We start from the raw sequence: 54,669 nt of genomic DNA, 5'->3' as shown, positions 1-54,669 counted from the left end.
CAGCCGAACCTCCTCCGGAGTTCATCCGACGTTCATCCGAAGTTCATCCGAAACCTTGAAGGACACCCATGAGCAGCACTTCTTCCCGCCCCCTCGCGCAAGCCGGCACGTTCAAGCTCGGCACCCGCACGGTGACGCGCATCGGCTACGGCGCGATGCAGCTGGCCGGGCCCGGCGTCTTCGGCCCGCCGAAGGACCGCGCGGCCGCGGTGGCGGTGTTGCGCGAAGCCGTCGCGCTGGGCGTCGACCACATCGACACCAGCGACTTCTACGGCCCGCACGTCACCAACCAGATCATTCGCGAGGCGCTCCATCCGTACCGCGACGGTCTGACCCTGGTCACCAAGGTCGGCGCGCGCCGCGGCGAGGACGCTTCCTGGTTGCCGGCGCAGTCCGCCGAGGCCTTGACGCAGCAGGTCCACGACAACCTCCGCCATCTGGGGCTGGACGTGCTCGACGTCGTGAACCTGCGCAGCATGCTGGACGTGCACGGCCCGGCGGAAGGCTCGCTGGAACCGCAGGTGACCGCGCTGGCCGAACTCCAGCGCCAGGGACTGATCCGCCACATCGGGCTGAGCAACGTGACGGCGCGCCAGGTCGCGGACGCGCGCAAGATCGTCGAGATCGTCTGCGTCCAGAACCAGTACAACCTCGCGCATCGCAACGACGATGCGCTGCTCGATCAACTGGCCGGGCAAGGCATCGCCTTCGTCCCGTTCTTCCCGCTTGGGGGCTTCTCGCCGCTGCAGTCGGAGACGCTGTCGACGGTCGCCGCCGAAGTGGGCGCCACGTCGATGCAGGTGGCGCTGGCTTGGCTGCTGCAGCGGTCGCCCAACCTGGTGCTCATCCCGGGCACCTCGTCGGTGGAGCATCTGCGGCAGAACGTCCAGGCCGCTTCGCTGACGCTACCCGCCGACGCCGTGCGACGGCTCGATGCGATGGCGTCCGTCGCCAGCCATTGAAACTGCCATCGCCAAGCGCGGGCTCTCCGCACCGCATGGGGCATCGCGTCCGCGAACCCCAAGCAGTACTCCGGCCCCACAGGGACCGGGGCGTTCGCGCTTGCTCAGAGAGGAGTCAGTACGGGCTCGCCGGCTTCCCAGCGGCGGGCGTTCTCGAGGAACAGGTCGACCGTGGCCTGCACGGACTCGGGCGACCAGCCGGCGATGTGCGGCGTGAGGATCACGTTCGGGAAGCCGAGCAGCGCCTCCGGCGGCTTGGGCTCGGACTCGTAGACGTCGAGCGCCGCGCCGGCGAGCTCACCAGCCGCCAGCGCATCGGCCAGCGCGGCGGTGTCGACCAGGCTGCCGCGGGCAATGTTGACGACGTGGCCCTGCGGGCCGAGGGCTTTGAGCACCTCGGCATTGACGATGTGCTTGGTGGTCGGGCCGCCCGGCGCGGCGACGATGAGGAAGTCCGCCCACTGCGCGAGATCGAGCGCCGAGCCGAAGTACTGGCAGCCCAGCGAGTCGTTGCGCTCACGGCGGTTGTGATAACCGACCTCCATGTCGAAGGCCAAGGCACGCTTGGCGATGCGCAGCCCGATCGTGCCCATGCCGAGGATGCCGAGCTTGCGACCGTTGGCGCTGGGGCGCAGCGGCAGCACGTCGCGCCACTGGCCCGCACGCAGTGCCTGCTCCTGCTGCGGCAGCGCGCGCACGGAGGCGAGCAGCAGCGCCATGGCGTGATCGGCGACGCAGGAATCGTTGGTGCCCGCGCCGTTCCACAGCGTCAGGCCGCGCGCCTTGGCGGCGGCGAGGTCGATGGCCTCGTAGCCGGCGCCTTGCGCCGCGGCCGCACGGAGCTTGGGCATTGCCTCGATCTCATCGGCGCGCAGGCCGACGGCACCGATGGTCAGGACGATCTCGATGTCGGCGCCGTGCTCGGCCACGGCCTTCGCGCGAGTCTCGGCCGTCGGCGCGTAGATCACGTCATAACGCGCGCGGAACTGCGACAGGTGCTCTTCCGCCGTCGGCATCAGGACGAGCAATCGGCGGGGAGATCCGGACGAGGGACTGGCGGACGAAGGATTGGCGGACACGGCGACCTCATGGAGTCAGGGAGTTCGCCGTCGATGATAGGAGCGCGTCCGTGCGCGGGTCCCAGAGCGCGAACGCGCTTCGCACGACGTCAAGTACTTCGTCGGCCGCTGGCCCTCACCCCTGCCCTCTCCCGCAAGCAGGAGAGGGGGCACGACCACCGCTGCATGCGTTTGACACGGTGGCCATTCCGCAAGCGGGGGAGCGGGTGAGAACACCGCTCGGCGAGACACCTCTCCCGCTTGCGGGAGCGGGGGCAACGACCACCGCTGCGTGCGTTTGACACGGTGGGCATTCCGCAAGCGGAGGAGCGGGTGAGAACACCGCTCGGCGGGACACCCTCTCCCGCTTGCGGGAGAGGGAGGGGTGAGGGCCAGCGGCGATGGCAGTCACTCGTCGTCAATCGGAAAACGCGCGAGCCAGAACGCCTGCAGGCGCGGGTCTGCATCGACACGACGGACGACGGGCGTCATCGTCGGCGCGACTTCGTAGAAGCGCTCGCGCCACGGGCCGAAACGCGACACGACCGTCACGTACAGATCCAGCACCGACAGCTCGTCGCCGAGCAGGTATTGCCCGGGCGTCATCTGCGCGTCCATGACGCCCCAGCAGAACGCGATGCGGTCATGGACTGCGTCGACCACCGCATCGCGCTGATCGGGCCGGGCGCCGATGCGGGTCACATCCGGCTTGATCCAGTGCAGCGAGTAGATCGCCGACGACACGAACACCATCCAGCGCAGGAACTCCGCGCGCCGCGGATCGTCGACCGCCGGCGCGAGCCGCGCCTGCGGATGCGTATCGGCCAGGTGGATCAGGATGGCGGCACTCTCGGTCATCACCCGGCCGTCGTCGTCGACCAGCGTCGGGATCTGCCGCATCGGGTTGGCCGCGCCGACGCGCACCCGGGCGGCCTCGGCTTCCCAGGTCGCGCCTTCGATCAGGTCGACCTCGATGCCGAGCAGCGTCAACGCCGCCTCCACCGCCGTCGAGCCGGAGGCGGCCGATCCGAAGAGAGTCCAACCCATGGTCGTGTCCTGAAGTGACCCACGCATTGAACCACTCAGGGCCGTTCGCCGCGCGCCATGCGTGCGTCGATCTCGGCCAACGCCTTCGGCAACTCTGCGACCGAATCGATGACCAGATGCGCGCCTGCGGCTGTCAGACGCTGCGCGGCGAAGTCGCGCTTCGCCTCGACCTCGGCGTCCGGCAGCGCCTGAAGCTGCGCCAGCGTCAGACCCGTCTCATTGCCCGACAGGCTCAGCCCCACCGTCCACATGCCGGCATTGCGGCCCTCCTCGATGCCGGGCGTCGTGTCGTCGACCTTCACGCAGGCGCGCACGTCGCCGACGCCGAGCGCCAGCACGTTCGCCAACGCCATGAACGGACCGGGCCGACCGCCAGCGGCGAGTTCGTCGCCGGCGACAACGTGATCCGCCTCGATGCCGTCGGCCTTCGCCTGCGGCAGCAGCACGTCCAGCACCTGGCGCGGGTACCCGGAGCACGAGCCGATCTTCAGTCCGGCGCGGCGCAGCGCGGCCAGCATCTCGACCGCGCCAGGAATCGGCTGCGAGTAGCGGCCGACCTTGTCGATCTGCATCGGCATGAAGCGCTCGTAGATCGCGTCGATGTCGGCATCGGTCGACGGGCGGTCGAAGCGCGCCCGCCACTGCGCCTGCAGCGACGCGTCCTCCAGCAGCGTGCGGATGTGGTCGCGCTTGGACAGGCCCATCGGGCCGCGGGCCTCGGCCAGCGTCAGCGTGATGCCGAAGGTGGCGAATGCGTCGACGAAGATCTGCGTCGGCGCCAGCGAGCCGTGATCGACCAGCGTGCCGGCCCAGTCGAAGATCACGGCTTGCAGGTGCGGATAGCCCACGACGGAGGCGGTGCGTTGGGAAGAAGAGCGGGTGTTCATGCGTAGGCCTGGATGAAGTTGCGACCGCGCGGACCGCGCAGCGCCTGTTCGACGCGTGCGTCCCAGTCAGCGGGCGCGATGCCGTAATCGGCGGGATCGGTGGAAACGCCGAGCGCGGCGAGGAAGCGCTCCAGCGCGGCGACCGCGCCGTCGGCGTCGGTCGCGTCGAAGAGGGTCAGCAGCTGCGCGTCCAGCGCCGCATCGCGGCCGAAGGCCAGCCGCATCACGCGCGGCAGGCTGAACGAGCAGGCGATGCCGTGCGCGGTCCCCTGCGTCAGCGTGATGTCGTAGGAGAGCGAGTGGGCCAACGCCGTCTTCGTGTTGGAGAAGGCCATGCCCGCCTGCAGCGCGGCCACCGCCAGCGCTTCTCGCAGGTCGAGGCGGCGCGGCTCGCGCAGCAGCGCGGGCAGGGTCGCGACGATGGTGCGCACGGCGCTCGCCGCGAGGCTGGACGACACCGGGTTGCGATGCACGTTCCACAGCGACTCCAGCGCATGCGACAGCGCATCGAGGCCGCTGGCCAGCGTCGCCCCCGCGGGCAGGCTGACCATCAGCGAGGGATCGACGATCGCCGCCTCCGGCCAGGTCCACGGCAGATGCAGCGAGTGCTTGCGCGAGCGCCCGGCGTCCCACAGCGTGGCCCAGGGCGTGACCTCGCTGCCGGTGCCCGCGGTCGTCGGGATCGCGATCAGCGCGCGATGCGGACCGTCCGCCGGCAGCGGCGCCGCCGTCGGATCGATCAGGTGATCGAGCAGCTCGTCGAAGCGGCCCGACGGCGTCGCGGTGAGCATCGCCTTGGCCGCGTCGATGCTGCTGCCGCCGCCCAGCGCGATCACGCAGCGTGCGCCGCCATGCTCGCGCCACAGGCGCTCGTAAAGCGGCGCGAGCCAGCGGACATCGGGGTTCGGGCGGATGTCGGTCTCCACCGCCACCAGGCGGTCGCCGAGCATCGCCCTCACCCGGCCGACCAGCCCCAGCGGCTCCGCTTCCGGAAAGGCGATGAGCAGGGCGTCGCGTTCGCCGACCAGCTCGGGCAGCAGCGCCAGCGCACCGATGCCGGCCCGCACGTCGACCGGGTTGTGAAACTTCCACACGTTCACGTCGTTGTCCTCGTTGTCTCTAGATCGGTTCTTCTCAATGCCGACCGCTGTCCTGGATCGCACGACGCAGCCGGCTCGACACGAAGTCCGCGGCGACCACCATCATGGTGATGACGATGATGCAGGTGGCCGTCTCGGGGTACTTGAACAGCTTGAGGCTGCCCACCAGCTCGAAACCCAGGCCGCCCGCGCCCACCATGCCGAGCACCGTCGCCGAGCGCAGGTTGACCTCGAAGCGGTACAGCACGACGGCGATCCACGCGGTGACCACCTGCGGCAGCACGCCGAAGACGATCACCTGCAGCGGCCGGGCGCCGGTGGCGCGCAGCGCCTCGAGCGGGCCCTGGTCGATCTCCTCGATCGCCTCGGCGAAGAACTTGCCGAGCATCCCCGCGCCGTGCACGGCCAGCGCCAGCACGCCGGGGAACGGGCCCAGTCCCACCGCCGACACGAACACCAGCGCGAGGATCAGCTCGTTGATGCTGCGCGTCACGTTCAGGCCCTGGCGCGTCAAGCGGTACAGCCAGCGCGGCCCCTGCAGGTTGCGCGCCGCGAGGAAGGACACCGGCACCGCGGCGACCGCGCCCAGCAGCGTGCCCCACACGGCGATCTGGATCGTCTCCAGCGCCGGCGCCCACAGCCGGTCGAGGATGCGCCAGTCCGGCGGCCAGGTGCGGCTCAGGAAGTCGGCGATCTGCGGCAGGCCGTTGGCGAGTTCCGTCGGACTCAACTGGGCGCCGGTCGCGCTCCATTGCAGCGCCCACAGGCCCAGCACCATCGCGGCCAGCAGCTTCGTCCATCCGGCCGGCGTCGTGGGCAGACCCACCAGCCAGCGAAAGCGATCGGCGGCGGCGCGGTCGACGGCATTCATCGTCGTCATGCGGTTTTCCTTTCGTCCTCGAAGCTCAGGGGCTCGATCAGCTGCAGCCCGACCTGAGCGGCCCGGCCGGCATACAGCTCGTGGAGTTCGGCATCGGACAGCTCGCCCGGCAGCCGATCGAACAGCACCCGTCCCTGCGACAGACCGACGATCCGGTCGCCGAATTCCTTCGCGTAGTCGACCTGGTGCAGGTTGCAGACGACGGTGATGCCGAGCTCGCGGCAGGCCTGCTTCAGGTAACCGAGCGCCTGGCGCGCGGTGTGCGGATCCAGGCTCGCCACCGGCTCGTCGGCCAGGATCACCTGCGGGCGCTGCGCCAGCGCGCGGGCGATGCCCACGCGTTGCATCTGGCCGCCGGACAGCGAGTCGGTGCGCTCTTCCGCCTTGTGGCCCAGGCCGACGCGTTCCAGGCACTCCCGCGCCAGCGCGACGTCCGCCGCGCGGAACAGCTGCAGCACCGAACTCCAGGTCGACACCGCGCCGAGCCGGCCCGTCAGCACGTTCTTCGCCACGCTCAGGCGCGGCACGACGTGGTGGTGCTGGAACACCATCGCGACGCGGCGTCGCAACTCACGCACGTCGGCGGCGCGCGTGGCGGACATGGCGTCCAGTCCAGCGATCGTCATCTCGCCGGCATCGGGCCGCGCCAGGCGATTCATGCATCGAAGCAGCGTGGACTTGCCCGCGCCCGACGGGCCGAGCACGACGAGGAACTCGCCGGCCTTCGCGTCCAGGTCCACGCCGCGCAGCACGGCGTTGTCGCCGAAGCGCTTGGTGACGCCGCGCAGCGTGATCACTTCATGCTCCGCAGGTCGAGCTTGAGCACCTTGGCCGTGTCGCGGACGACGTCGTAGGCGGCGTCGCTGGTCGGCTGGAAGCCGTTGAGCACGCCCTGGTCGCCCCATTTCACGTCCTTGAGGTTGGCCAATGCCTTGGCGATCTTCTCCTTCAGCGCGGGATCGAGGTCCTTGCGCCAGACCATCGGCGATTCGGGAATCGGCCTGGACGACCACAGCACGACGAAGTCGTCCTGCTTCACCGTGCCCTTGGCGACGGCGCTGGCGAAGATGCGATCGGCGACGGCGGCCGCATCGACCTTCTTGTTGGCGACGGCCAGGATGCTGGCGTCATGCGAGCCCGAGAACAGCACGCGGCCGAACAGCGCGTCCGGGTCGTAGCCCGCCTGCTGCAGGCCGGCCTTGGGGAACAGGTGGCCCGACGCGGAGCTCGGATCGACGAACGCGAAGTTCTTCCCCTTGAGCTCGGCGACCGTGTGCACGCCGCTGTCCTTGCGGGCCAGGATCACGCTCTTGTAGGCGCTCTGGCCGGTCTTCTTGGTGACGGCGACGGCGAAGGCCTCGACGTTCGCGACCGAGCTGGCCAGCACGTACGAGAACGGACCGAGGTAGGCCACATCCAGCTTCTTCGAGCGCAGCGCCTCGATGACGCCGTTGTAGTCGGTGGCCACGAAGGGCTTCACCGGCATGCCGAGCTGCTGCTGCAGCGCGTCCAGCACCTGGCGGCTGGATTCGATCATCGCCTGCGAGTCCTCGGCCGGGATCAGGCCGATCGTCAGCGTCTGCTGCTGGGCGGCGGACACGGCTGGCAGCCCTGCCGCCACGGCGACGGCGGCGGCCAGGACGGCGCGACGGAGAACGGAGAAGCGAGGCGTGCGGGGCGGACGGGGCGGACGGGGCTGACTGGGCTGAAGGGTCGTCGACATGGGCGGCATCCAGGAAGTGGTGAGCGGATGCCGGCACTCTATGAATCTGACATGACAACAGATTCATTGATGCAATCAGATTTTCTTCATCAAATCATCGATCCACTCTATGCATGATGGCGACCAGGACTGCACGCACCAACGAAAAGGCCGCCCGGAGGCGGCCGTCGATGGCGCGTGCGGCATCAACCGCAGGCGGGGTGCTTGCGGCCGATCGTGGTGTTGGGAAGACCCAGGAAGTCCAGCGCGTGCGGCGTCAACGAATCGACCTGAAGCAACTGCGTGCCGGTGAGGTCACCGCGGCAGTAGGCCGGCTTGGCCGGATTGCCGTAGTTGCTGTTGAGGATCAGCAGCGAATCGCGCTCGGCGGTCGACTGCCCGCCATGGCCGCCGTTGATGCCGCCATGATCGGAGACGACGACGATCAGCCACTCCTCCTCCGCCAGGGTCGGGCGCGCGGCCAGATTGTCCAGCACCTGCTGGATCTGCGCGTCTTCGCCCTTGATCTTGGACTGATAGACCGCATTGAGCGGCTCATAGGCCTGCTCGTGGATGTCCGTGTTGTGCAGGTAGTAGAAGATCGCCGTCGGCGGGTTTCTCCACGACAGCCAGCCCTTGACCGCATCCGTCGCCTGCTGGGACTGCTTGGGTCGGTAGTGCAGGAGGAAGTCGGTCTTCGGCTTCAGGTTGCTGACCAGGTTGAGCCAGTCCGCGGCCACGGCCACGGTCGCGGTGGGATGACGCGCCTTGATCACGTCGAAGAGATGCGGCTTCATCAGGACACGGGACAGATCGTTGTCGGCCACGCCGTGGTCGGCCTTCCAGTAGCCGGTGAACAAGGTCGACCAGCCTGGGCCGCTGAGGGTGGCCTGCGGCCCCCCCGCCAGCACGTTCCGGTGCCACGCGCCGCCCTTGGCGAGACTGCTCAGGGCCGGCGTCACCGCGCAGCCGTTGCAGAACAGGGCGTCGCCGCGCAGCCCGTCCAGACCGATCACCAGCAGATGCTTGCGACCGTTCGGTCCGGTGATGGGGTTCGGGACGCCTTGGCCGGGGACGAGGGCATAGTGGTCGTACGGGTGGCCCGGGTAGTCCTTGCCGAGCCCGCCCACGTCCCACGCCTGCTTGTCGCTCAGGTCGCAGCGCTGCTCGTTCTTGTGGAAGTCGAAGGACTTGCACCAGCCCGACCGCGACGGATCCTTGCAGGCCTGGGCGCAGCCCTGCGGCGACACCCCGCTCACGCGTTCCACGTTGTTGCCGGAGATGGCGGCGTCGGCGGTCTTCGCGAAGTCCTTGAGCGGGTCCGGCGCCGGCTCGACCAGCGCATAGTGATCCCAGCTCTGCCCGGGAAGCTTCGTCGGGCCGCCCACCTCGGTCGCGCGATAGCCCTTGAGCGCGCAGACGGCGGCCCGCCAGTCGAAGTCGAAGCTCACGCACCAGTTGCGTCGCGGATCCGACGTGCAGGCGGCGGCGCAAGCCTCCGGCGTGATCGTCCGCGCGATCCCCTGGGCATCCTTGAAGGCGCCCAGGCGTTCCTGGTCGTAGCCGGGAAGCCCGGCCTCGCGGGTGAGCTTGAAGAGCGAGAGGGCGGAGGTCTGTGGGGACGTTTGCGAGGACGTCTGCGCGGAAGTCTGCGCGCAGGCCGCGCCGCCCAGGACCGTCAGCGCGGAACAGGCCGTCAGCGCGCGCAGCGCCGCGCCCACCCCGCGGGGGAGGATGCGATGTCTCATGTTGTCTCCTGGGTTCCCTCGTGCAGGAACCCGTTGTTATGGGAAGAAGGACAAGACCATTCAGCGCTGATGGCGTACGCAGTATGTGACGATCGGACAGATTTTTCAAATTAATCATAAATATCAATTTCATCTATACCATCCATATATGTCCGCCGCCAAACTCCGTGCCTTCCTCGCCGTCGCCCGGCATGGCAGCTTCAGCGCCGCGGCGCGCGCGCTGGGCCTGTCGCAGCCGACGCTGACGATGCAGGTCCAGGCCCTCGAGCAGCAGCACAAGGTGGCGCTGTTCCACCGCCGGGGACATCGGATCGAGCTGAGCAGCGTGGGCGAACAGCTGCTGCCCATCGCGCGCCAGCTCGCCGCGCTGGAGGTCGAGGCCTACAACCTGATGCACGACTGCGGCGAACTCAGCAGCGGCCAGCTCAAGCTCGGCGCGGTGGGGCCCTTCCACGTGATCGAGATGGTCGACGCCTACCGGCAGCGGTATCCGAAGGTCGACGTGTCGATCCGCATGGGCAACTCGGCGCAGGTCATCGCCGACCTGGAGAACTACATCATCGACATCGGCGTGCTCGCGCGCGTCCATGACGCGCCGGACTTCGTGACCATGCCCTACGCGCGCCACGCGATCATCCTGTTCGTGCATCTCGACCATCCCTTCGCGCGGCGCAAGAGCGTCGCGCTGAAGGAGCTCGCGGACCAGCCGCTGCTGCAGCGCGAGGCGGGCTCGAGCACACGTCGCGCGCTCACGGCCGCCTTGCAGGAAGCCGGCGTGACGCCGCGCATCGCGATGGAGATCGGCAGCCGCGAGGCGCTGCGGGAAGCCGCCGCGCGCGGCATCGGCATCGGTGTCGTCTCCGAGGCCGAGTTCATCCCCGACGCCCGCTTCCGTGCCGTGCGCATCGACGGCGATCCGGCCCATACCGAGACGCACATCTACTGCCTGAAAGAGCGCCGGGACAGCCTGCTGCTGGCCTCGTTCTTCGAGGTAGCGCAGGCGCTGCGGGCCTGACAGACTCGGGCCAGAAACCGGACAGGTTTCTGAAGGGAGGCCCAGGCATCCTGCGCAGCTTCGCGCGGGGGGCCCAGGAGGCCGTCTGTTCCCTGGAATCCATGCAGAACGAGAAAGCCAAGCTCATGGACCGCCGCCAATTCTTCCCCCGCCCGGTCGTCGAGGCGGGCTCCAACCGCTGGGACTGGGCGCTGCTGCCGCTGGTGCTGGCGCTGCTCGTGCTGCTGGCCTACGGCGCCGCGCAGATGGCGCGCCCGTTCGCGCTGGGTGATCCGCTGCCGCTGTCGCTGGATCCGTCCCACCTGCCCTACTACCTGCTGCGCACCAACCTGCGGATGCTGGCCGCGATGGTGCTGGCGCTGCTGTTCAGCGCGGTCTTCGCGGTGCTCGCGGCCAAGGTCCGCGCCGCGGAGAAGGTGCTGGTGCCGATGCTCGACATCCTCCAGTCGATCCCGATCCTGGGCTTCCTGTCGATCACGGTCACCGGCTTCATCGCGCTCTTCCCCGGCAACCTGCTGGGCGTCGAGTGCGCGGCGATCTTCGCCATCTTCACCTCGCAGGCCTGGAACATGGCCTTCAGCCTGTACCAGTCGCTGCGCACGGTGCCGTCGGAACTCGACGAGGCGGCGCGCGTGTTCCAGCTGTCGGGCTGGCAGCGCTTCTGGCGGCTGGAGCTGCCCTACGCGATGCCGGGCCTGCTCTGGAACATGATGATGTCGATGTCCGGCGGCTGGTTCTTCGTCGTCGCGTCGGAGGCGATCTCGGTCTCCGACCAGAGCATCAAGCTGCCCGGCGTCGGGTCCTACATCGCGATGGCGATCGAGGCCCGCGACCTCGGCGCGATCGGCTGGGCGATCGTCGCGATGCTCGTGGGCATCGTGCTCTACGACCAGCTCGTGTTCCGGCCGCTGGTCGCGTGGGCGGACAAGTTCCGCTTCGAGGACAGCGGCACCGACACCGCGCCCCACTCGTGGATGCTGAACTGGCTGCGGCGCACCTCGCTCACGCGGCGCTCGGCGGCGTGGCTGGTGGACCGGCTCGAAGGCAGCCTGGTGTGGTTCCGCCGGCATCACGACGGCACCTCGATCCGCGCCCGCCCGCGCATCGCCGGCGCCACCTGGACGCGCGCCTGGGACGCGGTGGTGGCCGCGGCGGTGATGGTGGCGCTGTACCACCTGGTCCGCTTCGTCCATACCGAGGTCGGCTGGTCCGAAGCGGGGCATGTCTTCGGGCTCGGCCTGCTGACGCTGGTGCGCGTGCTGGTGCTGATCGCGCTGGCCGCGCTGGTGTGGGTGCCGGTGGGCATCTGGATCGGCATGAACCCGCGCTGGTCCGGCCGGCTGCAGGCGGTGGCGCAGTTCCTGGCGGCGTTCCCGGCCAACCTGCTGTTCCCGGTGGCGGTCGTGCTGATCGTGCGCTGGAAGCTCAACCCCGATGTGTGGCTGTCGCCGCTGATGATCTTCGGCACGCAGTGGTACCTGCTGTTCAACGTGATCGCGGGCGCCTCCAACATCCCCGCCGAGCTGCGCCATGCGGCGCGCAACCTGGGCCTGAGCGGCTGGCTGAAATGGCGGCGCTACCTGCTGCCGGCGGTGTTCCCGAGCTTCGTCACCGGGGCGATCACGGCCAGCGGCGGTTCCTGGAACGCCAGCATCGTCGCCGAGTACGTCTCCTGGGGCGACACGACGCTCAAGGCGCACGGCCTGGGCAGCTACATCGCGGAGATGACCGCGCGGGGCGACTTCCCGCGGATCGCGCTGGGCATCGGCGTGATGTGCATCTTCGTGATGGGCCTGAACCATTTCGTCTGGCGCCGCCTGTACCGGCTGGCCGAAGACCGCATGCACCTGTGAGGAGCACGGCATGACCGCATCCATCATCGAACTCCACGGCGTGGGCAAGCGTTTCCGCTCGGCCGACGGTCATCCGCGTCCCGTGCTGGCGGACGTCGACTTCCACCTGCGCGAGGGCGAGATCGTCGCGCTGCTGGGCCAGTCGGGCTCGGGCAAGAGCACGCTGCTGCGCATCATGGCCGGGCTGGTGCCGGCCGACGCGGGCCAGGTGCGTTACCGCGGGCAGCCGCTGTCGGGACCGGCGCGGGGCATCAGCATGGTGTTCCAGTCCTTCGCGCTGTTCCCGTGGCTGACGGTGCAGCAGAACGTCGAGCTGGGGCTGGAGGCGCGCGGCGTCGCGAAGCCCGAGCGCGAAGCCAAGGCCGAGGCGGCGATCGCGCTGATCGGCCTGAGCGGCTTCGAGGGCGCGCTGCCGCGCGAGCTGTCGGGCGGCATGCGGCAGCGGGTCGGCATCGCGCGGGCGCTGGTGACCGAGCCGGACGTGCTGCTGATGGACGAGGCCTTCTCGGCGCTGGACGTGCTGACCGGCGAGCGGCTGCGCGAGGACATCCTCGAGCTGTGGGACGGCGGGCACATGCCGACGCGGGCGATGCTGGTGGTGTCGCACAACATCGAGGAGGCCGTGATGATGGCGGACCGCGTGCTGATCTTCGCGAGCGATCCGGGACGGATCCGCTGCCAGCTGTCGGTGCAGCTGCCGCGGCCGCGCGATCCGGAGAGCGCCGACGTGCGCGCGCTGATCGACGAGGTCTATGCGCTGATGACGGCGGGCGCGGCACGGCCGTCGCGCGCCGCGGGCGCGGTCGACGCGGCGACGGCGCCGGCGCCGCTGGCCGAGCGCCTGCCGGCGGCGGACGTGGCGCGGATGGACGGCCTGCTGGAGCTGCTGACGGAACCGCCCTTCGACGGCCGCGCGGACCTGCCGCAGCTGTGCGAGGAAGCGGGGCTGCCGGACTCGGAGCTGCTGCCGGTCGCGCATGCGCTGGCGCTGCTGGGGCTGGCGCAGCTCGACAGCGGCGACCTGCAGCTGACGCCGCTGGGGCGGCGCTACGTGGAAGGAACGCACGGGCTGCGACGCGACCTCTTCGGTCAGCAGTTGCTTGCCCACGTGCCGCTGATCGCGCACATCCGGCACAGCCTGGAGCAGGAGCCCAGCGGCGAGATGCCGGACAAGCCGGTGCTCAGGCTGCTGAGCGAGCACCTCGACGACACCGAGGCCGACGCGGTGCTGCAGACGGCGGTGACCTGGGCGCGGCATGGCGAGGTGTTCGAGTACGACTACAACACCGGCGCGCTGCGGCTGCCGACGGGGGATGAGGAAACGGCGACGCGCTGAAAGAGGCGCCAGCACGGTCCTGGCCGCTGTCAGTCCGGAAGCGCCTGGCGGACTCAATCCAGGTCGGACAATTCCCGCTGCCGGATCAGCGTCAGCCCGATCAGCCGCGACACCACGGCCGCGAGGTACATGACGCCGACGAACATCTCGATCGTCGTGACGGCCCGCGCCAGCGGCTTCACCGGGATCACGTCGCCGATGCCGGTGCTGGACAGCAGCGCGAAGCTGAGGAACATCAGCTCCGTCCACGTGCGCGGCGACTGCGGATCCACCGCCGCCGCGAAGCTGCCCGGGTACAACGCCTGCACCACCACGAACACATGCGCGAAGCCCCAGGCCAGCAGCGTGAAGGTGGCGGCGGCGGCGAACAGTTCGTCGGTCGTCGCGTGCCAATCGCTCATCATGTAGGCGGTCAGGCTGGCGGCGGCGTAGAAGTAGAACAACGCTTCCAGCGCCGAGGACCACGGCAGCAGCTGCTCCATGTGCCAGAACGCCTGCAGCAGCAGGAGCACGACGGCCGGCAGCGCGATGGTCACGCTCAGCCAGGTCAGGCCCGGCGTGCTGCGCACCATGCGCGTGGTGAAGATCAGCACCACGATGCCGAAGGCGCCGAGCGCCAACGGCGCCGAGCGGCTGCCCTCCAGCAGCGGGTAGAGCAGCAGCCCCAGCAACTGCACGAGCAGCAGGATCGCGGACGGATGACGCCGCGTCAGGACGAGGACTCGGAGGAAACGCATCGGCGGATTCTCCCTGCTGCGGCGCGGTCCGCAACGACCGCCTCGCGCCGGGCAGCGCAGCGGATCCGCCCGACATGCGAACGCGGCGGCGTCCTACGTGCGCCGGCGCACCGAAGCGCTTCAATGAGCCACCCCGACGCCGTGCGACATGCGAGGCGACGGCGGGGGGCTTGTCATCTCAACACCACATCGCACACATTGGAGGACGTCATGGCTGGTAGTCGATTGATCGCGGTGATCCTGATCATCGCGGGCGTACTGGGCCTGGTCTACGGCGGGTTCTCGTACACGAAGGAAAACACCGCCGCCAAGGTCGGCCCGATCGAGCTCAAGGTCGAGGAGACCAAGCGCGTCAACGTGCCGCTGTGGGCCGGCATTGCCGCCATCGCGGTGGGCGGCATCGTGCTGGTGGGCGCGGGCCGGAAGTAAGCCTCAGCGACGGCCGAGGTTCATCAAGGCCGTGCCGGCGATCGCCATCGTGCCGCCGACGAGCAGCGACGCGTCGACGACCTCGCCCAGCCACAGCGCCGAGAAGACCACGCCGAACACCGGCACCAGCGTGATGTAGCCGGCGGCCGCGCCGGCGCCCAGCGCCTTCACGCCGTCGAAGTACCAGGCATAGGCCAGCGCGGTCGAGCCGACGACGATGCCGGCCATGCACAGCCACGCGTTGCGCGGCGCGGCCAGCACGCCGGCCACACCGGCCGTGCCGTCGACGACGAGCGTCAGCACCAGCAGCATCAGCGCGCCGATCGCGGCCGTGACGGCGGTCGTCGTCAGCGCGTCGACGCCGACCATCACCTTGCGTCCGATCAACGTGTAGGCGACCCAGCATCCGACGCAGCCCAGCAGCAGCACTTCGCCGATGCCGACGCGGCCGTCGAAGACATGCCAGGGCTCGCCCTTGGTGATCACGACGGCGGCGCCCACCGCGGCCATCGCCATCCCCAGGCCGATCCGCTTGTTCAGGCGTTCGCCGAAGAGCCACGCCGCGAGCAGCAGCGTGATCACCGGATTCAGCGTGATCACCAGCGCACCCTTGCCGGCCGGCACATGCTGCAACCCGCTCATGAAGAAGGTCGCGTAGCCGAAGACGCCGAAGCTGGCGGCGAGCACCATCCCCGCCCAGCGTGTCGCGCTCCAGTCGCGCAAGGCCGCCAGCCGGCCGGTCTTGGCCAGCCACAGCATCAGGATCGCGCCCGCGAACAGGAAGCGGCAGGCGGCGGCCGCCAGCGGCGGCATCGCCTGCGCCAGGACCCGGCCCCAGGGCCAGGAAGCGCCCCAGAGCACGGCCATGCCGACCAGTCGCAGATGCACGGAAAGGAGCGAGGGAGAGACGGCGACGGAGGGGGTCATCAGGGCGGGGACGTCAGTGCGGCAGGATCGATGCGAAGGGATGGATGCGAAGGGATCGATGCGGAGGGATGGGTGGGATAAGTGCGGGGATCGGCGCGGGGATCGGCGCGGGGATCAGTGCGGGGATCAGTGCGGATAGGCCAGGCGCTTCTCCATCCACCGCTGCACCTGCTCGAACGCGAAGCTCAGCGCCCAGTAGATGAGCGCCGCCGCCAGGTAGAGCGGGAACGGCTGGAAGGTCGTGGAGATGACCTCCTTGGTCGCGAGCATCAGCTCCGTCACCGCGATCACCGACACCAGGGACGTGTCCTTGATCAGCGAGATCAGGCTGTTGGACAGGCTCGGCACGGCGGCGCGCAGCGCCTGGGGGCCGACCACGAAACGCAGCGTCTGGGGACGGCTCAGTCCCAGCGAGGTGCCCGCCAGCCACTGGCCTTGCGCCACCGCGGCGATCGAACCGCGCAAGGTTTCGCTCATGTACGCGGCGACGTTCAAGGTCAGCGTCAGCACGCCAGCCACCAGCGGGGAGAACTCGATGCCGATGCTCGGCAGCCCGTAGTAGACGATGAATACCTGCACCAGCAGCGGCGTGCCGCGCATCGCGCTCACGTAGACCGCCACCACGCGGTCCAGCACCGGCAGCTTGAGCACCCGCACCAGCGTGATCAGCGCCGCCAGCGGCAAACCGAAAATCATCGCCATCACCGCGAAGAGCAGCGTGTAGCCAGTACCCTTCAACAGCACCGGCCAGGCCAGCTCGGCCAGGGAAAGCAGGGAGTGGAAGTCCATGGAGTTCTTGGAAGGGCTCGCCTCTCAGCGGAAGGCGGCATGTTGCCATCTCCCGGACTTCGGTCGTCGAGGGCGGGCTCTGGAAATCACCGCGCGTGGCCGAACGCGGGCTCTGGAACTCACTGAGCGTGGCCAGGCGCAGGCTCTGGCAATCACTGCGCTCGGCCAAGCGCGGGCTCTCCACGATGCAGGGGACCTCGCGTCCGCGAATCCCCAGCATCATTCCGGCCCCACCCTCATTGATGGACTTCCACGGGCTGGGGGGAGGTCTGCGGGGATTCTTTGGGCGCAATGACAAACGCCCGATCGGGATCGGGCGTCTGCTGGCCGCTGCTGGCGTGTGCTGACGGCTGCGGGGTTCAGCCGGCGGTGCCGTTGCTTTCTTCGGCCTCGGCGTCCGGGGCCTTCGAGTATCTGGCGAAGGCATTGGCAGCCCAGAGGCCGACCTCGTAGAGCAGGCACATCGGGATTGCCAGCGCCAGCTGCGAGACGATGTCCGGCGGCGTGATCACCGCCGCGATGACGAAGGCCAGCACGATGAAGTAGCCGCGGAACTGCTTGAGCTGCGGCACCGTCACCAGCCCCATGCGCGCGAGCACGACCACCACCACCGGCACCTCGAACGCAGCGCCGAAGGCGATGAACATGTTCATGACGAAGCCCAGGTAGGCCTCGATGTCCGGCGCGGCGGTGATGCTCTTCGGCGCGAAGCTCTGGATGAAGGTGAACACCTTGCCGAACACGAAGAAGTAGCAGAACGCCACCCCGGCGAAGAACAGCAGCGTGCTGGAGACGACCAGCGGCATCACCAGCCGCTTCTCGTGCGAGTACAGGCCCGGCGCCACGAAGGCCCAGACCTGGTACAGCACCACCGGCAAGGCCAGCAGGAAAGCCGCCAGCAAGGTGATCTTCAGCGGCACGAGGAAGGGCGACAGCACGTTGGTCGCGATCATCGAGCTGCCCTGCGGCAGGTGCGCCACCAGCGGCATCGCCAGCAGGTCGAACAGGCTGCCGGGGCTGGGCCAGACGCACAGCAGGCCGAACGCCACCCCGACCGCGAGCAGCGCCCGGATCAACCGGTCGCGCAGCTCCATCAGGTGGGACACAAAAGGCTGTTCGGTGCCGGCCAGTTCGTCTTCTTGGGGGCTGCTCATGGGGCTCGGCGGGAAGGACGGAAGCGCGCCACGCGGGCCGCGCCGGATTGGGCGTGGCGACGCACGCCCTGCTGCTGCTTGTACCAGACCGGCGTGGCGCCGCGCTTGAGGCGCCAGTTCTTCTTGGGATGCGAATAGACCGGGACCGGCCCGCCGTAGCCGCCGATCGTGCCGTCCGCGTTCGAGCCGTCCACGGACAGGTCGGACCAGGTGGACTGCAGCGACTGGTTGGCGGCGTCCATCTGTTCCTGCACGCTGGACTGCACGTCGTTGACCGCCGTCTGGAACTGGCCCTTCATCTTCTGGAGTTCCTCCAGTTCGATGGACCGGTTCACCTCCGCCTTCACGTCGGACACGTAACGCTGCGCCTTGCCCAGCAGGGTGCCCACCGTCCGGGCCACGCGCGGCAGGCGCTCAGGGCCGAGCACGACCAGCGCCACGGCGCCGATCAGCATCAGCTTGTCAAAGCCGAAATCGACCATGCGGGCCGCGCTCAGGAGCGCGTCTTGGCGTCGACGTCGACGGTGTTCGGATCAGCCGCCTTGTTGGTGTTGGCCACCTGCTGCGGCGGCGCGTCGGGCGAGGTGCCGTCCTTCATGCCGTCCTTGAAACCCTTGACGGCGGCGCCCAGGTCACCGCCCACATTGCGCAGCTTCTTGGTGCCGAAGACGGCGATGACGACGACCAGCACGATCAGCCAGTGCCAAATGCTCAAACCACCCATGACAATCTCCAGAGTCGGAAGCCGAAATTCTACGGTGCGCGCATGACAGGCATGTCGGCGATCAATGCCCGTCCCTCCCCGCTTCAGCGGCTTATGGGTCCGCCACCACCCGCTGGACGAACGCAGGAGATCGGAAAACCGAGCGCTCCCGCAGACTGAACCGGTGTCGGCGGTGAATCGGTGGCGGGAAACAGATGGGGCCGGCGCTCAGCCTTTCAACCAGGGACGCGGTCCGCCGATGGCGTGCATGTGGAGGTGGAAGACCTCCTGCCCGCCATCCGAACCGGTGTTGATGACAGTCCGGAAACCGTTCGTGACGCCCAGTTCCTTCATCAACCGGGGCACCAGCACCGACATCCTGCCCAGCAGGGGCGCATGCTCGGGCTGCAGGTCGACCATGCTGGCGATGTGCTGCTTGGGGATCAGCAGGAAATGCACCGGTCCCCACGGATGGATGTCGTGGAAGGCGAGGATGTCGTCATCCTCGTAGACCTTCTTCGAGGGAATCTGTCCCTGGACGATCTTGCAGAAGAGGCAGTCGGGGTCGTGGCTCATGGTCGTGGCAGCTCAGCGGGGCATCGGCCGGCGGTCGTTCATGGCCAGCCAGCCACGCACGATGCGGTAGAGGAACCAGATCGAGATCGCGCACCAGGCGATCCAGCCGGGAATGACGAACAGGAACCACAGCGGGATCGTCACCACATACAGGATGCCGCACCACAGCACGCTGCGCAGCCGCCACGAGAAGTGGGTGGCCTGCCAGGTCCCGGCGGCGTCGTCGCGTTTCACCAGGTCGACGATCACCGCCACGATCAGCAGCACGATGCTGGCCTGCACGCCGGGCAGCAGCGCCCCGATCGCGACGACCGCGTGCAGCACGTAGCTGATGATGCCGATGGTGCGCAGGCTCGCCTCGCGCTCGGGGTCGAGGACAACGTCGGGCGACTGCGATTCGAACGACTGGGTCATGCGCTCTCCTTCATGCGTTCCCTTGCGGGGGGCTTCTGCGGGCAAATTCCTCGAGGCCGGACAGGCCTTCGCGACGGGCCAGCTCGGCCAGCACCTGTTCGGGTCGCAGGTCGAAGGCCGCCAGCGCGACGATCGAATGGAACCACAGGTCGGCGACTTCGTAGACCAGCTTGTCCGGCGCGCCGTCCTTGGCCGCGAGCACCACCTCGGTCGCTTCCTCGCCGACCTTCTTCAGGATCTGGTCCAGCCCCTTGGCGAACAGCTTGGCGACATAGCTCTTGTCGGGATCGCCCTCGGCGCGGCGTTGGGCGACGACGTCGCCCAGATGCGCCAGCACGTCGGTGCCGTTCAGCGGCGCCGTGGCCGGATCGGTCAGCGGGGCCGTTACCGCGGGCGACGGGCTGTCGGGCGGGAAGAGCGCCTCAGGGGTGTCAGGCGTGTCGGAGGAGGTCATCGCGCTCATGCCTTGTAGATGCTGGCCGGGTCCTTCAGGACCGGCTCGACCGCCGTCCACTGCCCGTTCTCCAGCTTCTGGAAGAAACAGCTGTGGCGGCCGGTGTGGCAGGCGATGCCCGGCTCGTGGCCGTGCTGCGTGACGCTCAGCAGCACGACGTCGTTGTCGCAGTCCAGCCGGATGCCGTGGACCTGCTGCACATGGCCGGAGGCCTCGCCCTTGTGCCACAGGCGCTGGCGCGAGCGGCTCCAGTAGACCGCCTCGCCGACCTCGGCGGTGCGGGCCAGGGCCTCGCGATTCATCCACGCGAACATCAGGATGTCGTTGGAGCCCTGCTCCTGGGCAATGACGGGCACCAGCCCGTCGCGGTCCCACTTGATCTGATCCAGCCAGTCCATCGCGGCAGTGTAGTCCGCGGTCGCGGCGGCGGCGGCACTCACGCCTTCGGTCGTGCCTTCAGACGACATGGGTCGCCCCGACGTGGAAGCGCTCGGCGGCGAACCACTGCAGCACCGGGATCGTGCCCGGCAGCACCGGTTGCACCTGCACCGGCAGGTGCTGCCAGCTCATCGCCTGGCCTTCGCGCATCTCGAACTCACCCTGCCACTCGTACACCTTGCAGAAGTGCAGGCGTACCTTGGCGTGCGGGTACTCCATCAACTCGATCTTCCACGGCTGCGCCGCCCCGATCGTGATGCCCAGCTCCTCGTGCAGCTCGCGGCGCAAGGCCTGCTCGACCGTCTCGCCGGCCTCGAGCTTGCCGCCCGGGAACTCCCAGTAACCGGCGTAGACCTTGCCCTCCGGGCGGGAGGTCAGCAGGAATTCGGTCTCGCGGCCGTTCGGCTCGCGGCGCACCAGCACGCCGACGGCCACGTCCACCGGCACGCGATCGCTCGCGGCGGAGGGGCTGTGCGGATTCGCGGATTCTTGGTTGGCAGGCATGGCTCTGTCAGACATGGTCGAGACCCTCCGGCGCATCGCCATCGGAGGCGGACGGAGACGGAGACGGAGAGGGAGACGGAGACGGGGATGCGGGTGCGGGTGCGGATGCGGAGGCAGGCACGGCGCCGGTGGCGGCCGCCTCGGCGGCGCCCTGCCCCGCCAGGTCGCGCGCGAACTGGTAGGCGACGCGTCCCGAGCGCGACCCGCGCTCCAGCGCCCAGACCAGGGCCGGCTGGCGCGCGGCCTCGATGCGGGCGGCGTCCAGGCCGAAATGCGTCAGCCACTGCGCGACGATCGCGAGGTACTCCTGCTGGCTGAAGCTGTAGAAGCTGATCCACAGGCCGAAGCGCTCGGACAGCGAGATCTTCTCCTCCACCGCCTCGCCCGGATGCACCTCGACGTTGCCGTCGCGCTCCGAGTAGGTGGAAGCGAGGTTGTCCTTCATCTGCTCGGGCAGCAGGTGGCGGCGGTTGCTGGTCGCGTAGATCAGCAGGTTGTCGGTGGCCGCGGCGACGGAGCCGTCCAGCATCGACTTCAGCGCCTTGTAGCCAGCCTCGCCTTCGTCGAAGCTGAGGTCGTCGCAGAAGATCACGAAGCGCTCCGGCCGATCGGCCACGAGGTCGGCCAGGTCCGGCAGATCGACGAGGTCGCCCTTGTCGACTTCGATGAGGCGCAGGCCCTGTCCGGCGAACTCGTTCAGGCAGGCCTTGATCAGCGAGCTCTTGCCGGTGCCGCGCGCGCCGGTCAGCAGCACGTTGTTGGCGGGCTGGCCCCGCACGAACTGGCGCGTGTTGCGCAGCAGGCGCTCCTTCTGCGGCTCGACCTCCTTGAGATCGGCGAGCCGGATCGCGGACAGGTGCCTGACTGGCTCCAGCCGCGCGATCGCGCCGCGCTTGCGGTAGCGGAAGGCCACGGCCACGTCCCAGTCGGGCGGCGTCAGGGGCTGGGGCAGCACGGCCTCCAGGCGGCTCAGCAGCGCGTCGGCGCGCCGCAGCACGGCATCAAGGGCGTCGGAAGCATTGACCATAGCCGCCGAGTGTAGGCGGCGTCCCGTGGCGTCCCGAGGCGTTCAGGGCGCGTGGCATCGCGAAAGCTCAGGCGAGCATTCGCATCGCGGCATCCAGCTGTTCGGTCGGCAGGCGCTTGAAGCCGGAGCGCGCATACCGCTGCAGCCGGCCGATGATGAAGCTCACCAGCACCGAGGCCTGCGCCTGCGCCTCGACGGTCGGCGTGGTGGAGCCCGACGCCTCCGCGGCGGTCCGCAGCCCCTGCCGCAACGACGACTCGACCTTGTCGAAGAACTGGTTCATGCGCGCGACCAGGCGCTCGTTCTCATAGACCAGCGCGTCGCCGACCATCACGCGCGCCATGCCGGGATTGCGCTCGCCGAACTGCAGCAGCACCGCGACGATGCGCTGCGCCTGCGCCAGGCCGTCGGTCTCGCGCTCGGCGATCTGGTTGAGCAGCGAGAAGATGCTGGTCTCGATGAATTCGATGAGGCCCTCGAACATCTGGGCCTTGCTGGCGAAATGGCGGTACAGCGCCGCCTCGCTGACCTCGAGCCGCGCCGCGAGCGCGGCGGTGGTCACCCGTTCCGCGCCGGGCTGCTCCAGCATGCTGGCCAGCGTCTGCAGGATCTGCACCCGGCGCTCGCCCGGCTTGAGCCGCTTGCGTGGCAGCTCCGCCGGCTTGGCGGCGGCGGAGTCCGGGGTGTCCGAGGAGCTGGGGTGCATGGAGGGGGCCGAAGTGTGCGGCGATTCTGTCACAGCCGGAACACCGTCTTGACGGCGATGCCGGACGTCGTACGCCCGGTTCCCCGGCCGGTTTCCGGCTCCTCCAGAGCGGATGGTCCTGCGAGGGGCAGTCCTTGCCCGATCAGTCGCGCAGCCAGCCCAGGCGGCGCGCCTCGTAGATCGCCTCGACCTTGGAGCGGACCTGCAGCTTGCGGTAGGTGCGCTTCACGTAGGTCATGATGGTGTGCGGCGACACGTTCATGAACTGCGCGATCTCGTCGAAGGTGAAGCCCTTGGCGGCCAGGTGCAGCACGCGCGATTCCTGCTCGGACAGCGCGACGACCTGCTCGTCGACCAGCGGCATCGGGGCGGAGTCGCCGAAGCCGCGCGGATGCGCGCCCGCGCCCTGCGGCGCCAGGCGCAGCAGCAGCCGGCGCGCGATCACCGGCGAGATCGGACTGCCGCCCGCGCGCAGCGACCGCAGCTGGCCGGGCAGGTCCAGCGCCAGCGAGTCCTTGAGCAGGTAGCCGGTCGCGCCGGCCTCGATGCTCGACAGCACGTGCTGCTCGTCGCCGAAGACGGAGATGACCATCACCTCGCACTCCGGCGCGACGTGGGCCGCGTGGCGGATCAGTTCGATGCCGCTGCCCCCGGGCAGGTCGAGGTCCACCAGCAGCACGTCGGGACGCGTCTGGTCGAACATCTTCCGGCCCTGCTGGAGATCCGTGGCCATGCCGACCAGACGGATGTCCGGCGCTTTCTCAAGGGCATGGGCGAACGCTTCGCGGAAACGAAGCTGATCCTCGACGATCAAGACGCTGAAAAGTGACATGCAATCCCTCACGGCCTGTGGAGCCGTTTCGTGGCGCATTCTGGGATGTCGCGTGTTTCAGCGGCAATCCCCAGCTTGCAGTGGTATGACCTTCGACCAAGCCCGGCGGCCAGCGGGACAGCGTAGGGCAATCAGCGATCCCGTTCGCCCTCCGGAAACGACCGAGCCCCCTCGTCCAGAGGGGGCTCGTGGGGGGAATCCACCCATCAGGGGGATCCTGGACTGCGCGGGGTGGCGCTCAATGCGATCGGATCATCGTCCCGTAGGCCTGCTCGGACAGGATCTCCAGCAACATCGCGTGAGGCACGCGGCCATCGATGATGTGGACGGCCTTGACGCCACTGCGGGCGGCGTCCAGCGCGGAGGCGATCTTGGGCAGCATGCCGCCCGACAGCGTGCCGTCGGCGAAGAGCTCGTCGATCTCGCGCGCCGACAGGTCGGTCAGCAGATGGCCCTGCTTGTCGAGCACGCCCGGCGTGTTGGTCAGCAGCACCAGCTTCTCGGCCTTGAGCACCTCGGCCAGCTTGCCGGCGACGACGTCGGCGTTGATGTTGTAGCTCTCGTTGCTCTCGCCGAAGCCGATCGGGCTGATGACGGGGATGAACTGGTCGTCCTGCAGCGCCTTCACGACGCTGGGGTCGATGGCGACGATGTCGCCGACCGAGCCCACGTCATGCTCCTTGGCCGGATCGTCCTTGTCGATCAGCTTGAGCTTCTTGGCGCGGATCATGCCGCCGTCGCGGCCGGTCAGGCCCACGGCCTTGCCGCCGGCGACGTTGATCAGGCCGACGATGTCCTGCTGCACCTCGCCGGCGAGCACCCATTCGACCACGCTCATCGTCTCCTCGTCGGTGACGCGCATGCCCTGGATGAAGTGGCCCTTCTTGCCCAGCTTGTTGAGCGCGTCCTCGATCTGCGGACCGCCGCCGTGCACGACCACCGGGTTCAGGCCGACCAGCTTGAGCAGCACCACGTCCTCGGCGAAGTCCTGCTGCAGCGCGGGGTCGGTCATCGCGTTGCCGCCGTACTTGATGACGATGGTCTTGCCGTGGTACTTGCGGATGTAGGGCAGCGCCTGGGAGAGCAGCTCGGCCTTGTCGCGCGGCGGGATGTGGCTCAGATCGGCGTCGTGGACGGGAGGGGTGTTGCTCATGGTGCTGTCCGGAGGAGGCTGAGGGGGTGGGACGTGGTGGGATCGGGAACGAGGAACGGATCGGGCGCCATTCTAGGACCGGCAAAATCGACGCCATGCAAGTGCAGCAATATCTGAAACTGTCCGCCGGCGTGGCCGTGCTGACCATCGCCCTGAAGACGGCCGCCTGGTGGTGGACCGGCTCGGTGAGCCTGGCCTCCGATGCGCTCGAATCGGGGATCAACCTCGCGGGGGCGCTCTTCGGCCTGGCGATGGTGACGATCGCGCGGCGGCCGCCGGACGAGGACCACCCCTTCGGCCACCACAAGGCGGAGTACTTCTCCAGCGCCTTCGAGGGCGCGCTCATCCTGATCGCGGCGCTGGGTATCGCCTGGGCCGCGGTCGAGCGGCTGCGCGCGCCGCAACCGCTGGAGCAGCTCGGACTCGGCATGGCGCTGTCGCTGGTCAGCACGGCGATCAACGGCACGCTGGCCTGGAAGATGCTGCAGGCCTCGCGCGAACACCGCTCGATCGCGCTCGAGGCGGACGCGCGCCATCTCTTCACCGACGTCTGGACCTCGGTCGGCGTCGTCGCCGGCCTGATCGGCGTGCTGCTGACGGGCTGGACCTGGCTGGATCCGCTGCTGGCGATCCTGGTCGCGCTGAACATCCTGCGCGAGGCGGTGCACCTGATGTGGAAGTCCACCGGCGGGTTGATGGACATGGCGCTCGATCCGGAGGATCAGCGGACGATCGCCGAGGTGCTCGCGCGCTTCGAGTCGCCGGAACTGCGCTTCGACCACGTCGCCACGCGGGTGGCGGGACAGCAGCGCCACGTCGACTTCCATCTGCACGTGCCGGCGCGATGGACGCTCGGCGAGGCCGCCGCGCTGCGGGGTCAGGTCGAGCAGGCGCTGATGCGCGCCCTGCCCGGCCTGCGCGCCAGCATCCAGCTGCTGCCGATCAACGTCGAGACGCGCTTCGCCGAAATGTCGGAGCGCGGGACGACCCCATCGACGCCCATGTCGATGCCTACGTCGACGCCCACGTCGATGCCCACATCGACGGCCGCACCCGCAGCCACACCCGACCAGGAAGGACCAGGATGATCGCGTTGCTGCAACGGGTGAAGGAGGCGCGGGTCGATGTCGACGACCGCTGCACCGGACAGATCGGCCCGGGCCTGCTGCTGCTGATCTGCGCCGAGCCGCAGGACAGCGAGGCCGTGGCCGAGAAGCTGCTGCAGAAGATCCTGAAGCTGCGCATCTTCAGCGACGAGGCCGGCAAGATGAACCGCAGCGTGCAGGACGTCGGCGGCGGCCTGCTGATCGTTTCGCAGTTCACGCTGGCGGCGGACACCTCGGGTGGGAACCGGCCGAGCTTCACCGGCGCGGCGCCCGCGGCACTCGGCCGCAGGCTTTACGACCATGCGGTCGCGTTCGCGCGGTCGCGGCACCCGGTCGTCGAGACCGGGGAGTTCGGCGCGGACATGCAGGTCCGCCTGATCAACGACGGGCCGGTGACGATTCCGATGCGGATGTGAGCGGCCGCGCGTCGGCGCGCGCCCCCCGCAGCCCGTCCACCAACCGACTCAAGAAACGCCTCGCCCGCGATTGCTGTTGCCTCGACTCATTGGCCAGCGCTTCGTCAGGCGGCGGGAGGTCGACCACCACCCATTCGTCACCGAGCTCTTGGCCCACGGCCTGCGGGCCAGGCAATGGCTGCCGCGCGGGCGGTTCGACTTGCGGTCTCTCGCCACCAGCCGGCTTCGACCGAGGCCGTGCAGATGTCGGATCCGCGGACACCGTCGACACGCTTGCGGCACACGAGATTGTCTCCTTGAAGGACTCCTTCACGAGGGCTCCATTGGCGTATGTTGCCGAGTATTGTTTTGCGTAGGTGGTTGAGCGTGTTGCCGAATACGAGAAGGCGGCAGCGCCGTCATCGCTGTCGCTGTCGCTGTCGCTGTCGGTGTCGGTGTCGGTGTCGGTGTCGGTGTCGGTGTCGGTGTCGGTGTAGTTGTAGTTGTCATTGCGGAAGCCGGACACCGCCTGGGCATCATCGGCAGGACGTTGGATCCGGAGCGCGCCCTTGACGACCACCATGTCCACGCGATCGAACTGACGCTGAGATGCGGGCGCCTCTCTGCAATCTTGCAAGTTGGTGAACACAGCGAACTTGCGCCTGTTGGCGCCGCCCGTCTCCTCGCGCCCGGAAGCGCGGCCGCGACCCGTCCGCGCGGACTCGTCAGTCGCGGCATGGGCTTCACCTCGACAGATCGCCTCGGCCTGTTTGCGCAATGCCGCAATGTGCTTCGCCGCCGCCCGGGCATCGAAGTTGCAGTCCATCTGCGAGAGTTTGCGATCCACCTGCTCGCCCAGCAGCCGCGCTTCGTTCGCCCACGCGAGCACCGTCTTTGCCTGCTCGGGCTGCGTCGCCCTGCTGCTGCGTTCCAGGTTGAACAAGGCCTCGACATCCTGCTTGACCTGCGCCGTCAACGCCTGCGGCGTCAGTCCTGTCGATGTGATGCCTCCGGCGGCATCGACCCGCGTATGACCGCCATAACGGATGTCGCCGGCGTGATGGATCGTCGATGTCCTGGAAGAGAACGAGCCGCTGCTCCACATATCAATCTTTCTTTCTTGCCAATGAGAACAGTTCAGTTGTCGAGGCACGGATTGGGTTCGCTGACCGGAAGCAGTCATGGCGGTTGATCAATCTGGTGACAATGCAGTCTCCACATGGCCGATACGACGCAAGGACCTCCCCCATGATCAGCTACGTCACCCTGGGCAGCAACGACCGCCGCGCGGCCAAGGCGTTCTATGACGCCGCGCTCGCGCCACTGGGCCTGAAGCCGGGTTATTCGGACGACGAAATGGTCGGCTACGGGCCCGAAGGCGGCGAGACGCAACTGTGGGTGGTGCAACCCTTCAACGGGCTGGATGCGACCGCCGGCAACGGCACGATGCTGGCACTGGCGGCATCGACCCGGGCGCAGGTCGACGCGGTGTACGCCGCGGCGATCAGCGGCGGCGGCAAGGACGACGGCCGCCCCGGCCCGCGCGAGAACTACGGGCCCAACTTCTACGCGGCCTACTTCCGCGACCTGGATGGCAACAAGGTGGGCGTGGTGTGCCGGTCGCCGGCGTGATGGCGGTGACGTGATGGCAATGACGTGATGGTGGTGGCGCGGTGACCATGGCGCGGTGACCATCACGGGATGACGGATGCACCGCGGGACGCGTCCACTGAGGCGGCACCTCTTGACCGGATGCCATCATGGACCGACTGCCTCCCTCCGACCCCCTGCCCGACTTCTCGCGATTCGGCGCGTGCGACACCGGCGACTTCCCGGCGCATCTGCGCGAGGAGACCGTCGGCCGTCGAGAGCCGGCCCGCCAGGCGCCACTCGAAGACGCGCTGCGCCGTGTGACCGCGCATCTCGATCGCATCGACGGCGACCCCGACCTGCGCAACAACCCCCAGCAGCTGCAGTCCGACCTGCGAGACCTCCATCGGTTGCTGGAGAGCGCGCGGGAAGACTGCCAGTTCGCCGGACGGGAGCTCACCGGCGTTCGCGCCACGGCGCTGATGGGGGCCGCCTATTTGCGAGCCTCGCGCATGGGGACGCCGGGGGGGACGCCGGAGGAGCCGCCGCTCTCCGACGCCCTGCGCTCATGGCGGGGGGAGATGCGCTCCATGCTCGCGCATGCCGTGAAGGCCGGTGCCGAGGGCGTGAGCTCGAACCGCTCCGACTGCCTGCTCGTCGTCCCCTTCGCCCAGCAGATACCGACGGACTTTCCCGCCGCCGTCCGCGACCGCGACGCGCATCTCGCGGCGCTGACCCGGGCCGCCCCGGAACGATTCCCGACGCTTCCCGGACATGACGCGCTGTGCACGGCGCAGGCGCTGCTGCAGTCCCTCCCGTCGAGCGACGTGCTCGACGGCGATGCCCTGCCGCGCTGGCAGTCCGCGCTGGCCGGCGCCCTGGCGCTGGAGAGCGAGGCTTTCGCCACCGTGCGTCACCAGCGCGCGCGACCGTCGGAGGCCATCCTGCACCTGATGCGGCATCACGAGCTGCCCCGGGCGCCCTGAGGAAGCCAGGGGTGGGGGTTGGGCCCGTCGGTCAGCGAACCGATCAGAGCGCGGCGGCGTTTCTCCTGGCGTAGTTGTACGCATTGGTGGCAGTGGCCAACAGTTGCTTCTTGCCAGCGCCGTCGGCCGACGCCCATTGGGATTGGAGACGTTCCATCGTCTCCGCCAAGGAGCGATGGTCTGCATGGTCGCTCTCGTAGGGATTGCTCTGGACAATCCGCTTGAATTCGACTTCGGCAGCGACGACATCGAAGTCCGACTCTCGCGGCGGCATCGGCACCGCGTTGGTCGGACCTGCTTCGCCGACTTGTCTGCCATTCACGACTGCTGCGGGTTGGGAGCGGATCTGGTGCCGCACGACGCTCGAGCCGGAGCCGTAGTCCAAAGTCGATTCGACCACCTGCAAAACCCTCCCGGAGAGACCTGAACGACGAATGGTGGAGGTCGTCTGCGTGAAATGAGTCGGAATTGCGGTAGATGACTTCCCGGAAGAACACGCTTGGACCTCATTGAGCAGCCCTTCGAATTCGCGCAATTCCGAGGGCGCATCGACATTCGTCCCGTTGGCTTCGAGCCTCTCGTTCAACTTCGCGTACAGCAGCACGGCCTTCTTCTCGATCTCTTCCGCGCGCGCGCGTTTTTCGGGTTCCTTCTGTCCGTCGATCCCGCCTTTCAGGTGAGTCATTCGCTTCAGAAGTGAAGAGGCGTCGTCCAACAGGTACTGCTTTGTCAGAGCCGCGATTTCAGCCTGCGTGTCGTCGCCAAGCCTGTCCGCGACGAAATCGCTGAGGTCCGATGATGGGGGTGACTGCCCGATAGTGTTCGGCATATGGATTCTTGATGATTGAAGGATCCTTCAGTCGCCAACATCCTGCTTGAAGTTCGTCCGGCGGGCGGGATCCGATGAGCGCCATCCGACACTCGGCACTCGGCACTCGGCTTTCGGCTGAGGCAGGAATGAAAAGGCCCGCCGGAGGGCGGGCCTTGAGGCGGCGCGGGGCGGCCCGCGCCGGGTGACGTCGGCGAGGCATCGCCGCGTCGTGCAGGTCGACGCTCAGTCGGCGTACTGACCCGCCGCCTTGATGATCGGCGTCCACTTGTTGATCTCGTCGGAAACGAACTTCTTGTGCTCGGCCGGGTTCACGCGGTTGTCGGTGACGATGACGGCCCCCAGCGCTTCCTCGCGCTTGTGGAACTCGGCATCCTTCAGCGCGGTCTTCAACGCGGTGTTGATCTTGTCCAGCACCGCCTTCGGCGTGCCCTTGGGCGCGTACATGCCGTGCCAGATCGTCACGTTGAAGCCCTTCAGGCCGGACTCGTCCAGCGTCGGCAGCTTGGCCAGCGAACCGCCCAGGCGCTTGGTCGTCGAGACCGCATAGGCCTTGACCTTGCCGCCGTCGATCTGCGTCGTGGTGTTGGTGGTCTGGTCGCACATCAGGTCGACCTGACCGCCGATCAGGTCGGTCATCGCCGGGCCCGTGCCCTTGTACGGCACCGTGGTCATGTCGATCTTGACCGTGCTCATGTACAGCAGGCCGCACAGGTGCGACGCGGAACCCAGGCCCGCGTTGGCCAGGTTGATCTTGCCCTTGTTGGCGCCCAGCCACTTCACCAGCTCGGCGTAGTTGGCGGCCGGCAGGTTGGGACGCGAGATCAGCGTCATCGGCACTTCGTTGATCAGGCCCAGGTACTCGAAGTCGTCCAGCGTCTTGTACTGCAGGTTGCGGTACAGGGCCGGCGAGGTCGAGATGCCGATGTGATGCAGCAGCAGCGTGTAGCCGTCCGGCGCGGCCTTGGACACCTTGGTCGCGCCCAGCGTGCCGCCGGCGCCGCCGACGTTCTCGATCACGATCGTCGCGTTGAGCGGCTTGCGCAGCGCCTCGGCCAGGTCGCGCGCGACCTTGTCGGTCGGGCCGCCGGCGGCGAACGGGACGACGATGGTCACCGGCTTGTCCGGGTATTCGGCCCAGGCAGCGCCGACGCTCAGCGCCGCGACGGAGGCGAGCAAGATCTTCTTCATGGTGTCTCTTCCTCGTTGGAGGTGTGGGTGATGGCGCGGATGCTAGGTCGCCGCCTCACATTGCAACTTACGGAAACTACGTAAGCCGGGATACCCCCGAGGGGGTGGAACCGGAATTCAGTCGAACTTCCGCAGGTCCTCGATGACTTTTCCGTCGTTGGGCAAGGCGCCCGGCTCGACCACCACCACCTCTCCCCGCAGCTTGGTCACGTCGCGCAGCGCCACGGCCAGCCCGGCGGCCAGACCTTCGGGGACGCCGCCGTCGGTCTCGACCCGCAGCGTCATCCGGTCCTGTGCCATCTCGCCCTCGACGACCAGCCGCCCGCGCCGCGCCTGCGGGAAGCGCCGCAGCACCTCGGCGACCTGGCCGGCATGCACGAACATCCCGCGCACCTTGGCACTCTGGTCCGCGCGCCCCATCCAGCCTCTGATGCGGACGTTGGTGCGCCCGGTCGGACAGGTGCCGGGGAGCACCGCCGACAGGTCGCCGGTGCCGAAGCGGATCAGCGGGTAATCGCGGTTGAGCGTGGTGACGACGACCTCGCCCACCTCGCCGTCGGGCACCGGATCGCCGGTGCCGGGTCGCACGATCTCGAGGATCACGCCCTCGTCGACGACCAGTCCCTGCCGCGCCGCGGTCTCGTAGGCGATCAGCCCCAGGTCCGCGGTGGCGTAGCACTGGAAGCCGCTGACGCCGCGTTCGCCGCACCAGTCGCGCAGCGCGGCCGGGAAGGCCTCGCCGCTGACCAGCGCCTTGCGCACGGACAAGGCCTGCCCCTGCTCCGCCGCCTTGTCGAGCAGGATCTTGAGGAAGCTCGGCGTGCCCACGTAGGCCTGCGGCCGCAGTTCCGCCATCGCCTGCAACTGCAGCTCGGTGTTGCCGACGCCGCCGGCGAAGACCGTGCAGCCGAGCGCCTCCGCGCCGCCCTCCATCATGGCGCCGGCCGGCGTCAGGTGATAGCTGAACGAGTTGTGGACCAGGTCGCCCGCCCGCAGCCCCGCCGCGTGCAGCGCGCGGCCGACGCGCCAGTAGTCGCGCCCGTGTCCTTCGGGCTCGTAGATCGAGCCCGGCGACTGGAACACGCGACGCGCCCCGCCGTCGCGCTTCAATCCGCGCCAGCCGATCGTCGAGAAACCACCGAAGGGCTCGAACGGCACACGCCCCGCGTCCGCGCGCACCGCCTGCTGACGGGCCAGCAGCTCCGACTTGCGCGTCACCGGCAGACGCGCCAGCGCGTCGCGGGTGCGGACCAGGTCCGGCTCCACGTCGCCGAGCAGTTCGCCGAAGGCCTCGGTGTTCTGCCGCGCGTTGGCCACCTGGTGCGGCAGCGACGCCAGCAGCGCGGCCTCGCGCGCGGCGGGGTCGCGCGTCTCCAGCGCGTCGTAGAAGTCGCGATCGGCGGCGCCCATCACTCCTCCGCCCACTGCGCCAGACGCCGCTTGAGGTCGTCCTGCAGCTTGCGCACGTCGGCGGCGTTGCGGCAGACGCGCGTCTCCCAGTCGGGGCTGCGCGCCGGCTTCTTCGCCAGCTTCGCGGTGATCTGGCCCTCGCCGGGCGTCAACTGGAGGACCTCCTGGTTCTCGAAACTCCAGCCGGTGCCGCGCTCGGTCAGCGCGCGCAGGTCGCGCAGCGCGCGCTTCAACTGCACCAGCGCCTCCTCGGCCTTGAACGGCGGGGGCGCGAAGAAGTCGTTGTCCATGAACTGCTCTCCCATCAATCCTTGAATTCAGGCCAGCCAGCGCTTGCGGCGCTTGTAGCTCTTCACGTCGCGGAAGCTCTTGCGGTCGGTGCCGCCCATGCCGAGGTAGAACTCGCGCACGTCCTCGTTGTCGCGCAGCGCCTGGGCCTGGCCGTCCATGACGACCCGGCCGTTCTCGAGGATGTAGCCGTAGTCGGCGTAGCGCAGCGCCATGTTGGTGTTCTGCTCCGCCAGCAGGAAGGTCGTGCGTTCCTTGCGGTTGAGGTCGCGCACGATCTCGAAGACCTCCTCGACGATCTGCGGCGCCAGACCCATCGAGGGCTCGTCCAGCAGCACCATCTTCGGATCGGCCATCAGCGCCCGGCCGATCGCGCACATCTGCTGCTCGCCGCCCGAGGTGTAGGCGGCCTGCGAGCTCCGCCGCGTCTTCAGGCGCGGGAAGTAGGCGTAGACCTTCTCCAGCGTCCGGGCCACGGCGGCCTTGCCGTCGGTGCGCGTGTACGCGCCGGTGAGCAGGTTCTCCTCGATCGTCAGGTGCGCGAAGCAATGCCGCCCCTCCATCACCTGCACCACGCCGCGGTGCACGAGGTCCGCCGGCGTGAGCCGCTCGATGCGCTCGCCGCGCAGCTCGATCGAGCCCTTGGTGACCTCGCCGCGTTCGCCCGCGAGCAGGTTGGAGACCGCCCGCAGCGTCGTGGTCTTGCCGGCGCCGTTGCCGCCGAGCAGGGCCACCACCGCGCCTTCGGGCACGCGCAGCGAGACGCCCTTGAGCACCAGGATCACGTGGTGGTAGATGACCTCGATGCCGTTGACGTCGAGCAGCGCGGGCGCCGCCACGCCGGCCGGCGCGGCGGTGGAAGGAACGGAGGTGGCTTGCATGGCGGTCGTGCTCAGGCAGGGTTCAGACGACGTTCAACCGCAGCTGCGCGGCTTCAGGTTCTTGTCCTTGGCGTACTTGGCGGCGTACTCCTTGACCAGCGGATCGATGTGGGTCTTGTCCGACTGGTACCAGTCGGACGCGAGGTTCCACTTCGCGCCGTCCCACTGGACGATGCGCGCCCAGTCCGTGCCCATGTGGTTGGCGCAGCTGGTCTGCACCGGCCGCATGACCTCGCCGAAGCCCAGCGCCTTGAGCCGGTCCGCGCTCAGGTTCAGGTTCTCGAAGCCCCAGCGCACCTGCTCGGGCGTCATGACCTTGCCCTTGCCGAACTTCTCCTGCGCAGTGCGGATCGCCTCGACCTGCAGCATCGAGATCATCATGCCCCGCGTGTGCGCGATCGCGCCGAGACCGGTGGCCGGACCGGTGCCCTGGCCCTTGTCGTAGACGAACTTCTTCAGCTCGTCATGGACCTTGTCCTTGGCCGAGCTGTTGTGCAGCGTGATTGCGTTGTAGCCCTTGGCGCCGGCGCCGATGTCCTTGACATCGTGGTCCGAGCCCGCCCACCAGATCGCATAGATCTTCTCGCGCGGGTAACCGCTGGCCTGCGCCTCGCGGATGCCGGCCGGCGTCATCACGCCAGCGGACCAGAACAGCACGTAGTCGGGCCGCTGCTGGCGGATCTGCAGCCAGGTCGACTTCTGCTCGACCCCGGGCGGCGTGACCGGGTACAGCAGCACCTCGAAGCCTTCGGCCGCGGCGCGCTTCTGGATCAGCGGGATCGGTTCCTTGCCGTAGGGGCTGTCGTGATAGACCAGCGCGATCTTCTTGCCCTTGAGCGAGCCCTTCTCCTTCTTCGCGATGTCCTGCAGCATCACGTCGGCGGCGGTCCAGTAGGTGCCCAGCAGCGGGAAATTCCATTCGAAGACCGTGCCGTCGGCAGACTGCGACAGCCCGTACCCCGGCGTCTCGACGACGACCTTGTCGACGATGGCCTTGTCCGTCACCGCGAAGGTGATGCCGGTGGACTGGGTGTCGAAGCCGGACGCGCCACCGCCCTTGCCCTTCAGGCGCTCGTAGCACTCGACGCCCTTGGCGGCGTCGTACGCGGTCTCGCATTCCTCGAAGGCGAGCTTGACGCCGTTGACGCCGCCGTCGCGCGCGTTGATCAGCTTCAGGTAGTCCTGCTTGCCGTCCGCCCAGGGCATGCCCAGCGGTGCGAACTGGCCGGTGCGGTACACCAGCAGCGGGATGAACTGCTCATTGGCCGCCTGCGCCTGCGCGGCGACGGGCAGCAACGCGCCCGCCAGTGCCGCGAGGGATAGCGCGCCACGCGCCAGGGTCTTCAAGCTCATGGTGTCGTCTCCTGATGGTGCACTCTGCGGTGCGGTTTGAAATCTCGTGGACTCAATGCGCGATCGACGCTGGATCGATCGGGGATCAGTGGGGGAACGGCCACAGGCGCAGCTTCTGGCGCGCCGTAGACCAGAGCCGCGCAAGCCCGTGCGGCTCGACGATGAGGAAGAACACGATCAGCGCGCCGAAGATCATGTGCTCCAGGTGCGAGGCCGTGGCCGTCGACAGCGGCAGGCCCAGCCAGTGGGGCACGCGGTTGAGCAGCAGCGGCAGCAGCACGATGAAGGCGGCGCCGAAGAAGCTGCCGACGATGGAGCCCAGCCCGCCGATGATGATCATGAACAGCAGCTGGAAGGACTTGTCGATGCCGAAGGCCGCCGGCTCCCACGCGCCCAGGTGCACGAAGCCCCACAGCGCGCCGGCCACGCCGACGATGAAGCTGCTGACCGCGAAGGCCGTCAGCTTCGCGTGCACCGGCCGGATGCCGATGACGGCGGCGGCGACGTCCATGTCGCGCATCGCCATCCACTCGCGGCCGATGGCGCCGCGCACCAGGTTCTTGGTCAGGATGCCGCACACGACCACCAGCGACAGGCACAGCAGGTAGCGCTGCGCCGGCGTCTCCAGCGGCAGTCCGAAGAGCTGCAGCGTGCCGACGCTCACCGAGCCCGACGACGAGTTGTTCGTCACCCACGGCACGCGGTTGGTGAACCAGTCGATGAAGAACTGCGCCGCCAACGTCGCGACCGCGAGGTAGAGCCCGCGGATGCGCAGGCTCGGCAGGCCGAAGATCACGCCGCAGACCGTCGCCGCCAGGCCGCCGCCGATCAGCGACAGCGGCAGCGGCATGCCCTCGATGCGCACCTGCAGGTTGTAGGCCGCGTAGGCGCCGACGGCCATGAAGGCGCCGGTGCCCAGCGAGATCTGCCCGCAGTAGCCGACCAGCACGTTCAGGCCCAGCGCCGCGAGCGAGAGCACGAGGAAGGGGATCAGCACCGCGCGGAAGGTGTAGTCGCTCGCCAGCCAGGGCACGGCGACGAAGGCGATCAGCGCCAGCGCGAGCACCGCCCGCCGGTCCTGCGCGACCGGGAACAGCGCCAGGTCCGCGCGGTAGGAGGCCTTGAACTGGCCGTTTTCACGATAGAACACGGATCGTCTCCTTGATCGGTCGTCGAGCGGGCACTCAGACGCGATCGATGATCTTGTCGCCGAAGAGGCCTTGCGGCCGCACCAGCAGGAAGCCCAGCGCGAGCACGTAGGCGAACCAGTTCTCGATGCCGCCGCCGACGGTGGGGCCGAGGTAGATCTCCGACAGCTTCTCGCCGACGCCGATGATCAGCCCGCCGACGATGGCGCCCGGCACCGAGGTCAGCCCGCCGAGGATGACGACCGGGAAGGCCTTCAGCGCGACCAGCGAGATCGAATACTGCACGCCCAGCTTGCTGCCCCAGATGATCCCGGCCACCAGCGCGACCAGGCCGCCGACGGACCAGACGATCACCCAGATGCGCGACAACGGGATGCCGATGGACTGCGCGGCCTGGTGGTCGTCGGCGACCGCGCGCAGCGCGCGGCCGGTGCGGGTCTTCTGGAAGAACAGCGACAGCAGCGCCACCAGCGCCGCGGCGATCACGGCCGAGTACAGGTCTTCCTTGTTGAGCAGCAGGCCGCCGGGGAAGCTGTCCTCGAGCACGAACAACGGGTCCTTCGGCAGGCCGACATCGATCTTGTAGGTCGCGCTGCCGAAGAGCAGCTGGCCGGCGCCGTCGAGGAAGTAGCTGATGCCCAGCGTCGCCATCAGCAGCGTGATCGCCGGCTGGTTGACCAGGCCCCGCAGCGCCAGCCGCTCGACCAGCCAGGCGACGACGACCATGCAGGCCGCGGCGGCGACCAGCGCCAGCGCGTTGGCCAGCAGCAGGCTCTCGAAGCCGAGCCACTGCGGGAACCATTCGGCGAAGCGCGCCATCGCCAGCGCCGCGAACAGCACCATCGCGCCCTGCGAGAAGTTGAAGACGCCGGAGGCCTTGAAGATCAGCACGAAGCCCAGCGCGACCAGCGCGTACAGCATGCCGGCCATCAGCCCGCCGAAGACGGTTTCAAGGAAGAAGCCCATGATGTTGTCCTGTCTGCTCTCTGCTGCTTCCTGCCGTCACTCGCCCGCGCCGAGGTAGGCGCGGATCACCTCGGGATTGGCGCGCACCTCGTCGGGCGTGCCGTCGCCGATCTTCTTCCCGTAGTCCAGCACCACGACGCGGTCGCTGATGTCCATCACCACGCCCATGTCGTGCTCGATCAGGACGATGGTCGTGCCGAACTCGTCGTTGACGTCCAGGATGAAGCGGCACATGTCCTGCTTCTCCTCGACGTTCATGCCGGCCATCGGTTCGTCGAGCAGCAGCACCTTGGGCTCCATCGCCAGCGCGCGGCCCAGGTCGACGCGCTTCTGCAGCCCGTAGGACAGGCCGCCGACAGGCGTCTTGCGATGCGCCTGGATCTCGAGGAAATCGATGATGCGCTCGACCTTCTCGCGGTGCTCGATCTCCTCGCGCGCCGCCGGGCCGAGCCGCAGCGCCTGCCACAGCAGGTTGCGCTTCATGTGCAGGTTGCGGCCGGACATGATGTTGTCCAGCACGCTCATGCCCTTGAACAGCGCGAGGTTCTGGAAGGTCCGCGCGACGCCGCGCTCGGCCATGCGGCGAAGCCGCGTGTGCGGGCGCCACTTCCGCACGTCCTCGCCGCGGTAGCGGATGTCGCCCTGCTGCGGCTGGTACACGCCGTTGATGCAGTTCAGCATCGAACTCTTGCCGGCGCCGTTGGGGCCGATGATGGCCCGGATCTCGTGCTCGCGGACGTCGAAGCTGATGTCGTTGAGCGCCTTCACGCCGCCGAAGGACAGCGAGATGCGCTCGACCTCGAGGATCGTGTCGCCGATGCGCCGTGCGCTCATCAGGCGGCCCTCCGGGTGTGCGTGAAGGTGGCGGCTTCCTCGATGCGCAGGTCGGCGCTGACGCTGCCGCTGCGGCCGTCCTCGAAACGGACCGCCGTCTCGATGTACTGCGACGCCTTGCCCACGTAGAGCGCGTCGATCAGCACCGCGTACTTGTCCGCGATCGCGCCGCGACGGACCTTGCGCGTGCGGGTGAGCTCGCCGTCGTCGGCATCGAGCTCCTTGTGCAGCACCAGGAAACGCGTGATCTGGCTGCCGGCCAGCCGCTCGTCCTGCGCGAGGTCGGCGTTGACCTTCTCGACGCAGTCCTTGATCAGCGCCAGCACCTCGGGCTTGCCGGCGAGATCGGTGTAGCCGGCGTAGGCGAGGTTGCGACGCTCGGCCCAGTTGCCGACGGCCTCGAAGTCGATGTTGACGAAGGCGCAGACGTGGTCCCGTCCGTCGCCGAAGGCCACCGCCTCCTTGATGAAGGCGAAGAACTTCAGCTTGTTCTCGACGTACTTGGGCGCGAACATCTCGCCGTCGTGGGCGCCGCCGCGCAGGCGGCCCACGTCCTTGGCGCGGTCGATGATCTTCAGATGGCCGCCCGCGTCGAGGAAGCCCGCGTCGCCGGTCCGGTACCAGCCGTCGGCGCCGAGCACCTCGGCCGTCGCCTCCGGGTTCTTGTAGTAGCCCTGGAGCAGGCCGGGCGAACGCACCAGGATCTCGCCGTTGTCCGCGAGCCTGATCTCGACGCCGTCGATGGGCACGCCGACGGTGTCGGACTTCGCCTCGTGGTCCGGCTGCAGGCAGACGAAGACGGCGGTCTCGGTCGAGCCGTAGAGCTGCTTCAGGTTGATGCCGATCGAGCGGTAGAAGCTGAAGAGATCCGGCCCGATCGCCTCGCCCGCCGTGTAGGCCACGCGCACCCGCGAGAAGCCCAGCGCATTGCGCAGCGGGCCGTAGATCGCGAGGTCGCCGAGCCGGTACTTGAAGCGTTCCCAGGCGTCGACCGGCTGGCCGTCCATCAGCGCCGGGCCGACGCGGTGGGCCAGCGCCATCGCCTTCGCGAACAGCCAGCGCTTGGGCGCGCCGGCGTCCTCCATGCGGATCATGACGCTGGTGAGCAGGCCCTCGAAGACACGCGGCGGCGCGAAGTAGTAGGTCGGCCCAATCTCCTTGAGGTCGATGCTGACGGTGCCCGCCGACTCCGGGCAGTTGACGACGTAGCCGCAGGCCAGCCACTGCGCGTAGCTGAAGACGTTCTGGCCGATCCAGGCGCAGGGCAGGTAGGCGAGGACCTCCTCGTCGGCGGTCAGCTTGTCGAAGCGCGCGCCGGCCTGGGCGCGGTCGATCAGCGAGGTGTGCGTGTGCACCACGCCCTTCGGATGGCCGGTGGTGCCGGAGGTGAAGAACATCGCCGCCACGTCGCCGGCGCGGCCGGTCTCGACCTCGCGCTCGAACCAGCCGGGGTGCCGCAGCGCATGCGCGCGGCCGTCGTCGCACAGGCCGTCGATCGAGGCCAGGCCGTCGGCGGCGTAATGCCGCAGGCCGCGGGGGTCGTCGAACCAGATGCGCCGCAGCGCGGGGCATTGCTCGCGGATCTCGAGCAGCTTGTCGACCTGTTCCTGGTCCTCGACGACGGCGAAGGCGACCTCCGCGTTCTGCAGCGGGAAGGCGAATTCGGCCGCGACCGCGTCCTGGTACAGCGGCACGGGGATCGCGCCCAGCGACTGCGCGGCGAGCATCGAGGCATAGAGCCGGGGCCGGTTCTCGCCGATCACGACGAGGTGCTGGCCGCGCGTCATGCCGGCGGCAGCGAAGCCGTGCGCCAGGTCGCGCACGAGCGCCGCCAGCGCCGCCCAGTCAAGCGTCTGCCAGATGCCGAGCTCCTTCTCGCGCAGCGCCGGCGCATGGGGGCGCTGGGCGGCGTGATCGAGCAGCAGGCGGGGGAAGGTCTGCTCCACCGTCGTCTCCTTTGTGCTCCCCGCTGTCGCCGTCTCTGATGGAGGCGCTCTGGCCGCGGGGTTGCGCCGACTGTAGGCCGGCCCATTGACGTCGTGTTGTCATCGCGACGACATTCCTAGGGAGAGTTCGGGGGAGCGTTTTCCCGGATCAGACGGGCGTTCCCTCCTGGGGTCGACGTGTCCAGTGCGTGCCCACGGACCGCAGGTATCGGAAGAGATCAGGCAGTGCGGCGGCCTCCGGCGCCTCGCGAACGACAGTCGGTTGTTGTTTCGGCCGTTGCAGGACGGCGGCCGCCTGCACCGCGCGGTCGATGCGCTCTTGCAGTGTCAGCGTCTCCGCGACATGGGGCTCAACAGGCTCTGGTTGTCCCATCTGCGTGATCGCGTCGCGCCGTGCCTGGCGATCGGCCGCCGGTCGCAGCCCTGGCGCGACGGTCAGGGCCTTCTCTCCCCAGGCAGGCGCGGTGTGGGATTCGGCGCGTTGAATGCCGTCACACAGGTCTCGCAAGCGCTTCTGCAAGGCGGCCAGAGAGTCCGGGTTCTTCAGATCCGAGTACCACTGCCCGAAAGACGAACTGCTCAGTTCCAACATCTCGCGGTGGCCCTTCTCCCTGCAGCGCCACACCATGGCACTCATCGACATGCCGACCTGGACAGCGTTCCGCGGAATGGCGATCTCATTCGGGCACATCGATCCCATTTCGCGGCCGTCGCAGGTCAAGTCCTTGACGACGAGCGACATCACGTCATCGCTCAAGGACATCATTTCTTCGAGATAGCCGCGCAGCCGCTCCGTCTGCGCGACGGGATCTTCGCTTCGCGATTCCTGCGCCGCCTTCAGCAATACCCCGGCCCTGGCCAAGAAGAACTTGAGACCGCCATGCCCCCCCTTCATGAGACGGTCGACCGTCTCCTTGATCGTTCGCAGGTGGTGGGCCTGCTCCTTGATCGCGAGCCGGAGTTCCGCGGGGGACGCGAGCAGCTTCGTGGCGTGCCGATCGAGCAGCGTTTCAGTCTGCGTGGTCAGTTCATTCAACTGCGAGCGGACCTCGGCGTTGTACTGATCCTTTGCAAGCTGGTCCTCCGGCGTCCAGCAGCTGACCGGGATGGTGGGGCAAGCAGCCATTGGAAAAGAATGCATCGTCGTTACTGGAGAAAACATCGCGTCACACGTCAAAAAGTAGGAAGCTGCGCTAGTGGGCGAGGTTGTCACACGGGTTCCTGCTCCGTGTTTCCCCCAGGGCATCGCGTCAGGTTCGTGTCATGCACAGGCGCGATGAACGGGGGATGGCCCCGACCACCGACACCGTTGTCCACGCCGCGCCGGGCTCCCCCCCGCCCGCGGCCCTGCAGCCGCCCCACGCCGGGGCCGTGCCGACGCAGCCGATCCGGTTGCGCGCACGGGCTGCGAGCGCGCAGGAGATGGGCGCCATTCCCTGGCTGAAGGCGATCGAGCCCGAGTTGCGCGAGCGCGTCGCTTCCAGCATCCAGGTGGCGGAGGTCGAGGTCGGCGAGCGGATCTGCCGCATCGGGCGCGAGGCCAACTACTGGTTCGGTGTCATCGACGGTCTGCTGAAGATGAGCAACGACGATGCGGCGGCGCGGCAGGTCACCTTCACGGGGGTGCCGCCGGGGGGCTGGTTCGGCGAAGGCACGCTGCTCAAGCGGGAGGCCTACCGCTACAACATCCAGGCGCTGCGGCGCAGCGTGGTCGCGGGCTTGCCGCTGGAGAGTTTCCACGAGTTGCTGGGGACCAGCCTCGCGTTCAACCGCTATGTGCTCAACCAGCTCAACGAGCGCCTGGGACAGTTCATCGCCGCGCGCGAGATCGACCGCCAGAGCGACCCCGACCTGCGCGTGGCGCGCAACCTGGCGGCGCTGTTCCACCCGCAGCTCTACCCCGGCGTGAACGGGCTGCTGCGCATCACGCAGCAGGAGTTGGGGCACCTGGTGGGACTCTCGCGCCAGCGCGTCAACGAGGCCCTGCGCCACCTGCAGGAGCAACGCCTCATCGCCGTGGAGTACGGCGGACTCCGGGTGCTCGACCTGGCGGGGCTGCGGGTCTATCCGCAGCAGTAGCGCCGGCATCGCCCGACGACCTCTCGGCATCCTCCTTCGCGCGACGTCGCCCGTTGTAGAACGCCAGCCCGAACACACACGCCGCGATGATCGCCGCGTTGCCTGTTGCCCTCAGCACGGCTTCGGCCAGAGAAAACCGGTCCAGGTTGAGAGCGGCGTTGAGACCGAAGACGATCGCCAGGAATCCGATCAATTGAAGACGGCCCCCTGCTGAAGCCAGGAAGTCCGCATGACGCGTCATCACGAAGATGAAGACGATCGAGTTGAAGAAGAACTGGATGTCGAAGTTTTTCATGGTGGGCGTTGAAGGAAGAGGGAAGAGCCGGGGCGTGGTTGAACGCCCCGGCCGTTCATCGATCCATCAACGCTTCGAGAAGGCGTGCGAACCACTTGTCGCGTACGCCCCCATCGCGGCGACTGCCGCCGAGCTCGCGTACAGGCCCACGCCACCGAAGAAGCCCGCAACGCCCCCGAAGAGAGCGGATGCAGCGATCTGGCCAGCGTTTCCTCCAGTCAGATAGGTGCCCACGCCTGCGCCAACCGCACCTGCGACAGCGCCTGCGGGTCCGAAGCCGCCATGAACCTGATCCATCTCCTCCGCAGTCAATGGCTGCATGCCTTCCGCCAGCGCAGCTGCGTTGCTGGATGGCGTTTCAAGGGATGTGGACGCATGGAAAGTCGTCATTGAAGTCTCTCGTTGAGTTGAGAAGCGCGATCGACATGACCGTCTTCGTCCCATGACTCAGGTCAATGGGACGATCTCATTGCATCCGCCACTCGGACTTGCTTCCATGACCGAAAGATGTGCAGCTTCGTGCAGGTGTCAAACATGCGAGTAGGCCGAACCACCCAAAGGGGTGGAAGGCAACACCTGGCACGCGCCGCGGCGCGCCCGATCACGCCCCGAACGGCGTCGCTTCCGGCGGCTCTTGCGGCAGGGCCGCGTACTGCCCGGCGTTGATCTCGTAGAGCAGGCTGGCGGCCTCGCCCGGGCAGTCGGCGACGGAGCCGGTCAAGCGCAGGCCGACCCGTTCCAGCGTCTTGCGCGCCGCCGTGTTGCCCGGCGCCAGCAGCGCGTGCACCGACGTCGCATGCAGGCTGTCGAAGGCCAGCGCCAGCGCCGCCGTCGCCATCTCCGCCGCGTAACCCCGGCCCCAGTGATCGGACAGGAAGTGGAACTCCAGCAGCAGCGCCGGTACGCCGCAGATGCGGCCCCGGCTCAGTCCGCCGAATCCGATCGCGCCCAGCGAGGGCTGCTCCCTCAGCGCCACCGCCCACGGTCCCAGCCCGTCGCGCGTCCACAGCGCGCGCCAGTGCTCCAGCCGCTCGGACGCGGCCGGGCCGCCCGCGTCGAACCGTCGGTTCGCGGGATCGGTCAGCAGGTCGCGGAAGCTGCGGGCATCCGCTGCGGCAGGCGGACGCAAGCTCAGCCGGCGGGTCGCGGTGAGCCGCTCGACGGCGGGGATGGAGATGAAGGGCGCAAGCATAGGGTTAACCCGCAAATTATGCGCCAAAGCCGGATTTCAAGTGCAGCGTCGACCGAGCGGTCGGTGACAGGCCCGGACTTGCGTCACGAAACGTGACGAAGCGCAAGGAACCGCAGAAGCTTTGAACTCCGTGCGCGCCAATCGCCCGTTGATCACCCGTTGATCACCCGTTGATCACCCGTTGATCACCCGGCGATGGCCCGGTAATGGCCCGCTGTTCGCCCCAATCCCGGGCGATGCCCCTCACAGGGGCCCTGCCGACAGCCCGCGGACAGGTCGGGAGGGCCTCGCTCGCATAGCATTCCTCACATCCGCGGGCCCCGACGGGGGGAACTCCTTCCCTCCAGGACCCGTCCCCCAGGACGACGCGGCGCACGGCGCCGCAGGAACGAGAGCCACGTGATGAAGCTGCTGGTCATCGAAGACAACCCGGACATCGTCGCCAACCTGTTCGCCTACCTCGAGCCGATGGGCTACGCGCTGGACGTGGCCCGCAACGGCCTGGGCGGCCTGGCGCAAGCCGCCGCCGGCTCCTACGACGCGATCGTGCTGGACCTGACCCTGCCCGGCCTGGACGGCCTGGACGTCGCCCGGCGCCTGCGCAAGGACTTCAGGCGCCCCACCCCCATCCTCATGCTGACCGCCCGCGACACCATCGCCGACAAGGTCACCGGCTTCGAGAGCGGCGCCGACGACTACCTCGTCAAGCCCTTCTCGCTGGTCGAGCTGGAGATCCGGCTCAAGGCGCTGATGCGGCGCTCGCACGGCCTGAACCTCAGCTCGGCGGTCAGCTACGCGGACGTCAACTTCGACCCCGACACGCTGGAGGCCACCCGCGCCGGCAAGCCGCTGCAGCTGACGCCCACCGGCTACAAGCTGCTGTCCGCGCTGCTGCGCGAGGCGCCCAAGCTGGTCCGCCGCGAAGACCTCGAGCGCGAGGTCTGGGGCAACGACCCGCCCGACAGCGACGCGCTGCGCACCCACATCCACGCGCTGCGCGCGGCGCTGGACAAGCCCTTCCCCGTCCCGCTGCTGAAGACCCACCCGGGCATCGGCTACCGGCTGGTGTCGCCCGATGCGGGATGAGCCGCGGCACGGTCTCGGCGATCCACGCGACATCCAACGCGCCCCCCCACGCGACCCCCCCCGCGGCGCCGGCCGCACGAAGGCCGCGCCCACCACGCTGCGCACGCGCGTGGCCGCCGCCTTCCTGCTGCTGACGCTGCTGGTCTGCGGCGCCTTCGCGGTCGCCGCGGTGCGCATCGCCTCCAGCATCGAGGACCGCCTCGTCGACCAGCGCCTGGACCGCACCGCCGACGAGCTCATCGCCCGCGAGAAGCAGGGCCTGGAAGCCGACCTGCCGCCCAGCGTCACGCTCTACAAGGGCGATGCGATCCCGCCGGCGCTGCGCGGCAAGCCGCCGGGCAAGTACACGCTGCCGCAGGAAGACGCCACCTTCACCGCGCTGGTCCGCGACGACCTCGGGACGGTCTTCGTGCTGACCGACCGCGACGAGGACTTCGCCAAGATCGAGGCCGGCGTCTACGGCCTGCTCGGTCTGGCCTTCGTGTGCTGCCTGGGCCTGGCGCTGTTCCTGGCGCAGCTGACCGCGAGCCGCATCGTCGCGCCGGTGACCGCGCTGGCCCGCGCGGTCGAGACCGACGCCGCGCCGCGCGAATACCCGCTGCTGGACTCCACCGACGAACTGGGCGTGCTGTCGCGCGCGTTCGCGGCCAAGACCGAGGCCCAGCAGCGCTACCTGGACCGCGAGCGCTGGTTCACCGGCGACGTCAGCCATGAGCTGCGCACGCCGCTGGCGGTCATGCTGGGCGCCGCGGAGATCCTGAAGGCGCGCCTGCACGGCCGCGACGACATGGTCGAGCTGGCCGAGCGCATCCGGCGCACTGCGGCCGACACCAGCGAGCGCGTCGTCGCGATGCTGCTGCTGTCGCGCGACCCGGCCAGCATCGGCGCGCCGCCGACCGCGCTGCTGCCGCTGCTGCGCCAGGAGATGGAGCGCTGCCGGCCGCTGCTCAAGGGCAAGGCGGTCGAGATGACGCTGCACGCCGCGCCCGCCGACGCCGGCCTGGAAGTGCCCGCGCGGCCCGAGCTCGCGGCCATCGCGCTGGGCAACCTGATCCGCAACGCCTGCCAGTTCACCGACGAGGGTCGCGTTGACATCCGGCTCGAGGCCGGCCGCGTGGTCATCGAGGACACCGGCATCGGCATCCCGCCGGCCGTGCGCGACCGGATCTTCGACCGCTTCATGCAGGTCGACCCGGCCGGTGCCGGCAGCGCGGGCCTGGGCCTGGCGATCGTCAAGCGCGTCGCCGAGCACCTGGGCTGGACCGTCAGCCTGGAGGCGCCGGGCCGGGGAGGGACGCGATTCGTCCTGACTTTCCCCGCTTCGCCCGCAGCCGCCCCGTTGCCGAGAGGCCAGTCCGGAGATTCCGCCCACCTGGCTTGAAACAGCCCTGGACGGGGAGCGTCGTCGCCCTATACTGTATGCACATACAGTCACTCAACGCCGGTTGCTCGACCGGCGTTTCTGTCTCCGACGACGACCACCATGTCTCCCCTCTCCACCCCCCTTGTCCCGCTCCCGCTACCGCTCCCGCCGGCCGTGGCCGACGCGCTCTGGCGTGGCGACGAACTGGGGCGCGGCACCGACACCGTCTGGCCGAGCGGCTTCGACGCGCTCGATGCCGAACTGCCGGGCGGCGGCTGGCCCGGGCGCCAGCTGACCGAAGTGCTGCTGCCGCAGTTCTCGCTGGCCGAATGGCGGCTGGCGGGACCGGCGTTGCGACGCGTCGTCGCTGACGGCGCCGCGGTGGCGATGGTCGGACCGCCCAAGCGCCCTCACCTGCCCGGACTGATGCACCTGGGGCTGGACGAGCGGCACCTCGTCTGGATCGATGCCCGCGCGCCGTCCGAGCGGCTCTGGTGCGCCGAACAACTGATCAAGTCCAACGCCGCCGGCGCGGTGCTGGCCTGGATGCCGCAGGCCGCGCCCGAGCAGTTGCGGCGGCTGCAGGTGCTGGCGCAGTCGTTCGAAGGGCCGGTGTTCCTGTTCCGGCCGTTGTCGGCGCGCCATGACCCGTCACCGGCCCCGCTGCGCGTGCTGGCGACGATCGCCGTCGACTGGGCCCTGGACGTCCAGATCCTCAAGCGCAAGGGCCCCGCGCACGAGACCCCGCTGCGGCTGGCCTCGATCCCCGGCGGGCTCGAGCGCGTGCTGACGCCGCGCGTCATGCAGCCCAGCACGATGCGCCCGGTCGCCCCGGTGCCCGTGCCGGCCCCTGCGCCGGCCCCTGCGTCGGGCCCTGCGTCGGTTTGGGCCCCGGTCGTGGAGGCCGACGCGTCCGCCGACGCCGCTGCCCTGTCCCCGCGCGAGCCCGTCGCGCTCGCCCTGTTCCCGGAGTTCTCCCATGTTGTGGGTCGCGCTGATCCTGCCGCCTCGTCCGCCGGCGCCGTTTGAGGACCCGGCGACCGCGCCGCCGCCGCATCCCTGGGGGGTCTGCGCGGAGACGCAGGCGGGGCTCGCGGTGTGGTGCCTGCAGTTCACGCCGCGCGTGGCCTTGATGGAGGACGCCGTGGTGATGGAGGTCGAGGCCAGCCTGCGCCTGTTCCGGGGCCTGCCCGCGTTGAAGGCGCGCCTGAGCGACGAGGCGCCCGACCTGGGCGCCGTCGGCATCGGCTGGGCGCCGTCGGCCACGGCCGCGCTGGTGCTGGCGCGTTGCGGCGTGCTCGACCTCGGTGGACGCCTGCTGCAGGCGGTGCTGGACCCGCTGCCGCTGCAGACGCTCAGCGCCGGCGCGGAACACGCCGAGCCGCTGAGCCGCGCCGGCATCAACACGCTGGGCCAGTTGCGGGCGCTGCCGCGCGGCGGCATCAGCCGGCGCTTCGGCGCGGCGCTGCTGACGATGCTGGACCAGGCCTACGGGCTGCGGCCCGAGGCGCACGCCTGGGTCGCCCTGCCCGAGGATTTTCACGCCCGTGTCGAACTGCCCAGCCGCGAGGACCACGCGCCCGCGTTGCTGCTGGGCGTGCGCCCGCTGCTGATGCGGCTGTGCGGCTGGCTGGCCGCGCGCCACGCCGGCGCCACCGGCGTCACGCTGCACTGGGTGCACGACTCGATGCGCGCCAAGGACGCCGGCGAAGGCGGTTGCCTCACGGTGCGCACGGCCGAACCGATCCGCGAGCTCGAACACTTCTGCCGGCTGATGGCCGAGCACCTGGCCAAGACCCAGCTGCTGGCGCCGGTCGGCGAGTTGAGGCTGGAAGCGGTCGGCGTGCAGGCGCTGGTCGAGGACAGCGGCTCCCTGCTCCCCGACGTCGTGCGCACCGGCGAGACGCTCTACCTGACGCTGGAGCGCATCGCCGCGCGGCTCGGGCCGGAGCGCGTGCTGCAGCCCGTGCTCGCCGACGATCACCGGCCCGAATGGATGACGCGCTGGCGGACCTGCGGCGACGGCCGGACCCCGTCGCGTCGCCAGGGCCACCGGGGCCGTCACGCGGCGGTGCGCGCGCCGGACGTCCCGGAACCCGCCTTCCTGCTCGATCCGCCGCTGCGGCTGGCGGTGCGCGACCACCGGCCGCATTACCAGGGCCCGCTGACCCTGCTGATCGGCCCGGACCGCGTCGAAGGCGGCTGGTGGGACCGCGTACCCGCCACGGACCAGCAGGAGCAACATCATCGCCAGGTCACCCGCGACTACTGGATCGCCGTCAACGAGAACGCCGGCGTCCTCGCCGTCTATCAGCAACGGTTGACCGCGGTGGGGAACGAGGGCGACGACAAGCCTGCCGTCGAGGCGTGGTACCTCCACGGGATGTATGCCTGATGCCGCCGCCCCGGAGGGCTCGGCGCTCCCCGCTTACGCCGAGCTGCGCTGCCTCAGCAACTTCAGTTTCCTGAAGGGCGCGAGCTGGCCGGAGGAACTGGTCGAGCGCGCCAAGGAGCTCGGCTACGCCGCGCTCGCGGTCACCGACGAATGCAGCATGGCCGGCATGGTGCGTGCGCACGTGGCCGCGAAGCAGCATGGGATGACGCTGCTGGTGGGGAGCCAGTTCCTCATTGAACCCGGCCCGGACCCGGACCCGGAAGACGAGGGCCGGTTCACGCTGGTCGTGCTGGCCTGCAGCCTCAACGGCTACGGCAACCTGTGCCAGTTCATCTCGCGATTGCGGCGCTCGTCCGAAAAAGGCACCTACCGCTGCACGCTCGCCGACATCGGCCCGCAGACGCTGGACGACTGCGTCGTGATCGCCTGCCCGGACCGGCATGCCACGCCGGCGCAATTGCTGTCCATGGCGCGCTGGCTGCTGTCGCGCTTCACCGGGCGTTGCTGGCTGGGCATCGACCAGCCCCAGCATGCCGACGACGAGATCCGCCTGCTGCGCCTGCGCGAGGCCGGCGCGCTGACCGAGATCCCGCTGGTGGCTGTCGGCGACGTGACCATGCATGTGCGCAGCCGCAAGCCGCTGCAGGACGTGCTGACCGCGACCCGGCTGGGCAAGCCGCTGACCGACTGCGGCCAGGCGTTGGACCGCAACGCGGAGCGGCACCTGCGCCACCGCGGCCGTCTGGCGCTCAGCTTCCCGGCCGAGCTCCTCGCCGAGACGCTGCGCGTGATCGAGCGCTGCGATTTCAGCCTCGACGAACTGCGCTACCACTACCCGTCCGAGGTCGTGCCCGACGGCGAGACGCCGGCCAGCCATCTGCGGCGGATCACTTACGAAGGCGCGGGCCGGCGCTGGCCGGCGGGCATTCCGGCCGCGGCCAGCGAGCAGATCGAGCGCGAACTCGCGCTGATCGAGGACCTGGGTTACGAGCACTACTTCCTGACGGTGGCCGACATCGTCCACTTCGCGCGCTCGCAGGGCATCCTGTGCCAGGGTCGCGGCAGCGCGGCCAACTCCATCGTCTGCTTCTGCACGCATGTGACCGAGGTCGACCCGGACCGGACGCAGGTGCTGTTCGAGCGCTTCATCAGCAAGGAGCGCAACGAGCCGCCGGACATCGACATCGACTTCGAACATGAGCGCCGCGAGGAGGTCATCCAGTACCTCTACCGCAAGTACACCCGCGAGCGCGCGGCACTGGCGGCGGTGGTGATCTCCTACCGCGTGAAGAGCGCGCTGCGCGACGTCGGCAAGGCGCTGGGCTTCGAGCCCGAGGTGCTGGACACGCTGTGCAGCAACCACCAGTGGTGGGACGGCCAGACGATCGATGCGGAGCGGCTGCGCGAGTCCGGGCTCGAGGCCGACGACCTCGCGGTGCGTCAACTGGTCGAGATCACCTCGGAGCTGCTGGGCTTCCCTCGGCACCTGTCGCAACACCCGGGCGGCTTCGTGCTGACGCACGGGCCGCTGACGCGCATGGTGCCGGTGGAGAACGCGTCGATGCCCGACCGCACCGTCATCGAGTGGGACAAGGACGACCTCGACGCGGTGGGGCTGCTCAAGGTCGACGTGCTGGGGCTGGGCATGCTGACGGCGATCCGCAAGACGCTGGACTTCGTCGGCAAGCGCCAGCGCTATCCGTTCGAGCTGAAGGACATCCCGGACGGGGACGATGAGACCTACCGGATGATCCAGCGCGCCGAGACCATCGGCGTGTTCCAGATCGAGAGCCGCGCGCAACGCAGCATGCTGCCGCGATTGAAGCCGAAGAACTTCTACGACCTGGTCATCGAAGTCGCGATCGTGCGACCGGGGCCGATCCAGGGCGGCATGGTGCATCCCTACCTGCAGCGCCGGCAGGAACTGGAGCCCGTCGTTTATCCGCCGGGGCTGGAGTCCGTCCTGGAACGCACGCTGGGCATCCCGGTGTTCCAGGAGCAGGTGATGCAGATCGCGATGATCGCCGCCGGTTTCACCGGCGGGGAGGCCGACGATCTCCGCCGCTCGATGGCCGCGTGGAAGCGCAAGGGCAGCCTGGAGAAATACCGCGAGAAGCTGATCGACGGGATGCGGGAACGCGACTATCCGGTGTCCTTCGCCGAGCAGATCTTCGAGCAGATCAAGGGCTTCTCGGAGTACGGTTTTCCGGAGTCGCATGCGGCCTCGTTCGCACTGCTGGTCTACACGAGCAGCTGGTTGAAACGCCATCACCCGGCGGAGTTCTTGGCGGGGCTGTTGAACGCGCAGCCGCTGGGGTTCTATTCGCCGAGTCAGCTGGTGCAGGAGGCCAGACGCCAGGGCGTCGGGAAGCAGCGTGTGGAGGTGCTACCGCCCGACGTGATGCACAGCGACTGGGACTGCACGCTGGAGCGCGCGGATGGTCGCGTCATCCGGCCGACGCAGCGCGGCGCGGCGGCCGACACGATCGACGCGTTGCCGCTGGACGAGGACGGCATCGTCGTGGAGGATGACGGCGACCCCTTCCTCGACGCGGAGGAAGCGTTGGCGGCCGACGCGGCGCCGGTGAAGGTGCGATTGGGATTGCGGCTGGTCAAGGGCTTGCAGCAGGCCTCGGCGGGACTGATCTGCCGGGAGCGTCGGAACGGCCCCTTCAACGACGCGGAGGATCTGGCGCGTCGCACCGGGTTGAACCAGCAGCAGATGACGATGCTGGCCGCAGGCGATGCGCTGACCAGCATCAGCGGGCACCGCCGCCAGCAGATGTGGGACGCGGCCGCGCAGCACGCGCCGCCGCCGCTGCTGGCGTCGGCGCCGGTGCAGGAGGACTTCCTCGCACTGCCGCAGGCGCCGGAGGGCGAGGAGATCGTTTTCGACTACGCCTCGCTGGGCCTGACGCTGCGCCGCCATCCGCTGTCGCTGCTGCGGTCGCTGTTGCGCGAACAGCGCTGGATGTCGGCGGAGGAACTGAACGAGTTGCCCGACGGCCGACCGGCGCGCGGCTGCGGCATCGTGACCGTCAAGCAGCAGCCGGCGACGGCCAAGGGCACGATCTTCATCTCGCTCGAGGACGAGACCGGCGACATCCAGGTCATCGTCCACCGCGCGCTGTGGCAGCGGCAGCGCCACGTCATGCTGCATTCGCGGCTGATGGCGGTGAAGGGCAAGTGGCAGCGCAGCGGCGAGGTGCGCAACCTCATCGCCGGACACCTGGAAGACCTGACCCCGATGCTGGGGCGGCTGAGGACGGAGAGCCGGGATTTTCATTGACAAAGGCAAGACACACCGATAGCGACCGCCTCGGCGGTCGAGAACAACTTCCGCGCAGCGGGTGTCTGCGTCAAGTCGTCCTCCACCACCATGCGAATCAGCACATTGGTGTCCAGGGACACCCTCACGGCTCACTGCCCCACATCTTCTCGATGGCTTCGTTCATGTCCCCGATAGAGACATCCCCTTCTACCCGGCGCGGCTTGTGTGCAAGGAACCCGATGAAGTCCCGGATATCGCCGGTGCGGGCGGCCCTGATCACGCAACGGCCACGGGACATGAGGTAGACCTCCAACTGCCCTCCGGGCTTGACGTTGAGATGCTCAAGCACCTCACGATCCATGGTGATCTTCCGGCGGCTCGACACAGTCATCGGTGGAACTTCGACTAAGTCTTTCATCTGCGGTACCCCTGGCCTTTGCGAACATGAAGGGCTGAAAGACTAGCCCTCGATGCTTCCGAAAAACCGTCTCTCCCCCTGACTTCCGTCAAAGGTGGGAGAGATCGCCGGACCTCCCCCTGATGTAGGCCCCGTCCGACGATGACATGCGTCCTTGTGGGGATCCCCATGCAATGCGGCTTGCGGAAAGATCGGTTCAACTGTCCTTCTGCCGACCTCGCCGCCGACCTCCCAGGTCATGCCGGAAAGGCGGCCTCAAGACCATGAAGAAGATCGCCGCCCTTCCCGATGCGATGCCCGTGCCGGCACCGGTCATCTGTTCCCCGTCCTGGGCCCTGCTCGGCATCGAGCCGCTGCGCGCCGCCATGGAATATGCGAGCTGCCGGATGATGGACCGCAGCGGCCATCCGCCCGGCGACGGCCATCCCGTCATCGTGTTCCCCGGCCTCGCCGCCGACGCGCAGTCGATCGCGCCGCTGGTGGGTTTCTGCCACGGACTCGGCTACGCGGCGCGCGACTGGGGACGGGGCATCAACACCGGTCCGACCGGCGACATCGACCTGTGGCTCGACACGCTCGCGGCCGACATCGAACTGCTCGTCGCCGGACAGTCCCAGCCGGTCTCGCTGGTGGGATGGAGCCTGGGCGGCATCTACGCGCGCGAGATCGCCAAGCGCATCTCGCTGCCGGTGCGGCAGGTCATCACCATCGGCACGCCGATCACCGGCGAGGCGACCCAGACCAACGTCAGCCTCATCTACCGCTGGGTCAACGGCGCGCTGCCGGTGCTCGACGACGACTTCAAGTCGCGCCTCATCGCCGCGCCGCAAGTGCCGACCACCTCGATCTACAGCCGCAGCGACGGCGTCGTCGCCTGGCAGGCCTGCGTGCAACCGGAGGATCATCCGATGGTGGAGAACGTCGAGGTCGACGGCAGCCATTGCGGCCTGGTCTGGAATCCCGCGGTGCTCAAGGTGGTGGCGGATCGGCTGTCCCACGCACCCGGCGCGTGGCGGCGATACGGCGACAGCGCCGATGCGGTGGCCGCGCTCGCGGCCCGACCGGCCCGACCGGCCAACTGAGCCGCCAGCGCCCGGTGAGGCGCACCCGACGCGGACCCCTAGACATCGATTCAACACAGTAAAAAAGCGGAGCCGAAGCTCCGCTTTTTTTACTTGCGCTCGCGTGGGCCGAAGCCGTTGCTCGCGCTCGCGCGGGCCGAGGCCCGCGCGTTCCCGTCACTACCGGATCAAGGCGATCAGGATGATGATGGGAATGGGGACGCCCAGGAAAAAGAGCAGCAACGATCGCATGTGAGTTCTCCTTGTCTCAGTCGATGAGGTCGCGTTGCCGGCCGCCGACAGTGGCCAGCAAGCTCGCGGTGAACGCGCCGATCAGCAGCGCGACGACCATCCACAACGCCGTCGTCAGCGCCGTCTTGCGGGCGGCGTCGGCGGCTTCTCGTGCACGCGTCTCCAAGGTTTGCGCCTCGGCGCGGGCCTTCTGCAGCGTCTCGGTGACGCGCCGTTCGGCTTCCGGCTGGGTCAGGCCGGTGCGTTGCGCCACCAGTTGTCCCGCGGCGCGCGTGTCATCCGGCGACAGCGTGCCGCCATCGCGCACGGCACGGACCAGCAGACGATTCAGCGATGCCGACGATTGCTCGTCCGCGTGGACCATCGAGGCATCCGGCCAGGCGCGCAGCGTTGCCGGATTGGCCCCGGCGGGCGCTGCGGACGGCGCCGGCGCGGTGGTTGTCGATGCGGTGGCCGAGGGACGCAGCAGCGTGTCCACGTAATAGCCGAAGTCACCGCTGCCGAGCGCGGTCCGGGCCGATGGGCCGGAGGCACCGTCCTTCGCGCCGGACGCATCGGCGGCCGTCGCGGCCGCGCCCGTCGCAGCCGCTGCCCCGGTGGCCGCCGTTCCGGCCGCCACCGCCGCACCCTTCACCCCGATCCCGGCGATCGCGCCGACCGAGGCGGTCAGCACGGCAGCCGTGAACAAGGTGGCCACGGCCCAGGACAACATCCCGTGCGCCGTGTCGCGGAAATGGACCTCGTTGGCGTCGGTATCGCGCCAGCGGACCCGCAGCCGCCCGGCGAGATAACCGCCGAGGCCCGAGGCCGCGAGTTGCGTGAAGGCCAGCCACACGATGCCCGCCACGCCCAGCGCCGCGGCGCTCGCACCGTCATTGGCCCAGGGCGACACGGCGGACAGCCCCAGTCCCGCCCCCAGCAGCAGCAGGATCAGCGACAGCGCCGCCGCGGCCGTCGCCCCGGCCAGCACCGCGCCCCACGACACCGCGGAATTCGACGCGCGGGGCGCGACGACCCCGTCCACGCCGGTCTCACCTGGATACCAGGCCTCATTCTTTGCCACCATGGCAGTCCCCTCGAGTTGTGATGCAGAGCTACAGGCAAGGGGCGGGCCTGACGTTTCGTTACCCAGCGTCCCGACGAGCCCGCCGCAATCCGCCGCGACCCGCCGCGACCCTCCGTAACCCGCGTGCGTAACGCCCGTTACGCCAACGTCGTCACACCGTGAACGCGCGCGGCGCAGAATGCGCCACCGATGACTGCGCCCCCTGCTCCCGCCCGCGCCCCGGCCCCGGCCCCGGCCGCTGCTGCTGCTGCTCCTACTGCTGCTGCTGCCTCTGCCGCTGCTGCCCCTGCTGCCGCGTCCGCCGTCGGCCTGCCCACGCATCGCGTCCAACTGCTGCCGCAAGGCTTGCGCATCGATGGACAGCCCGAGCTGCGCAGCCGCCTGCTGCCGCGTCTGATCGCCGCGCTGCTGCAGGCGCACGAGCAAGGCCTCGCGCGCGTCGACAGCCCCTGCTCGCGCGCCGAGCTGCGCGAGCGCATCGCCGGCATGGCCGAGCTGCATCGCACCCAGGTCTGGCGCGCGCTCGCCCTGCTGGACGACGGCGCGCTCGCCGCGCTGATCGAGGCCAGCGCCCGCAGCAGCGGCCCGTTCTGGCTCAACGCCCCACTGCTGACGACCTGCCGCTTCGAGATCGACGGCGAGCCTGCGACCGGCGAGGCGCTCGCCCGCTGGCTCGGCCAGCAGCGCCCGGTGCGCGCCCCGGCCGCCGCGCCGCTGCTCCCGCTGGCCTACGCCGAAGCGCTCGCCCGCGCCGACTACCTGCTCGACCGCGGCGAGCTCTATCCCGCGCGCCTCGCGCTGCAGCAGGCCGCGCCGCACGTGCCGCCGGGCGACGAC

The 54,669-nt window shown here is 68.9% G+C and carries 56 protein-coding genes and 1 pseudogene; 17 read left to right on the top strand and 40 right to left on the bottom strand.

What is annotated here, in order from left to right; all coding sequences use genetic code 11:
* The first annotated feature begins 68 nt into the window (after positions 1-68).
* A complete protein-coding gene (locus AC07O8_RS05145; RefSeq protein ID WP_495047022.1) occupies positions 69-962 on the top strand; it encodes an aldo/keto reductase family oxidoreductase in 894 nt (297 codons plus the stop codon).
* A 104-nt stretch (positions 963-1,066) separates the two neighbouring features.
* Here AC07O8_RS05145 and AC07O8_RS05140 read toward each other — a convergent pair whose 3' ends face one another.
* The 8 genes from AC07O8_RS05140 to AC07O8_RS05105 form a co-directional block, all read right to left on the bottom strand.
* Positions 1,067-2,041 (bottom strand): 2-hydroxyacid dehydrogenase, encoded by a 975-nt coding sequence (locus AC07O8_RS05140; protein ID WP_495047021.1) that lies wholly within the window; start codon positions 2,039-2,041, stop codon positions 1,067-1,069.
* Positions 2,042-2,428: 387 nt separating this feature from the next.
* Complete coding sequence (locus tag AC07O8_RS05135) at positions 2,429-3,067, bottom strand: glutathione S-transferase family protein (RefSeq protein ID WP_495047020.1); 639 nt, start codon at positions 3,065-3,067, stop codon at positions 2,429-2,431.
* A 35-nt stretch (positions 3,068-3,102) separates the two neighbouring features.
* Entirely contained in the window at positions 3,103-3,954 is an 852-nt protein-coding gene (gene phnX, locus AC07O8_RS05130; RefSeq protein ID WP_495047019.1) for a phosphonoacetaldehyde hydrolase, read from the bottom strand.
* Positions 3,951-5,048, bottom strand: coding sequence for an iron-containing alcohol dehydrogenase PsrA (gene psrA, locus AC07O8_RS05125; RefSeq protein WP_495047018.1), 1,098 nt, complete (start codon positions 5,046-5,048; stop codon positions 3,951-3,953). Before psrA ends, phnX begins: the two co-directional genes overlap by 4 nt.
* Positions 5,049-5,088: 40 nt before the next feature.
* Positions 5,089-5,925 (bottom strand): phosphonate ABC transporter, permease protein PhnE, encoded by an 837-nt coding sequence (gene phnE, locus AC07O8_RS05120; RefSeq protein ID WP_495047601.1) that lies wholly within the window; start codon positions 5,923-5,925, stop codon positions 5,089-5,091.
* Positions 5,926-5,930: 5 nt separating this feature from the next.
* On the bottom strand, positions 5,931-6,731 hold the full coding sequence (gene phnC / locus AC07O8_RS05115; protein WP_495047017.1) for a phosphonate ABC transporter ATP-binding protein: 801 nt from the start codon (positions 6,729-6,731) through the stop codon (positions 5,931-5,933).
* Positions 6,728-7,657, bottom strand: coding sequence for a phosphonate ABC transporter substrate-binding protein (gene phnD / locus AC07O8_RS05110; protein WP_495047016.1), 930 nt, complete (start codon positions 7,655-7,657; stop codon positions 6,728-6,730). Before phnD ends, phnC begins: the two co-directional genes overlap by 4 nt.
* Before the next feature lie 185 nt (positions 7,658-7,842).
* Positions 7,843-9,384 (bottom strand): PAN domain-containing protein, encoded by a 1,542-nt coding sequence (locus AC07O8_RS05105; RefSeq protein ID WP_495047015.1) that lies wholly within the window; start codon positions 9,382-9,384, stop codon positions 7,843-7,845.
* Between the two features lie 148 nt (positions 9,385-9,532).
* Here AC07O8_RS05105 and AC07O8_RS05100 point away from each other — a divergent pair, with 148 nt between their 5' ends.
* The 3 genes from AC07O8_RS05100 (at position 9,533) to AC07O8_RS05090 (ending at position 13,588) form a co-directional block, all read left to right on the top strand.
* On the top strand, positions 9,533-10,399 hold the full coding sequence (locus tag AC07O8_RS05100; RefSeq protein WP_495047014.1) for a LysR substrate-binding domain-containing protein: 867 nt from the start codon (positions 9,533-9,535) through the stop codon (positions 10,397-10,399).
* 125 nt (positions 10,400-10,524) lie between these two features.
* Positions 10,525-12,252 (top strand): ABC transporter permease, encoded by a 1,728-nt coding sequence (locus AC07O8_RS05095; protein ID WP_495047013.1) that lies wholly within the window; start codon positions 10,525-10,527, stop codon positions 12,250-12,252.
* A 10-nt stretch (positions 12,253-12,262) separates the two neighbouring features.
* A complete protein-coding gene (locus tag AC07O8_RS05090) occupies positions 12,263-13,588 on the top strand; it encodes an ABC transporter ATP-binding protein (protein ID WP_495047012.1) in 1,326 nt (441 codons plus the stop codon).
* Positions 13,589-13,641: 53 nt separating this feature from the next.
* Here AC07O8_RS05090 and AC07O8_RS05085 read toward each other — a convergent pair whose 3' ends face one another.
* The gene (locus AC07O8_RS05085; protein ID WP_495047011.1) at positions 13,642-14,325 is read right to left on the bottom strand and encodes an ion channel; all 684 of its coding nucleotides are present in this window, start codon (positions 14,323-14,325) and stop codon (positions 13,642-13,644) included.
* Between the two features lie 210 nt (positions 14,326-14,535).
* Between AC07O8_RS05085 and AC07O8_RS05080 the strand changes: the two genes are divergently transcribed.
* Positions 14,536-14,754, top strand: a complete 219-nt coding sequence (locus AC07O8_RS05080) for a hypothetical protein (protein WP_495047010.1) — start codon at positions 14,536-14,538, stop codon at positions 14,752-14,754.
* A gap of 3 nt (positions 14,755-14,757) precedes the next feature.
* On the opposite strand, the gene AC07O8_RS05075 is transcribed toward AC07O8_RS05080, so the two are convergent.
* The 14 genes from AC07O8_RS05075 to argB all read right to left on the bottom strand — a co-directional run bounded on the left by AC07O8_RS05075 (position 14,758) and on the right by argB (position 24,431).
* Positions 14,758-15,681 carry a DMT family transporter gene (locus AC07O8_RS05075; RefSeq protein WP_495047009.1) on the bottom strand — a complete coding sequence of 308 codons (924 nt, stop codon included), beginning with the start codon at positions 15,679-15,681 and terminating at the stop codon, positions 14,758-14,760.
* Positions 15,682-15,807: 126 nt separating this feature from the next.
* On the bottom strand, positions 15,808-16,470 hold the full coding sequence (locus AC07O8_RS05070; RefSeq protein WP_495047008.1) for an amino acid ABC transporter permease: 663 nt from the start codon (positions 16,468-16,470) through the stop codon (positions 15,808-15,810).
* A gap of 359 nt (positions 16,471-16,829) precedes the next feature.
* Entirely contained in the window at positions 16,830-17,624 is a 795-nt protein-coding gene (tatC, locus tag AC07O8_RS05065) for a twin-arginine translocase subunit TatC (protein WP_495047007.1), read from the bottom strand.
* On the bottom strand, positions 17,621-18,106 hold the full coding sequence (tatB, locus tag AC07O8_RS05060) for a Sec-independent protein translocase protein TatB (RefSeq protein ID WP_495047006.1): 486 nt from the start codon (positions 18,104-18,106) through the stop codon (positions 17,621-17,623). The genes tatC and tatB overlap by 4 nt, the downstream gene beginning before the upstream one ends.
* Before the next feature lie 11 nt (positions 18,107-18,117).
* Complete coding sequence (gene tatA, locus AC07O8_RS05055) at positions 18,118-18,348, bottom strand: Sec-independent protein translocase subunit TatA (RefSeq protein ID WP_331618155.1); 231 nt, start codon at positions 18,346-18,348, stop codon at positions 18,118-18,120.
* 207 nt (positions 18,349-18,555) lie between these two features.
* Positions 18,556-18,903, bottom strand: a complete 348-nt coding sequence (locus AC07O8_RS05050) for a histidine triad nucleotide-binding protein (protein WP_495047005.1) — start codon at positions 18,901-18,903, stop codon at positions 18,556-18,558.
* Between the two features lie 12 nt (positions 18,904-18,915).
* Positions 18,916-19,317, bottom strand: a complete 402-nt coding sequence (locus AC07O8_RS05045) for a DUF4870 family protein (RefSeq protein ID WP_495047004.1) — start codon at positions 19,315-19,317, stop codon at positions 18,916-18,918.
* Positions 19,318-19,327: 10 nt separating this feature from the next.
* Positions 19,328-19,693 (bottom strand): phosphoribosyl-ATP diphosphatase, encoded by a 366-nt coding sequence (locus AC07O8_RS05040; RefSeq protein ID WP_495047600.1) that lies wholly within the window; start codon positions 19,691-19,693, stop codon positions 19,328-19,330.
* Positions 19,694-19,776: 83 nt separating this feature from the next.
* Entirely contained in the window at positions 19,777-20,169 is a 393-nt protein-coding gene (gene hisI, locus AC07O8_RS05035) for a phosphoribosyl-AMP cyclohydrolase (protein ID WP_297525891.1), read from the bottom strand.
* Positions 20,170-20,227: 58 nt separating this feature from the next.
* Positions 20,228-20,713, bottom strand: a complete 486-nt coding sequence (locus tag AC07O8_RS05030) for an NUDIX domain-containing protein (protein WP_495047003.1) — start codon at positions 20,711-20,713, stop codon at positions 20,228-20,230.
* A 7-nt stretch (positions 20,714-20,720) separates the two neighbouring features.
* Positions 20,721-21,740: an ATP-binding protein gene (locus tag AC07O8_RS05025; RefSeq protein WP_495047002.1), complete on the bottom strand. Its 1,020-nt coding sequence runs from the start codon at positions 21,738-21,740 to the stop codon at positions 20,721-20,723.
* A 67-nt stretch (positions 21,741-21,807) separates the two neighbouring features.
* The gene (slmA, locus tag AC07O8_RS05020) at positions 21,808-22,446 is read right to left on the bottom strand and encodes a nucleoid occlusion factor SlmA (RefSeq protein ID WP_297525826.1); all 639 of its coding nucleotides are present in this window, start codon (positions 22,444-22,446) and stop codon (positions 21,808-21,810) included.
* Between the two features lie 142 nt (positions 22,447-22,588).
* Positions 22,589-23,278: a response regulator gene (locus tag AC07O8_RS05015; protein ID WP_067276757.1), complete on the bottom strand. Its 690-nt coding sequence runs from the start codon at positions 23,276-23,278 to the stop codon at positions 22,589-22,591.
* A gap of 238 nt (positions 23,279-23,516) precedes the next feature.
* Positions 23,517-24,431 carry an acetylglutamate kinase gene (gene argB / locus AC07O8_RS05010; protein ID WP_495047001.1) on the bottom strand — a complete coding sequence of 305 codons (915 nt, stop codon included), beginning with the start codon at positions 24,429-24,431 and terminating at the stop codon, positions 23,517-23,519.
* Between the two features lie 95 nt (positions 24,432-24,526).
* Here argB and AC07O8_RS05005 point away from each other — a divergent pair, with 95 nt between their 5' ends.
* Together AC07O8_RS05005 and dtd are read left to right on the top strand one after the other, a co-directional pair.
* Positions 24,527-25,519, top strand: coding sequence for a cation diffusion facilitator family transporter (locus AC07O8_RS05005; RefSeq protein WP_495047000.1), 993 nt, complete (start codon positions 24,527-24,529; stop codon positions 25,517-25,519).
* A complete protein-coding gene (dtd, locus tag AC07O8_RS05000) occupies positions 25,516-25,953 on the top strand; it encodes a D-aminoacyl-tRNA deacylase (protein WP_495046999.1) in 438 nt (145 codons plus the stop codon). Before AC07O8_RS05005 ends, dtd begins: the two co-directional genes overlap by 4 nt.
* Here the strand turns inward: dtd and AC07O8_RS04995 are convergent.
* Positions 25,916-27,037, bottom strand: a complete 1,122-nt coding sequence (locus tag AC07O8_RS04995; RefSeq protein ID WP_495046998.1) for a hypothetical protein — start codon at positions 27,035-27,037, stop codon at positions 25,916-25,918. The genes dtd and AC07O8_RS04995 overlap by 38 nt on opposite strands.
* 143 nt (positions 27,038-27,180) lie before the next feature.
* Between AC07O8_RS04995 and AC07O8_RS04990 the strand changes: the two genes are divergently transcribed.
* Both AC07O8_RS04990 and AC07O8_RS04985 read left to right on the top strand, forming a co-directional pair.
* On the top strand, positions 27,181-27,564 hold the full coding sequence (locus AC07O8_RS04990; protein WP_495046997.1) for a VOC family protein: 384 nt from the start codon (positions 27,181-27,183) through the stop codon (positions 27,562-27,564).
* A 128-nt stretch (positions 27,565-27,692) separates the two neighbouring features.
* Entirely contained in the window at positions 27,693-28,508 is an 816-nt protein-coding gene (locus AC07O8_RS04985) for a hypothetical protein (protein WP_495046996.1), read from the top strand.
* 43 nt (positions 28,509-28,551) lie between these two features.
* Here the strand turns inward: AC07O8_RS04985 and AC07O8_RS04980 are convergent, their stop codons facing one another.
* From AC07O8_RS04980 to AC07O8_RS04930, 11 genes are all read right to left on the bottom strand, one after another.
* Positions 28,552-29,337, bottom strand: coding sequence for a hypothetical protein (locus AC07O8_RS04980; protein WP_495046995.1), 786 nt, complete (start codon positions 29,335-29,337; stop codon positions 28,552-28,554).
* Positions 29,338-29,562: 225 nt separating this feature from the next.
* Positions 29,563-30,528, bottom strand: a complete 966-nt coding sequence (locus AC07O8_RS04975; protein WP_495046994.1) for a tripartite tricarboxylate transporter substrate-binding protein — start codon at positions 30,526-30,528, stop codon at positions 29,563-29,565.
* A gap of 117 nt (positions 30,529-30,645) precedes the next feature.
* Positions 30,646-31,938 (bottom strand): phenylacetate--CoA ligase family protein, encoded by a 1,293-nt coding sequence (locus tag AC07O8_RS04970; RefSeq protein WP_495046993.1) that lies wholly within the window; start codon positions 31,936-31,938, stop codon positions 30,646-30,648.
* The gene (locus tag AC07O8_RS04965) at positions 31,938-32,228 is read right to left on the bottom strand and encodes a hypothetical protein (protein ID WP_495046992.1); all 291 of its coding nucleotides are present in this window, start codon (positions 32,226-32,228) and stop codon (positions 31,938-31,940) included. Before AC07O8_RS04965 ends, AC07O8_RS04970 begins: the two co-directional genes overlap by 1 nt.
* 27 nt (positions 32,229-32,255) lie before the next feature.
* Positions 32,256-33,107, bottom strand: coding sequence for an ABC transporter ATP-binding protein (locus AC07O8_RS04960; RefSeq protein ID WP_495046991.1), 852 nt, complete (start codon positions 33,105-33,107; stop codon positions 32,256-32,258).
* Positions 33,108-33,140: 33 nt separating this feature from the next.
* Positions 33,141-34,460, bottom strand: a complete 1,320-nt coding sequence (locus tag AC07O8_RS04955) for an ABC transporter substrate-binding protein (protein WP_495046990.1) — start codon at positions 34,458-34,460, stop codon at positions 33,141-33,143.
* 85 nt (positions 34,461-34,545) lie between these two features.
* Positions 34,546-35,610 (bottom strand): branched-chain amino acid ABC transporter permease, encoded by a 1,065-nt coding sequence (locus AC07O8_RS04950; protein ID WP_495046989.1) that lies wholly within the window; start codon positions 35,608-35,610, stop codon positions 34,546-34,548.
* A 34-nt stretch (positions 35,611-35,644) separates the two neighbouring features.
* Positions 35,645-36,574, bottom strand: a complete 930-nt coding sequence (locus AC07O8_RS04945; RefSeq protein WP_495046988.1) for a branched-chain amino acid ABC transporter permease — start codon at positions 36,572-36,574, stop codon at positions 35,645-35,647.
* A gap of 36 nt (positions 36,575-36,610) precedes the next feature.
* On the bottom strand, positions 36,611-37,408 hold the full coding sequence (locus tag AC07O8_RS04940) for an ABC transporter ATP-binding protein (protein ID WP_495046987.1): 798 nt from the start codon (positions 37,406-37,408) through the stop codon (positions 36,611-36,613).
* The gene (locus tag AC07O8_RS04935) at positions 37,408-39,354 is read right to left on the bottom strand and encodes an AMP-dependent synthetase/ligase (protein ID WP_495046986.1); all 1,947 of its coding nucleotides are present in this window, start codon (positions 39,352-39,354) and stop codon (positions 37,408-37,410) included. The genes AC07O8_RS04940 and AC07O8_RS04935 overlap by 1 nt, the downstream gene beginning before the upstream one ends.
* A 148-nt stretch (positions 39,355-39,502) precedes the next feature.
* Positions 39,503-40,495, bottom strand: coding sequence for a hypothetical protein (locus AC07O8_RS04930; protein ID WP_495046985.1), 993 nt, complete (start codon positions 40,493-40,495; stop codon positions 39,503-39,505).
* A 281-nt stretch (positions 40,496-40,776) separates the two neighbouring features.
* On the opposite strand from AC07O8_RS04930, the gene AC07O8_RS04925 reads away from it, so the two are divergent.
* Complete coding sequence (locus AC07O8_RS04925; protein ID WP_495047599.1) at positions 40,777-41,433, top strand: Crp/Fnr family transcriptional regulator; 657 nt, start codon at positions 40,777-40,779, stop codon at positions 41,431-41,433.
* Here AC07O8_RS04925 and AC07O8_RS04920 read toward each other — a convergent pair.
* The 3 genes from AC07O8_RS04920 to AC07O8_RS04910 all read right to left on the bottom strand — a co-directional run bounded on the left by AC07O8_RS04920 (position 41,363) and on the right by AC07O8_RS04910 (position 42,920).
* The gene (locus tag AC07O8_RS04920; RefSeq protein ID WP_495046984.1) at positions 41,363-41,728 is read right to left on the bottom strand and encodes a hypothetical protein; all 366 of its coding nucleotides are present in this window, start codon (positions 41,726-41,728) and stop codon (positions 41,363-41,365) included. The genes AC07O8_RS04925 and AC07O8_RS04920 overlap by 71 nt on opposite strands.
* A gap of 66 nt (positions 41,729-41,794) precedes the next feature.
* Positions 41,795-42,118 carry a hypothetical protein gene (locus AC07O8_RS04915; RefSeq protein WP_495046983.1) on the bottom strand — a complete coding sequence of 108 codons (324 nt, stop codon included), beginning with the start codon at positions 42,116-42,118 and terminating at the stop codon, positions 41,795-41,797.
* Between the two features lie 211 nt (positions 42,119-42,329).
* Positions 42,330-42,920, bottom strand: coding sequence for a GNAT family N-acetyltransferase (locus tag AC07O8_RS04910; RefSeq protein WP_297525797.1), 591 nt, complete (start codon positions 42,918-42,920; stop codon positions 42,330-42,332).
* Positions 42,921-43,322: 402 nt separating this feature from the next.
* On the opposite strand from AC07O8_RS04910, the gene AC07O8_RS04905 reads away from it, so the two are divergent.
* From AC07O8_RS04905 to AC07O8_RS04885, 5 genes are all read left to right on the top strand, one after another.
* Complete coding sequence (locus AC07O8_RS04905; protein WP_297525796.1) at positions 43,323-44,006, top strand: response regulator transcription factor; 684 nt, start codon at positions 43,323-43,325, stop codon at positions 44,004-44,006.
* Positions 43,996-45,387, top strand: coding sequence for a sensor histidine kinase (locus AC07O8_RS04900; RefSeq protein ID WP_495046982.1), 1,392 nt, complete (start codon positions 43,996-43,998; stop codon positions 45,385-45,387). The genes AC07O8_RS04905 and AC07O8_RS04900 overlap by 11 nt, the downstream gene beginning before the upstream one ends.
* Positions 45,388-45,543: 156 nt before the next feature.
* A complete protein-coding gene (gene imuA, locus AC07O8_RS04895; protein ID WP_495046981.1) occupies positions 45,544-46,398 on the top strand; it encodes a translesion DNA synthesis-associated protein ImuA in 855 nt (284 codons plus the stop codon).
* Positions 46,349-47,764 carry a Y-family DNA polymerase gene (locus AC07O8_RS04890; protein ID WP_495046980.1) on the top strand — a complete coding sequence of 472 codons (1,416 nt, stop codon included), beginning with the start codon at positions 46,349-46,351 and terminating at the stop codon, positions 47,762-47,764. Before imuA ends, AC07O8_RS04890 begins: the two co-directional genes overlap by 50 nt.
* Complete coding sequence (locus AC07O8_RS04885; protein ID WP_495046979.1) at positions 47,757-51,053, top strand: error-prone DNA polymerase; 3,297 nt, start codon at positions 47,757-47,759, stop codon at positions 51,051-51,053. Before AC07O8_RS04890 ends, AC07O8_RS04885 begins: the two co-directional genes overlap by 8 nt.
* Positions 51,054-51,177: 124 nt before the next feature.
* Here AC07O8_RS04885 and AC07O8_RS04880 read toward each other — a convergent pair whose 3' ends face one another.
* A complete protein-coding gene (locus tag AC07O8_RS04880; RefSeq protein ID WP_495046978.1) occupies positions 51,178-51,453 on the bottom strand; it encodes an AbrB/MazE/SpoVT family DNA-binding domain-containing protein in 276 nt (91 codons plus the stop codon).
* Between the two features lie 263 nt (positions 51,454-51,716).
* Between AC07O8_RS04880 and AC07O8_RS04875 the strand changes: the two genes are divergently transcribed.
* Positions 51,717-52,535: a hypothetical protein gene (locus tag AC07O8_RS04875; protein WP_495046977.1), complete on the top strand. Its 819-nt coding sequence runs from the start codon at positions 51,717-51,719 to the stop codon at positions 52,533-52,535.
* Between the two features lie 247 nt (positions 52,536-52,782).
* Here AC07O8_RS04875 and AC07O8_RS04870 read toward each other — a convergent pair whose 3' ends face one another.
* On the bottom strand, positions 52,783-53,832 hold the full coding sequence (locus AC07O8_RS04870) for a hypothetical protein (RefSeq protein WP_495046976.1): 1,050 nt from the start codon (positions 53,830-53,832) through the stop codon (positions 52,783-52,785).
* Positions 53,833-54,021: 189 nt separating this feature from the next.
* Between AC07O8_RS04870 and AC07O8_RS04865 the strand changes: the two are divergent.
* Positions 54,022-54,669 (top strand): annotated as a pseudogene (locus AC07O8_RS04865) (hypothetical protein); the annotation flags it as partial.

This window comes from Roseateles sp. GW821-FHT09G09, from assembly GCF_059415965.1.
This window is presented reverse-complemented; position numbering and strand designations above follow the sequence as displayed.

Coding starts and splice junctions, on each gene's coding strand:
- AC07O8_RS05015 (WP_067276757.1), bottom strand. CDS start 23,278: ATGTCACTTTTCAGCGTCTTGATCGTCGAGGATCAGCTTCGTTTCCGC.
- AC07O8_RS04975 (WP_495046994.1), bottom strand. CDS start 30,528: ATGAAGAAGATCTTGCTCGCCTCCGTCGCGGCGCTGAGCGTCGGCGCT.
- AC07O8_RS04925 (WP_495047599.1), top strand. CDS start 40,777: ATGGGCGCCATTCCCTGGCTGAAGGCGATCGAGCCCGAGTTGCGCGAG.
- AC07O8_RS04940 (WP_495046987.1), bottom strand. CDS start 37,408: ATGAGCGCACGGCGCATCGGCGACACGATCCTCGAGGTCGAGCGCATC.
- AC07O8_RS05135 (WP_495047020.1), bottom strand. CDS start 3,067: ATGGGTTGGACTCTCTTCGGATCGGCCGCCTCCGGCTCGACGGCGGTG.
- AC07O8_RS04995 (WP_495046998.1), bottom strand. CDS start 27,037: ATGTGGAGCAGCGGCTCGTTCTCTTCCAGGACATCGACGATCCATCAC.
- AC07O8_RS04875 (WP_495046977.1), top strand. CDS start 51,717: ATGAAGAAGATCGCCGCCCTTCCCGATGCGATGCCCGTGCCGGCACCG.
- AC07O8_RS05030 (WP_495047003.1), bottom strand. CDS start 20,713: ATGCCTGCCAACCAAGAATCCGCGAATCCGCACAGCCCCTCCGCCGCG.
- AC07O8_RS04955 (WP_495046990.1), bottom strand. CDS start 34,460: ATGAGCTTGAAGACCCTGGCGCGTGGCGCGCTATCCCTCGCGGCACTG.
- AC07O8_RS05050 (WP_495047005.1), bottom strand. CDS start 18,903: ATGAGCCACGACCCCGACTGCCTCTTCTGCAAGATCGTCCAGGGACAG.
- AC07O8_RS04890 (WP_495046980.1), top strand. CDS start 46,349: ATGTTGTGGGTCGCGCTGATCCTGCCGCCTCGTCCGCCGGCGCCGTTT.
- tatC (WP_495047007.1), bottom strand. CDS start 17,624: ATGAGCAGCCCCCAAGAAGACGAACTGGCCGGCACCGAACAGCCTTTT.
- AC07O8_RS04905 (WP_297525796.1), top strand. CDS start 43,323: ATGAAGCTGCTGGTCATCGAAGACAACCCGGACATCGTCGCCAACCTG.
- AC07O8_RS04930 (WP_495046985.1), bottom strand. CDS start 40,495: ATGCATTCTTTTCCAATGGCTGCTTGCCCCACCATCCCGGTCAGCTGC.
- tatA (WP_331618155.1), bottom strand. CDS start 18,348: ATGGGTGGTTTGAGCATTTGGCACTGGCTGATCGTGCTGGTCGTCGTC.
- AC07O8_RS05080 (WP_495047010.1), top strand. CDS start 14,536: ATGGCTGGTAGTCGATTGATCGCGGTGATCCTGATCATCGCGGGCGTA.
- AC07O8_RS05045 (WP_495047004.1), bottom strand. CDS start 19,317: ATGACCCAGTCGTTCGAATCGCAGTCGCCCGACGTTGTCCTCGACCCC.
- AC07O8_RS04970 (WP_495046993.1), bottom strand. CDS start 31,938: ATGGGCGCCGCCGATCGCGACTTCTACGACGCGCTGGAGACGCGCGAC.
- AC07O8_RS04880 (WP_495046978.1), bottom strand. CDS start 51,453: ATGAAAGACTTAGTCGAAGTTCCACCGATGACTGTGTCGAGCCGCCGG.
- AC07O8_RS05090 (WP_495047012.1), top strand. CDS start 12,263: ATGACCGCATCCATCATCGAACTCCACGGCGTGGGCAAGCGTTTCCGC.
- AC07O8_RS05025 (WP_495047002.1), bottom strand. CDS start 21,740: ATGGTCAATGCTTCCGACGCCCTTGATGCCGTGCTGCGGCGCGCCGAC.
- AC07O8_RS04920 (WP_495046984.1), bottom strand. CDS start 41,728: ATGAAAAACTTCGACATCCAGTTCTTCTTCAACTCGATCGTCTTCATC.
- AC07O8_RS04900 (WP_495046982.1), top strand. CDS start 43,996: ATGCGGGATGAGCCGCGGCACGGTCTCGGCGATCCACGCGACATCCAA.
- AC07O8_RS04960 (WP_495046991.1), bottom strand. CDS start 33,107: ATGCAAGCCACCTCCGTTCCTTCCACCGCCGCGCCGGCCGGCGTGGCG.
- AC07O8_RS05100 (WP_495047014.1), top strand. CDS start 9,533: ATGTCCGCCGCCAAACTCCGTGCCTTCCTCGCCGTCGCCCGGCATGGC.
- AC07O8_RS05105 (WP_495047015.1), bottom strand. CDS start 9,384: ATGAGACATCGCATCCTCCCCCGCGGGGTGGGCGCGGCGCTGCGCGCG.
- dtd (WP_495046999.1), top strand. CDS start 25,516: ATGATCGCGTTGCTGCAACGGGTGAAGGAGGCGCGGGTCGATGTCGAC.
- AC07O8_RS04885 (WP_495046979.1), top strand. CDS start 47,757: ATGCCTGATGCCGCCGCCCCGGAGGGCTCGGCGCTCCCCGCTTACGCC.
- AC07O8_RS05075 (WP_495047009.1), bottom strand. CDS start 15,681: ATGACCCCCTCCGTCGCCGTCTCTCCCTCGCTCCTTTCCGTGCATCTG.
- phnD (WP_495047016.1), bottom strand. CDS start 7,657: ATGTCGACGACCCTTCAGCCCAGTCAGCCCCGTCCGCCCCGTCCGCCC.
- AC07O8_RS04965 (WP_495046992.1), bottom strand. CDS start 32,228: ATGGACAACGACTTCTTCGCGCCCCCGCCGTTCAAGGCCGAGGAGGCG.
- AC07O8_RS04980 (WP_495046995.1), bottom strand. CDS start 29,337: ATGCCGAACACTATCGGGCAGTCACCCCCATCATCGGACCTCAGCGAT.
- phnE (WP_495047601.1), bottom strand. CDS start 5,925: ATGAATGCCGTCGACCGCGCCGCCGCCGATCGCTTTCGCTGGCTGGTG.
- AC07O8_RS05095 (WP_495047013.1), top strand. CDS start 10,525: ATGGACCGCCGCCAATTCTTCCCCCGCCCGGTCGTCGAGGCGGGCTCC.
- AC07O8_RS05005 (WP_495047000.1), top strand. CDS start 24,527: ATGCAAGTGCAGCAATATCTGAAACTGTCCGCCGGCGTGGCCGTGCTG.
- tatB (WP_495047006.1), bottom strand. CDS start 18,106: ATGGTCGATTTCGGCTTTGACAAGCTGATGCTGATCGGCGCCGTGGCG.
- AC07O8_RS05145 (WP_495047022.1), top strand. CDS start 69: ATGAGCAGCACTTCTTCCCGCCCCCTCGCGCAAGCCGGCACGTTCAAG.
- AC07O8_RS04985 (WP_495046996.1), top strand. CDS start 27,693: ATGGACCGACTGCCTCCCTCCGACCCCCTGCCCGACTTCTCGCGATTC.
- AC07O8_RS05085 (WP_495047011.1), bottom strand. CDS start 14,325: ATGCGTTTCCTCCGAGTCCTCGTCCTGACGCGGCGTCATCCGTCCGCG.
- argB (WP_495047001.1), bottom strand. CDS start 24,431: ATGAGCAACACCCCTCCCGTCCACGACGCCGATCTGAGCCACATCCCG.
- phnX (WP_495047019.1), bottom strand. CDS start 3,954: ATGAACACCCGCTCTTCTTCCCAACGCACCGCCTCCGTCGTGGGCTAT.
- hisI (WP_297525891.1), bottom strand. CDS start 20,169: ATGGACTGGCTGGATCAGATCAAGTGGGACCGCGACGGGCTGGTGCCC.
- AC07O8_RS04910 (WP_297525797.1), bottom strand. CDS start 42,920: ATGCTTGCGCCCTTCATCTCCATCCCCGCCGTCGAGCGGCTCACCGCG.
- AC07O8_RS05070 (WP_495047008.1), bottom strand. CDS start 16,470: ATGGACTTCCACTCCCTGCTTTCCCTGGCCGAGCTGGCCTGGCCGGTG.
- AC07O8_RS04990 (WP_495046997.1), top strand. CDS start 27,181: ATGATCAGCTACGTCACCCTGGGCAGCAACGACCGCCGCGCGGCCAAG.
- AC07O8_RS04870 (WP_495046976.1), bottom strand. CDS start 53,832: ATGGTGGCAAAGAATGAGGCCTGGTATCCAGGTGAGACCGGCGTGGAC.
- slmA (WP_297525826.1), bottom strand. CDS start 22,446: ATGCACCCCAGCTCCTCGGACACCCCGGACTCCGCCGCCGCCAAGCCG.
- AC07O8_RS04915 (WP_495046983.1), bottom strand. CDS start 42,118: ATGACGACTTTCCATGCGTCCACATCCCTTGAAACGCCATCCAGCAAC.
- AC07O8_RS04945 (WP_495046988.1), bottom strand. CDS start 36,574: ATGGGCTTCTTCCTTGAAACCGTCTTCGGCGGGCTGATGGCCGGCATG.